Here is a 57031-nt window from a genome sequence, read left to right as displayed (position 1 = left end):
AAAGGCAAAGTTAAACACGTCTTTCCAGGCGGCAATACTCCTTACGGCTTTTTTTCCTACTATGACTACATAATCTCCAGCGGTGACGCCGCCCGCATCTTTGTCATCAAAGGCGGTCCCGGTGTCGGCAAATCAACTTTTATGAGAAAAATGGGTGATGTAATGACAAACCGCGGCTATGACGTAGAGTTTCACCACTGTTCCAGCGATAACAATTCCCTGGACGGGGTCGTCATCCCCGCTCTACGGGTAGCCTTTATCGATGGTACGGCTCCCCACGTCGTTGACCCGAAACATCCCGGCGGGGTCGACGAAATCCTCCATTTGGGCGATTTTTGGGATGAAGCGAAAATGGTCGCCAATAAGCAGGCTATTTTGAACTGCACTAGCGAAATCAGCAAACTGTTTCAAAGAGCCTACCGCGTTCTGCGGGCCGCCAAATCCCTGTACGATGACTGGGAAGCAGTCAATACCGATGCCCTGAATCCCGTAGTAGCCAACCAAAAAGCTGCTGAGCTAATAAATGAGATTTTCGGTGGGATTAGCGGTATCGGCGCCGGAAAGGTGCGCAAACTGTTCGCCTCAGCCATCACCCCGGAAGGTCCGGTAAACTACCTCGATTCCGTGGTGGGCGCCATGAACACCCGCTATATCGTGACCGGCGAACCTGGAACAGGCAAGGCCACGCTCCTGCAGAAAGTAGTAGATACGGCGGTAGCAAAAGGGCTGGACGTAGAAGCCTATTATTGTCCGCTTGCCCCACAGAAAGTAGAGCATGTCCTGATTCCCGCCCTGAACGTCGGTATTACCACCGTCTGCGGCCCACATGCATATAAACCTTCTGATGCTCGCAAGACCATCAACATGAATGAATGCCTTAAACCTCAGTTTGTTGCAAAAAGGGCGGCCGAGAAAGCTTTCGCGCAAGAGACCTACCAAACCCTCTTTGCCAAGGCGGTTGCTTATATCAACCAGGCGAAAAAACTCCATGATACATTAGAGACTTACTATGTGCCGAACATGGATTTTGCCGGCGTGCAAAAACTATGGGAAAAAACACGCGACCGCGTGCTCGCCTATGCCAATAAATAAACTTTACCCCTGTTCTTTTTTCTGGAAAAATGATATATAATAGAATTGGTTCTGATAAAATGTGGGTTTTTCCCATGTTTTAGAGGAAATAAAAAACTGTCGGAAATCTGCATGCAAGGGCAACCGCCTGCGCACAGGAAGAACAGGGCATATGTGCAAGCTGGCCTTCTTTTGCGTGCGCAAAAAGAAGGCCTTGTATTTTGCGCCGGGAGGAAACACTGTGGCCAAACGTATCGGAGTAATTGGTATTGTCATTGATGACCCCAAAACAATCGTTGACAGAGTAAATGCCATCATCAGTGACTACAGTCATATTATTATCGGCCGCATGGGCGTCCCACGGCACGAGGAAAATGTCGGCGTAATCGCCCTGATTATCGAAGGTACGACCGACGACGTAGGCGCGTTAACCGGACGGTTAGGCAATTTACCCGGCGTTACCGTCAAATCGGCCCTTACTGCCAGAAGCACGACAGAAAAGGGAGGCAAATAAATGATTAATGATCTTGAGCGCACTTCCGACGCCTTTATTGACGACACCCTTATCATGTCGTTGCAGGAAGCGGCCAAAACCAAAGCCAAGGATGAACCACTGGTGCGCCGCATCATTAACAAGGCACTGGCTTTTCGGGGGCTGACGGCGGAGGAGGTAGCCGTTCTGCTGGAAGTCGAAGACCCAAATCTGCTCCGGGAAATGTACGCTGCGGCCGCTAAAGTAAAATTGGCCATTTACGGCACCCGCATCGTTCTATTCGCCCCGCTGTACATCTCCAGCTTCTGCATTAACAACTGCGTCTACTGCGGCTACCGCACTGGTAACCGTCAGCAGCTCCGGCGCCGGCTGACGCTGGCGGAAATTAAGGAAGAAGTCGAAATTTTGGAATCGCTTGGTCATAAGCGGCTGGCCGTGGAAGCCGGTGAAGATCCGGTCAACTGCCCAATAGATTATGTAGTAGACTGTATCAAAACTATCTACAGCATCCGCGATGGCAACGGCAGTATTCGCCGCGTTAACGTGAACGTTGCGGCGACTACGGTAGAAGAATACCGCAAACTAAAGAGCGCTGGCATTGGCACTTATATTCTCTTTCAAGAAACCTACCACCGACCGACATATGCCGCCATGCACCCAACCGGACCAAAAAGCGATTACAACTGGCATACGACCGCCATGGACCGGGCCATGCAGGCCGGGATTGATGATGTAGGCATCGGCGTGTTGTACGGTTTGTATGATTATAAATATGAGACAATCGCCCTTTTCCTCCATGCTGAACACTTGGAAAAAACTTTCGGAGTCGGGCCGCATACTATATCGGTTCCTCGTCTCCGTCCGGCGGGGGGTATGGATCTTTCTCAATTCCCGCACCTCGTCAGTGACGAAGAGTTTAAGAAAATTGTTGCCATTATCCGTCTGGCCGTCCCATACACCGGCATAATTTTATCCACTCGCGAGCAGCCGTCTCTGCGCGATGAGCTCATTACCTATGGCGTTTCGCAAATCAGCGCCGGCTCGTGCACCGGTGTCGGTGGCTACCACCAGGTCTACCGCGAGCACGACAGTTGCGCAAACGGCATGCAGTTTGAGCCTGGCGATCACCGGTCCCCCAACGAAATAATCCGTATGCTCTGCGATAAAGGGTTTATTCCCAGCTATTGTACCGCCTGCTACCGCCAGGGACGCACCGGCGACCGGTTTATGCAGCTGGCTAAAACCGGTGAAATCCAAAATGTTTGTCTGCCGAACGCTATTTTGACCTTTAAAGAATATCTGCTGGACTATGCCGATCCCCAGACCAAGGCAAAGGGCGAAGAGCTAATCCGCGCCAGTCTTGACCAGATTCCGCAAGCGCCGGTACGGGAAGAAACCGAACGGCGGCTTAAACAGATTGAAGCAGGAACGCGCGATGTGTACTTCTAAGCCAGTTGGGTTTTCCAACTGGCTTTTCCTTTGTATCTTGTCGTAAAATTATTATTGAGCGGTTAACTATATAACCATCCGGGAAATTCTAATGACTGTCCACCAAAATTTTCAACGAATAGGTGTAATTTGATGCGTCACTGGAAAAAATTAAAAACTATCTTAATCCTTATGCTTATCCCCCTGACAATAGTAGCGGCCGACAGCTGGCTGCGCAGTGCTCTTGCTCATTTCAAGCCTACCCTGAACATCGTCGCCGTCAGCAACGAATATATCCTTACCTGGGACAAACTTCCTTATCCTGTTTACTATGAAATCGAAGTGCTCAATCACCCGCCGGCTGATGACCGCGAGCCCGCAGGGCCGACCGAGCGAATTGCCCGTTACCGAACGCGGGAACCCAAGTTTGTCATTGACCAAAAATTCCCCTTCCGCACCTATTGGCGGGTAACGGCTCGCAGCCTGCTGCGTCTGCCGGTAGGCCGCTACTCCGAAGCAGTCAACCTGGCGGAAATAGCCGACGTTGCCGCCGTAAATTTTCATGCGGTGAAGCCAGTTGCTACTTCTCACTATCCCCATCACGACCCGGCGCCCGTCCGGCCTTTCCTAACGTGGACAACCGTCCCAGGTGCCGTCTACTACGAAATCGAACTTTTGAGCGCACCACCGGAAAACCCGAACGACATATTGCCTTCCCGCCACCGGTTCTTTGCTTCCCAGGAGGTCTTTACCAACGGTTATCAAGCCGACCTTTCCGCTTATGGCGGCGATCACCTTTACTGGCGGGTGCGAGCTTTGGACTACAATGGCCATCCCCTGGGCGTTTTTTCCGACGCAGCGGAAATTTTTATTGACCGTTCCCTGCCCCAGCTACACAAGCCGCTTATTAATGCCGATCTCAACCGAGACGGTATGCCGACGCCGCTGTATCCTGTCTACTCCTGGATCCCGATTATCGGTGCTACGCAGTACGAAGTAGAAGTGACCGACCAGCCTCCGGAAAACCCCAATGACATCGTGCCTTCCCGTCACCGCATCTGGAGTAAACGGGTTGAAGGTATTGACTGCTATGATGATGAACCCCGGATCCGCCCGGGCACTTATTACTGGCGGGTACGCGGGCTGGACGCTGCCGGCAACCCGGTCGGCGTGTTTTCCGATGCCGCTCCGTATGTGGTAGACCTCTCCAAAGGCAATTACGCCGCCACCTTCGGCGACAGCATCACCCATGGCGGCGGCGCCATCTCCTATTCGCCGGCCGATTGGGAATATAGTTTTCAGACCTATCTCAACTTTCCGGTCGTCAACCTGGGGCGCAGCGGCGACACTTCGGCAACCATGGCCGCCCGGTTTGAGAGAGACGTCCTGCCCTTTCAACCCAAATACCTAATAATTCTGGGCGGAACCAACAGTCTGCGCGGCGGCACGCCGGCATCCGAAGTGATAAAAGACTTGACGGCAATCCGGGACAAATGTTTAAAATACGGCATCCGCCCGATCTTTCTCACTCTGCCGCCCATCAATCCCGCCGCCATTGCCCGTGCGTTTAATGAAGAGACGGTGCCTAACTGGCGGGAGGAATTTGACGCCGTTAACCGTTTTATCCGTCAGCAGCGCTATTATATCGACCTTGATCCCTTTTTCTGCGATGCGGCCCGCGAACTTCCTGATCATTACGCCATTGACGGCCTGCACCCTGACATTGAAGGGAAAAAATTAATGGCCCAAATTATTAATGCCAATTGGGCCAGAGTAACACGTTAACTTATAACAGGTGAACATCAGCCGGATGAAACGCCAACCGTACCGGCACGCCCGCTTGCAGCCGGTTCGTATCCTGCCGGCGCGGCGCCAACAGGGTAAACACAATTCCTTCCGCCTGCACCATTATCCGTTCGGCGCCGATGCCAGCGACAACTTGGCGGACAACGCCGTCCACCACCACCCATGGTGGACGCTCAAACGACAACCGTTCGTCCCAAAGATAGATGGCGTCTGCCGGCAAACAGCACCGGACTGCCTCGTGCCGGCCGGGCAGCGTAAACCGGATGGACTCGGTCAGCCGCACCACCGTTTGCTCGCTCCCAGGTTCAACGGTGCAGGCAAAAATATTATCCATCCCTACCAGTTTGGCTACTGTTTCATCGGCCGGCTGTCTGAGCAGCACTTCCGGATGGCCGTCCTGAATAATGCGGCCTTGAGCCATGGCTACGGCCCGGTCAGCAAAATACAGGACATCGGTAAAATTATGGCTAACCAATAATACTGTCATGGATCGTACTTGGGCAAGCTGCCGCAGTTCGGTGAGGAGAGCGGTCCTGGTGGACGGGTCGAGGGACGCAAACGGTTCATCAAGCAAGAGTAATTCCGGGTCGGTGACAAACGCCCGGGCCAGACAGACACGCTGCGCTTCTCCCCCGGAAAGGCGTGACGCCTGGCGGGATGCCAAGTGACCACAGTGAAAAACATCGAGGGCCGCTGCAACCTTCTCTTTGACGACCTCTTGGGGCAACTGGCGGAATTTTAGGCCGAGTGCCACATTTTCGAACACCGTTCCGTCCAAAAGCAGCGTCTCCTGAAAAACCATGGCACAGCGCCGCCGCAGCGTCAGCGGTTCAGTCGCGGCCGCATTTTGACCAAAAAGTTCCACTTTTCCGCAATACGGCAAAAACAGATTGAGTACCTGCAGCAGACTGCTCTTACCGGCGCCGTTGGGGCCGATAATGGCTACTAATTCGCCCGGTGCTACAGCGAAATGGTCAATATCCAGCACTGTCCGTCCCTGCCGCCTGACCTTCACCCCTGTCATCCGCAGAACAGGCTGCATTACCATGCCTTCCTTCCTTTTTGCTGCAGAATAGTCAGCAGAATAATGACGGTATAGGCAAGCATCAGCAAGATAAAACTAAACGCCAAAGCTATATCGTAATTTCCTTTGCTGACCTCCATCACCGTCGCGGTCGTAAGCACCCTGGTCTGACCTTTAATATTGCCGCCAACCATCATAGATGCCCCTACCTCGGAAACAACGCCGCCGAAACCGGCCATTACGGCGGCCAGCAGTCCCAGCCGTGCTTCACGGATAAGCAGCCAGTTGGCTTGCCAAGACGTAGCCCCCAGCGATAATAATTGCCAGCGCAGTTTGGGGTTCAAGCCGGCAATAGCGGCAAAACTCAGTCCGGCGACGATTGGGCTGGCAATTAATGCCTGGGCGATAATCATCGCCCAGGGCGTATACATCAGACCCAACATGCCCAAGGGCCCATAGCGCCAGAAAAGCAGGCTGACAACAAGGCCAACCACTACCGGCGGCAGACCCATGCCAAAATTGATCAAACTCAAACAAATACTCTTGCCGGGAAAGTCGCGGAACGCCAGCCACAATCCTAGCGGAAGGCCAACGACCACACTGATGAGCGTTGCCGTTCCGGAGACAAACAGCGTGAGCAGCGTTACCTGGTACACTTCGGCGTCGCCGCTAGCCAGCAGCGCGATTGCCTGTATCAAACCATTCCAGAAATTTTCCATACCCTACCTTCAAAACATCTATTAAACAACCATTTTTACCGAACTAGTGAGCCGGAGCGCCGCCGCACTCACCAGCTTCGCCTTTCATAATGGCCAGCCCGTGTTCTAAGGCCGGCAACACTACTTCGAGGCATTCCCGCACACCTTTAGGACTGCCGGGCAGGTTAATAATCAGGGTGCGCCCGCGCAGGCCAGCGACCGCGCGGGATAGCATCGCCCGCGAAGTTTTTTCCAGCGATTTGGCCCGCATGGCTTCGGCAATGCCGGGTACTTGCCGGTCAATCACGGCCAGCGTGGCTTCTGGCGTAACATCACGCGGTCCAAGCCCTGTCCCGCCGGTGGTGAGAATTAAATCGATCTTGAGTTCATCGGCCATGTAGATAATTTCTCGGCTGATGACCGCCTGGTCATCGGGAACAACTACATAACGCTTGACCGTTCCCAGACCAGCCAGCATCTCGGCAATAGTTTTGCCGCTCATATCCTCCCGCTCGCCCCGCGAACCTTTGTCACTGGCCGTGATAATCCCGATGCTAAACATTGTCAACCACCTCAATGATATCGCCGACCGAAACTACGCCAGGTTGCACAACAATCGCAAAGATTCCCTCTTTCGGCATGACACAGTCGCCGGCTTGGTAATAAATGCTGCAGCGAGTATGGCATTCTTTGCCGATTTGGCTGACTTCCAGCAGGGCATCACCGATTTTCAGCCTGGCACCCACCGGCAGGGTCGTGAGTTCAATCCCTTCGGTGGTCAGGTTTTCAGCAAAATCGCCTGGCTTAACGTCCAGCCCCTTTTGCCGCATCTTTTCGATGCTCTCAAGGGCCAGCAAGCTAACCTGCCGATGCTGAAAGCCGGCATGGGCATCTCCCTCCAGGCCAAGGCCGGTCAACAATCTGCCTGTCCCAACATTTGTCTTGCGCTCACCTTTGTTTTTACTTATGCAAACGGCTACAATTTTTCCGCGCACTCATACCGACTCCTCTCGCTGATAATTGCCGCTCTTGCCTCCTGATTTAGCTGTCAGGCGGATATATTCCACTATCATATCCTTATCTACGGCTTTACACATGTCATAAATAGTAAGGGCGGCTACAGATACGGCGGTAAGGGCTTCCATCTCGACCCCCGTTTTACCGGTCGTCTTGACCGTGGCGCGAATGTCAATGGCGCTGATTTCTTCCCGCAGGGTAAATTCAATGTTGACACCGGTAAGCAGCAGCGGATGGCACATCGGAATAAGCTCCCAAGTGCGTTTGGCGCCCATAATGCCTCCCACTTGGGCTACGGCGAGAACATCGCCCTTACCCATCGCCCCTTTTTTAACCAGTTCCAGTGTCTGAGGCCGCATTGTTACCCTGCCCTCGGCAACAGCTTCCCGCACCGTATCATTTTTGGCGGTAACGTCTACCATCCGGGCTTTGCCGGCTTCATTAAAATGCGATAGTTCCACTCCAGCCACCTCTATGCGAAATGAAAAAATTCAAAGATATTTTGCTCGGTATCGAAGTAAAGCAGTTTGTTCCTGATAGGCTGACCAAGGCCAGTCAGGATTTTTATGACTTCTTGCGCCTGCAACGCCGCCGCCAGCGCCGGCGTCGGCGCGGGATTGCCAAGCAGCGCCTCTACGCCGCGTTCCGCCCCGGTCATTCCCCGGTAGACATGCGCCAGACCGGGGTCGCCGGGAAAAACGGTCATTACTTGGCCGGTGCAGCCAGCAATGGCGCCATGGACCAATGGCAGGCCCAGCCTGGCCGCTGCCGCTGCTAACACCAGCCGGGTCTTGATATTGTCCAGGGCATCGACAACAACCTGCACCCCGGCGAGGAAACTTTGCGCATTCTTTTCGTCCAACATACAAGGTACGGCGATCGCTTCAACATCCGGGTTAATGGCGGCTACCCGTGCGGCGGCAACCACCGCCTTATTTTGACCAATATTATCCATCGTTGCGAGAATTTGCCGGTTAAGGTTATGGAGGGCAAAATTGTCGCCATCAATAATTTTCAGTCGCCCAACCCCGGCTCGGGCCAGCAGCTCGACCACTAGTCCGCCCAGACCGCCGGCGCCGACAATGGCCACAGTGCTTGCCAGCAGCCGGGCCTGGCCGGCAGCGCCGATGGTTCCGATATTGCGCTGGTAGCGCTCAGGCACCGCACCATCTTTCATCTTAACCACCACCGACCGGCGGAAAAAGACCGACCCGATCACCGTCGGCCAACACCCGATTGCCATCGGAATGCATGCCGTTAACCATAATCATTTTTACTTCATGCCGGTCAATTTCCATTTCCGCCAACAATTCATCCACCGTAATGCCATCGGGAACATCGACCATAACAATGCCAGTAGCGCTGGCAGGACTGTACCGGCGCAGCGTGGCATACAGCCTTACTTCGATAACCATCAATTCACACCCTCTCAAACTTAATCAACAACTTAATCAACCCACAAAACCGTCCCGGCGCGGGAAGCATCATAACCGCCCAACGCCTCTACTTCCCGTCGGTAACCGTCCGAGCGCAGCACGGCAATAATTTCTTCCCGCCGCTCGTCATCGTCCGCGAAATTTAATATTAAGTCATATTGTTCATTGGCAATCGGAATAAAATCCAGCCCCAATGCCTGCGCCGCCGCCCTGATCCCTAACCCGGCGTCGGCGGCCCCGCCGGCAATGCTGGCGGCTACGGCCATATGCGTAGCTACTTCTTTTTCATAGCCTTGAATTTGTCCGGCGGCAATCCCCAGGCGGCGCAGTTCATAATCGAGCAGCATCCGCGTTCCTGAACCGCGCTGCCGGTTAATATACATAATCCCGGGTTGCGTTAAATCGGCCAGCGAACGAATTCCCTTCGGATTGCCCGGGGCAACAAGCAGGCCTTGCTCACGCCTGGCGAGATGAACGACCATACACTTGTGTCCCGCCAATAGCCGCCGAACAAAAGGCAAATTGTATTCGCCTGTTTCGTCATCTAACAAGTGAATACCGGCCAGATGGGCTTCGTTGTTGCGGATGGCCATGATGCCGCCCATACTGCCCACATTGGCGCAAGAAAGAATGTGGCCGCCATGGCGACGCAGGTGCATCCCGAGTAAATCAAGGGCTAAATCATGACTGCCTACCGCCAAAATCTGCCGCTCTAGCTCCAGCTCCGGACAGCATAGGTTAACGGTAATGGCCGTACCGGCGGCCAGACCATCGCTTTCGGCCGGGATGGCCATTAGCCCGCGCGCCCTGGTCAGCGAGGAAATAAGTCCCGCCCCGCGGGCCAGCGGCGCGGCTACGATCCGGCCCTGGACATTGCCCAACGAAAGGCGGACATATTCTTCTACCCCGATGGTCGAAAAAAGCTGGCGTGCGAGTTTAGCTTCCACCTGCTTAGGCGGCGTCGTCGGCAGCCCCTGGCGGGCTAGTAAAACCGGGCGGACGAATAATTCGGCCGTCAGCATGGCCGAAACAGGGTAGCCGGGCAAGCCAATAACCGGTTTTCCCCGGCACACCGCCAATACGACCGGTTTGCCGGGCTTGATGGCTACGCCGTGAACCAGCACCTGTCCTAACTCTGACATCACCGAATAAGTGTAATCCTCCGTGCCCGCCGAAGTGCCAGCGATCGTAATCACCATGTCGCAGTCATCGAGGCTGGCGGAAACGGCCTGGGCCAGCGCCGCGCGGTCGTCCCGCACGATTTTGCGCCGCACGGGCTGAGCGCCCCAGGATGCCACAGCTGCCGCTAACATAGGCGAATTAATGTCCAAAATCCGCCCTGGCGCCAGCTCCCGCCGGCTGGCCACAATTTCGGTGCCGGTAGGAATGATGGCCACTCGGGGCTTAGCGATGACTTTGATTCGTTCCAACCCCGCCGCCAGTAAAGCGGCAATATCGGCTGGCCCGATAACATGCCGCTCCGGTACAATCATTTCGCCCTGGACAATGTCTTCGCCGATAATCCGGACATGCTGCCACGGCGCGGCAGCAGCAGCAATTTCCGCATAATCTTCGGCAAAATGGACATCTTCGACCATTACGACGGCATTGGCTCCCGGCGGCAAGACATCGCCCGTATCAACGATACAGCAGGTTCCGGGGAGAATAGGGCCGCCGGCCGGCAGCACGCGCAGTTTTTTCGGCTGCCGCTCGGTTGCACCAAACGTATCTTCGGCCCGGACCGCAATGCCGTCCATCGCCGCCCCGTTGTAATGCGGGACCGACTGCACCGCGTAGACGGCGCATTCCGTCACCCGCCCCAGCGCTTGCTCTACCGCAATTTCTTCCGCTGGCAGCCTGGCAAAATAGCCCGCGGCAGCCAGGGCATTTTGCCATAGCGCCTCGGCCTCCTGGCGCGGCATACAGTCCAAATATACTTTTCCATTATGCATGGCATGTCTCCTTCTCAGCAGCGTAGCATCTCCACTTCCACTTGTTCACCGGCATAAAGGCCGCTCTTTTCCGGAGCGATAACAACGAGTCCGTCCGCTTCCGTCATGGTGCTAATAAGCCCTGATTTTCCAAAGACCGGCTCGGCCCAATACTCGCCGTCTCTGTGCAATAGCCGCACCCGGATGATTTCATCCCGTCCCGGCGCGGATGCAACATTGCGGCTCATCTTAGCCGGAACTTTAAACACTCTCTGCGCCTTTTCCCCAGCCATGACGGCAAGCGCCGGCCGGACCAGTTGGTGATAGATAATCAACGCCGAAACAGGGTGCCCTGGCAGCCCAAAAACAGGTACGGCGCCGACCATGCCGAATATCGTGGGCTTACCGGGTTTAACGGCAATCCCGTGGAGCAAAACCCCCGGACCGCCTAACGCTTCGATCGCTTTGACCGTATAATCCCGCGCTCCGACCGAGCTGCCGCCGGAAACCAACACGGCGTCGCATGCGGCTGCCGCCTCAGCCAACTTTAGCTGCAAACTTGCGTAGTTATCGCCGATTATGCCATAACGTACGGCGGTATAACCGGCTGACTCCAGCAAGGCCGCTAACGCGTACGAATTAATATCCCGCACCTGACCCGGCTGGGGGGAGACAGATACATCGACAATTTCGTCGCCGGTGGACAATACCCCAACTTTAAGCCGCCGGTAAACGCTTACTTTGGCAAAACCGCAGGCGGCTAACACCCCAATATCAAGGGGCGTTAATTTCTGTCCCTGCCGCACCAACACGGCACCGGGCATGGCATCTTCGCCGCGGGCAATACTATTGTCACCGGGCGCAACGGGTTTGGTTACCAGCAAGGTCCGGTCATCCACCCGCTCGGTATGCTCCAGCATGACGACAGCATCAGCATTGCCGGGCAGCATGCCGCCTGTCGGGACGGCTGCCGCCTGCCCCGGGCCCAGGACTAAGGTCGTAGTCTGTCCCATGGCAACTTCGCCGATGACGGTTAGCAGCGCCGGTATTCCTTCCCCGGCGGCAAAGGTGTCGGCACTGCGCACGGCAAAACCGTCTACGGTAGACCGAGGAAAAGACGGGAGCTCCTCGCGGCAAAGACAATCAACCGCAGCAATGCGCCCTGCCGCGGCGGCCAGTTCCACAATCTCGCTGCCGATGTCAGCGCTAGCGGCGTAGGCCAAAACAAGCCGACGCGCCTCGGTCAGCGTCTGGCAGTTGAAGAAATCCACGGCATTCACTCCTTGCGGGCGCCAAAGCACCCTAATTGGCAGTCGCGAATTTTGATTCCTAAAACGTTGGCCGCCCTGCCAATAACGAGCGGCGGCACGCCCTCACTTTGCGCCAATTCGTGCGCAGCGGCACAGGACAGCTTCCCGTCTGGCGCCGCTGCCCGTACTTTGTTGAGCAGTTCTTCCCGCAATTCTTGCACTGACCCAGCCTCCTGTATACTAAAGATAATATAATGATTAATTCACCAAATTCCATTTTATTCCTCCAATACACAAAATAAAAACCGGATCCTGCCCAACGGCAGGTCCGGTTTTTATTTATTAACGGATTAGAAGTTAAAGAGCGACTTAAGCTCCTCTTTCGGCACATCAAAAACGGTATTGTGCGGCGGCAGCGGTTCGGTGCGGAAAAAGTCAGGCAGGTCGTCGGCATCGTCGTTGAAACCCGCCGCTTTATTGAACGCCCGTTCGTCGCGCAAGACTTGCTTGCCCAGTTCCAGATAATCATCAAGCGACTTGTTCCAGCCATAGCGGGCGTTGCACATTTCGACAATACCATCGAGCCCTTCGGGAATGTCGAGGATGGCAAAGGCCACAAACAAACAAAGGCCGGTGCTATCCAGGAAAGATGTTGCGATTTGCAGGTTGCGCGAAAGTTCGACCTGGCCGGCTGGACTGAGCGGATCCACTTTGCCGCCTACCCCGAGAATATTGGCGGCAACGGCGTAGCCGGCTGTATGGTCAGCCCCCATGGTAGTAGTAGCGTAAGTTACACCGATACCTTTGACGGCCCGCGGGTCATAGGCCGGAATGGCCTGACCCTTTACAACCGGCACGCGTCTGACGCCGAAGGCCTTGCCGGTAACGGCGGCGCCAGCGCCGAGAATACGGCCGAGCGGGCTAGCTTTGCCTACTTCCTTGAGCAGTTCAATGGCCGCCTTGCCATCGCCAAACTTAGCCAGGCCGGCTTCCATGGCTACGCCCAGCGTGACACCCATCTCGATGGTGTCAACGCCATAATCGTCGCACATACGGTTAAGAACGGCGATGTCGTCCAGATTATCAATGCCGCAATCGGCGCCCAATGACCAGCAGCTCTCATATTCGAGACCGCCGGTTACCACATTTCCGGCCGCGTCTTTATAAATATTCGAGCAGCGGATGATGCACCCGGGCGAGCAAGCGTGGCCGGTTTTGCCGCCCCGCTCCTTGCAGATGGCATGCAGCGTTTCGCCGCCGATATTGTTGGCGCCCTCAAAACGGCCAACGCTAAAGTTGCGGGTTGGCAAGCCGCCGGCTTCGCTCAGGGTATTAACTAAAACGTCAGTGCCATAGGTAGGCAGACCCTGCGACGTAACGGGATGTTTCAGCAGGGCATTGGCCAGTTTTTTCGCTCCGGCCCGGAAGGCGGCTTCGTCGGCAAAGGAAACTTTGTTTACACCTGTGTCGTCAACGACAATCGCCTTAAGGCCTTTACTGGCCATGACCGCGCCAAGACCGCCACGGCCCGCTTGCCGGGTGGGCGCCCCTTCCATGTCGGTGAAACCAACACAAGCCGAGGCCATCTTGTTTTCTCCGGCCGTGCCGATAACACCGATCGCCACTTTTTCCCCAAACTTAGCCTGCAGTTTGGCAACGGCATCATAGATGTTTAGCCCTTTGAGCTCGGGCATTTCGATAAGGGATAAACCGTCTTTGTCAACCTTGAGAACGTAAGTTTTATCATCTTGGGGCAAGTCTTCCACGATAATGGCTTCAATTCCCAGCCGCCCCAGCTTGTGGCCCATGGCGCCGCCGACATTGCTCTCCTTGATGGTGCCTGTCAGCGGACTCTTGGCCCCGAGCGACATGCGGCCGGCATTCGGAGCACCCGTGCCAGAGAGCAGTCCGGTAGCAAATACCAGTTTGTTCTGTTTGCCGAGCGGATGAGCGTTGGGATCCACTTCGGCGCTAACAATACGCGAAGTTAATGCCCGGCCGCCAAGCCCTTTATAGGCCGCCCCGTCTTCCGGCGTGATGGTCAAAGTAGCCATGTTGACACGGTAAAACATCAAACCCCTCCCTGTAAATTATTAAAAAATAAAAAGAAGTCCATTACGGACTTCCTTTGCGCACTGGCAGGCATGGGGATTTCTCCCCATACCCTTACGTTTACCACGCCTGGACGGCAATGGTAACTCGGAACTCACTCTCACCCTATATTATTATGCGTTTGTTATTTTCTAAAGTACGGCAATTTTTTGCAAATTCCTGCTCTCTTTTACCAATCAGCACATTTTTTATCCGCCAATTTGCGACATTTTTCGACGAAAGCTAGGTTGCCCGGCGGCTAAATTATGCCCGGCCGGCTTTTCCGACAGCGCCCGGAGAAAAACTTCGCCGAGCTGTTGTTCGCTTGCCCCGGCCCTAAGCAGCGTTTTGAGATCCAGTTCCCGGTTGGATAAGAGGCAAGGCCGTAGCTTGCCGTCGGCCGTCAACCGCATGCGGTTGCAGGCGCCGCAGAAATGTTCCGTAATCGGGGTGATGAAGCCAAAGAGACCCTTGGCTCCCGGCAAGCGGTAATATTTGGCCGGACCATTGCCAATACTGCCCGTCGCCGGCTCCAGCATTCCCAGACCGGCGGCATTCAACCGGTCTTTAACCTCTGCCGGCGCCATTCCCGGCCCGGTACCGTCGTAGCCGATCGGCATATATTCAATAAACCGGACAGCAATAGGGTAGCGGTAAACCATCTCGATAAAATAGCTCAGGTCGCTGTCCATAAAGGCACTGGTTAGAACGACGTTAATTTTAACGGGATGCAGGCCGATAGTTATAGCTTTTTCAATCCCGGCCAGCGTGCGCTCCAGACTGCCACTTCCGGTGATGCGCCGAAACCGCTCAGGATCGACCGTATCCAAGCTGACATTGACTCGGTGAAGTCCAGCGGCTTTGAGATCTTCAGCCATATCCGCAAGCAGGCTGCCATTGGTCGTCAGCGACAAATCATCAATAATGCCGAGCGAGCTGAGCGCGCGAATAAAATCGACAATACCCTTGCGCACCAGCGGCTCGCCGCCCGTTAGGCGGATTTTGTTCACCCCGTATTTGTTAAAGACTTTGATCAGATACAGTATTTCCTCGTACGCCAGAATATCGGCATGATCCAGCAGCTTTACGCCGTCAGGGGGCATGCAATAGGCGCAGCGGAAATTACAGCGGTCGGTAACGGAGATGCGAAGATAGTCGATAGAGCGGTTATAACCGTCGCGCATTACCTCACCTCCCGTTAGTACAATCCTTTTGCAATCTTTTGCCTGGCCTATACACTAGCCCTTTATCAAAACGTGAGCGACCAAAAAGTCGGCCAGCGGCGCCGCGTCATCAAGACCGAAGTGGGGCACATCGTCATAGAGGACGACGTCGGATACGACGGCGAGCAGCTCTTCTTTGCTGCATAAAGGCCGGTCGCAGACGGCTTGGCGGAATACCTCAATTTTGCGTTTGCCTTCCCGTTTATAACCTTCGGTAAAAATAATATCTACACCGTCCACGAACGACACTACTTCGTCAAGCGTCAATTCCTGCTCAACTTTTTTAATCATGGCCATCTTAGCAGGCGACGAAATGCAGACCACATCAGCACCGGCCTGGGCGTGCCGCCAAGTGTCCTTGCCCGGTCTGTCCATATCAAAGCCATGGACGTCGTGTTTGATCGTACCAACTTTATAGCCGCGCCGCTTCATTTCCCGAATCAGCTTTTCAAGATAGGTGGTTTTGCCGCAATTAGATTTGCCGACAATGGAAATCACCGGAACCATAATTTTCCTCCATTTTTTTGTAAGTTGTATATTTTAGTTCTCCGTTTCCTGCTGTTGCCCTGCCATGGGGCGGATAAAAATTCGCTGCTGACAGGCATAATAAAAGCTGATACCCAGCAAAAAGATTCGAAGGATTCGGCTGGAAAAAAGGCGAATATCTTATTCAGAAATTTTTGCACGAGGTGATTGTATGACGACCTTACGTTTTTTAGGCCATGCCTGTTTCGAGCTGAGTGACGGCCAAACAACGCTTCTTTTTGACCCTTATCTGGCAGATAACCCCTTTAAAATAGCCGGTCCGGACGAAGTGAACTGCCAATATATTCTCGTTTCTCACGGCCACTTTGACCATCTTGGCGACACGGTGCGCATTGCCAAGCGTACCGGCGCTACTGTCATTTCCACGGCGGAAGTGGCCCGTCTCTGCGGTGAACAGGGGGTTAACAGCCACGCCATGCACATCGGCGGCAAGCACACTTTTGATTTCGGCTATGTCCGCATCACCCTCGCCTTTCATGGCGCCGGCGTTCCTGGGGGCCACGCCTGCGGTTTTATTGTCAATTTCCACGGCACGACGGTCTACTTTGCCGGTGATACCGGCCTGTTCGGCGACATGGAACTGTTAGGCCGTCTGGAAAAAATCGACTACGCCCTGTTGCCCATCGGCGACAATTTTACCATGGGGCCGCAAGATGCCGTGGAAGCCGTAGGACTATTAAAACCGAAAAACGTCATTCCCATGCACTATAATACCTGGCCGCTCATCGCCCAGTCGCCCGAAGACTTCAAACACCAGGTGGAAACACGTTATGGGACGCCGGTACATATTATGCAGCCCGGCCAAGTTTTAACATTAAAATAATTCGCCATTCCCCAACATACAAAGTGCAACAAAAAAGGTGATGAAGGTGAGCGCAATCGCACGCATCGCAACAGTAGGCAGCAGTCAACTAGTGGCCGATGAGCTGTTGGAAGCGGCACGCCATTTTATCCCGGGTCTGGAAGGCCGCGCTTATGCCATTAAGGCCCTAACCGACCATCAGGTTGCCGACCTCTTTATTTGCCTGCCCACCCGGGTGGACGAGGCAGCGCAGAAAATTCCCCGCGACAAGATTGTGGCCCTTGAACTGGTACCCGACGCGGCGTTTTTCGTCCAAGTGGCTCAAATTCCCCGCGGCGAAACAGTAACGGTGTTCAATAACAATACCGCCCAGGCGGCCAAAATCGCTAAATATTGCCAGGATGTAGGCATTAATCAGGTAACGTTTCAATACGCGCCCTATGACGAACTGCCTGAACCCGAACTTGCGGCGCTGCTGCGGGACGCTCACTACATCATCGGTGCGGAAAAAATCGTCGGCGCCGGGTCGGTCCTACACAGTCGCTACCACCGGTATCTGCGCCCCGACGTCAAAATCATCGGGGCCCGACGGGTGGCTACCGCCAGCTCCGTATGCGCCGTCATTCGGTGGCTGACCCTTTTTGCCCACCGCCAACTGGCGGCAGAAGTGGCCGGCATCTCTAATCAACTTAACCATCAACTCCAGGAAATAACGGCAATTACCGCAGAAGTTTCTCGGTCGATTGACACTACAGCGGCAACCATCCAAAATATCAATAACCATATTGGCCGGCAAATGGCCAGAATCCGGCAAACAGTAGACATCTCCCAGACCTTGGCGGCGGCAACCCATAACATCGGCGGCATCGCCGACACCATCAAGCATATCTCCAGCCAGACCAACTTATTAGCCCTGAATGCCGCCATCGAAGCGGCACGGGTCGGCGAATACGGGCGCGGCTTTGCCGTTGTCGCGCAGGAAGTACGCAAACTGGCGGAAGAAAGCCGTAAATCTACTGATACCATTCGTCACTCTGTCGGTGAAATCCAAGGAGTAGTAGCCAATATCGTCCCTGCCCTGACGGCGCTGTCCGACGATATGACGACTACCCAGCGCCATATTGCCGGCATTGTCCAGGCATCCCGGCAAGAAAACAATTCGCTCATGGAAGTAGCGAAATCCCTGGAAAGTATCAGTGGTATCAGTGATAAACTGCTCGGCTCTGTTGAAAAGCTGCTATACGATTAAGCCAAGCGCAGAGCCACCGTGAAAGCTCTTAAACAAAAGGCAGTCAACCATGGGCGGTTGATTGCCTTTTATTTTTTTCCTAATTATTTAGTTGCATCTTCCCGGCTCGGGCAGAGACCGTTCAGCGGACAGACGCCGCAGGCCGGCTGGCGGGCCTTGCAAACTTTGCGGCCATGCCAGATAAGCCAATGATGGGCGCTCGCCCAGTCCTGCCTTGGTATGACCCGCATCAGCCCGTCCTCTACTTCATGGGGCGTTTTGCCTTTGGCCAACCCCGTCCGGTTGGCTACCCGAAACACATGGGTGTCAACGGCAATAGCCGGTGTACCAAATAATTGGCTTACAATTACGTTAGCTGTTTTGCGGCCTACTCCCGGTAATTTTATTAAGTCTTCAAAGCGGGTGGGAACCTCCCCACCATAATCACGGCAGAGTATCTCACAGGTGGCAATGATATTGCGCGCCTTACTGCGGAAAAGTCCGCAGTCCCGAATATATTCCTCAAGTTTATTCTGCCCCAGTTCGAGGATTTTGGCCGGCGTATTGTACTGTGGGAAAAGGCGGGCAGTAATGATGTTGACCCGCTCATCGGTGCACTGGGCTGATAAAATCACGGCAATCAAGAGTTCAAAAGGCGTTGAATAGTTAAGCGCCGTCGTCGCGCCCCGGTAATGTTCCGCCAATATCGCCAGCATTTGCTGCTTTACCGCTTTGGTCACACGCATAACCCGCACCTCCCTGGTTTACCGAATAACATCATATTACTACAAATTTAGTTTTAGCGAAATAGTCGCATATAAAGAAAAAAGACCTGGCTGCACCAAGTCTAGATAACGTTTATTAAACCTACATAAAAAGCTGCTGCTGGTCGGCTGGCAGTTCCGGCAGGCGCTCAACAGGCCGCGTACAAAACCGGGTGAGAAAAATCCCGATTTCATAGAGGGCCAGCAGCGGGAGAGCAAGCAAAATTTGCGACAGTACATCCGGCGACGGCGTAATAATCCCTGCAATGATAAAAACGCCCAAAATCGCATGGCGCCGTTTGGCCCGCAGTTTTTCCACCGTCAATATTCCCATGGAGGTCAACAGCATGATAACCAACGGCAGTTCAAACATTATCCCGAAAACCAACAGACACATCAGCACAAACGACACAAAACGCCCGGCCGAGAGCAGTGGCTGCATCTCCAAAGTGGCAAAGTCCAGTAAAAACTGAATACCGACCGGCAATACAGCATAGAAGCAGAAAGCCGCACCGCCGGTAAACAGGCCAAAGCTGACAGCGGTGAGTAAAACGTGAGTAGTAGGCGTCAGCCCCTTCACCCTGGTGCGCACCACGCCAATCAGCAGATAAAGTAGTAGCGGCAGGGCAAGAACCAGGCCAATGGTTAATGCCACCTTGATTTTGGTGACGAAAGCTTCAGCCGGACTGACAAAAATCACCTGTCTAACCATCCTGAACATGTATTTCATGGCGCCGTCGGCCCACCAATAGCCAAGGGTGCTGGTACCGGCCAACAGCAGGATTAACCATAACAAGCGGCGGCGGGCCCGCGCGATGATGTGGCTTAGCAGGCTGTAAAATTCCTGGCTTTCCATCTTAGCTTTCTCCTTTTAGGCGCTTAAGCCGCTGCGCTGAACCGCGATGCTTGGGGCTGCCTCCCGGGTTGTGACCGGACAGGCGGCCAGGCAGGAATAGCAGCGCGAACACTCGCTATGGTCCACAGCCAGGCTTTTCATTTTTTGCTTGAGCAGGTCTTTTATGCTTTGTGGGTAGTCCTCATACCGCCCGGGGCGGTCAAGCAAATCGGGGACGCCAAGGTCAACAAGGGCTGTCAACACTGCCGGGTCGGTTTTAAGCCGGTCATGACCGCCTTGATGGGGCCGGTTATCCATAGCACAGGCCTGTTCACAGCGGTTGCAGCCGGTGCAGCGGTCCCAGGGCAGGCGGATTTTAAGCAGGCTGAACCGAGAAAAGAGCCCTAGGAGCGCTCCAATCGGGCATAGCACCTTGCACCAGAAGCGCTTGCGCACCGTATCCAAACTGGCGGCCAACGGCAGCACGGCCGTCTCCAGCCCTATATTTAACCCCTGCAGACCGGCTGTGCGGCAGGTCGTGCCTACCGGGCAAAGAGCACAAAACGCGGGATAGCGCAATATGCCGGCGGCGAGCAGCGCCCCGCCCAGCACGCCATACTTAATGTGACGGTTATCGGGATTTAGAAGCGCCGATGGTACCTTGTTACCGGCCAGCCGCAGCCGAGACAGCGGTTTATCCAGCCAATCGAGGACGGCGCCGAAGGGACACACCCAACCGCAGAAAACCCGGCCTAAAAGCACGGTAACAACCAAAAGCAAACTGCCCGAAATAACCGTCCCCCATAGCACCTCTCTAGCCCCCAACGTCAGCTGCAGCATGCCTAACGAGCAGGTAAGATTAGCGCTGCCGCCCAGGCGCACTGCGCAAAAAGCACCGGTCAAAACCACAACAAGCAAGAAAAAAAAGACAACTTGAATGACAGTGCGCACCAATTTCACCTGTTTGGGCGTCATGTTTCCATCTCCCCCCTTATTGCATACCGCCTTTGGCGGCACAGATGCAGCGCAACATTTCATACCTGGCCTGTTCATCACTCAGTCCCAATTCGACGAGGTCAAAATTCCGCGTCCGGGTTGCTGCGTCTTGTTCCGGCATTTGTGCCCGGCCCGCCGGCAGACAGGTATAATCGCCGGTATAACAGCCCAGTTGCCCGCGCAGTGGCGAAGTCAGCCGGTCGGTGCGACCGGTGAGATGGCTATGGATGACATATGCTGCCTCCTTGCCCGAACCGACGGCTTTTACCACCGTGTTGACCGGACCGCCGCAGTCGCCGGCAACGAAGACGCCGGACAAGCCGATTGCTTGGCCGCCCGTATGGGCGATGAACGGCCCATTCCGCGTGATGCCACCGTCAGCCAGACAATCCAGGTCAGGAGTCTGGCCAATGGCCACGATCACCGTATCATATTCCGCTTCCCGTAATTGGTCCGCCAATACCTTAGGCGGCCAGCGCCGGCCTTTGGCATCGTAGGGGCCGGGCTCGACCGGCGCGTAGCGTACCGCCGCCACCCGGCCGTCACCGCTGAATTCGACCGGCACGGTCAGCACCTGAATGCGTACCCCTTCTGCTTCAGCGCCCGCAATTTCGTGCACGGTAGCCGGCATTTCAAACCGGTCTTCAACACACATCATGTCCACCTGCTCAGCCCCTAACCGGCGAGCGGTCCGGGCCGCATCGACCGCCACGTTGCCGCCGCCCACGACGAGAACGCGAGGGCCGACGTCCGCCGCTCCACCAGTCGCCGCCTGATGGAGAAACGCCAGCGCCGGCGTTACGCCCGGCAAGTCTTCGCCCGGAATACCCAGGCGGCGGCTGGCGCCGGCGCCAATGGCCAGCAGCACAGCATCATACTGTTCTTGCAACCCGGCAAGGGTAATATCCCGCCCCAGCGCGTGACCGGTTTTAAGCTCCACGCCCAAAGCGGCGATGGCCGCGACTTCCGCCGCCAGTACCGACCGGGGCAGACGATAGGCCGGTATGCCATAGGCGGCCATCCCGCCGGCGGTGTCATTTTTTTCATAAACCGCAACTTTGTGGCCTAAGCGGACCAGGAAGTAGGCCGCCGTTAGACCGGCCGGCCCGGCGCCGACAACCGCCACTTTTTTACCGGTTACTTGGCCCGGCTTGAGCGTAGGGTGGATCAATGCTTTGACTAGCGAGCCGGCCTGCCTGACTGCCTGATCGCCGGCATGCCGGTGCAAACTTTGCGAATAGACCGCGTCGTCAAAATTAAGCCGCTTGCAGTTTTTCTGGCAGGGCGGTTCTTCGCAAACATAGCCGCACGTTAAAAAGAAAGGATTATCATGCCGGCCCAGGGCTAAAGCATCGCCGAATTTCCCCATCTGCATTAGAGCAATCGTCCCTGGCAAATCTACGTTGGCCGGACAAGAATTGACGCAGGGGCTAAGCATAATCTCACTGCAAATGCTAGCCGGACACCGTGCGGCGCCATGGGCGGCAAACTCGTCCGACCATAAGGCCATTGCCGTTTTAAGCGGCCGGAGAGCGGCGCAGCGGCTGGGGCAATCCGGGTTTTGGCTGCCGGCGATCCGGGCCAGTTCGGCCACATCCCGCGCGGTTCCTACCGAAGTGGTGAGGCGTTCCAGCAGTTTGACCGCTTCGGCCACGGCGGCGGTACATACCTGGCAGCCGGCATCTCTCGTACTGAGCAGAGTAACGCGGTTGTAAACCAGCAGCAGGCGGACGACATTGACCAGGCAGCTGCCTTCGTCAAAAACCATGATTTCTTGCGACTGGCTGACCGGCTGCTTTAATTCCGCCTCGCCGACAAAATGGCCCGCCGCCCCGCCGACTAATACGGCTTTTAACAAAAACCGGTTTGTCGCCATTCCCCCGGCATAACTAAAGACAATATCAAGCAAATTATGGCCGGGCTGGACGGAATAGGTGCCGGGCTGCCGTACCTGGCCCTTGACCGTGACTTCAAGCAGGACATTGGTCTGTTCCACGGTTGATCACCTCCAAAAATGAATGCTGTACTTTTTAATAAGTTTGGCCGTGTATAGAGCAACTTCAAATAAAAGATAAAGGGGCAGTGCGAACAGTAGCTGCAGAGTAAGGTCTCCCCCCGGGGCAAGAAACAACGCGAGACTTGTCAACACCCCCAGGCACGCCTTGCGCTGGCCAGCCACGAAGGATGGCGATACAAGGTTGTACCGCAGCAAGATAAAGAAAAAGAGCGGCAGATTAAAGGCCATTCCGGTATAAACGAGAAAAGAAACAATAAAGTTCAGGTACTCTTCTCCGGCAATGAACGGCATCATGCCGGCAGGGGCGAAGGCAAGCAAAAAGTCCATGACCCGTGGCAGTAGCACAAACAGGGAGTAAGCCGCCCCCAGGCCAAAAAGCGCCACGACCACAACCCCGCCGATAACGAGTATGCTCTTTTCCTGACGGTATAAGCCAGGCGCAACGAACCAGACCATGCTCGCGGCAATGGCCGGGAACGCCAACACTAATCCTAAAAGCACCGCCAGGCGGATATGAAGGTAAAAGCCGTCGATGGGCCCGAAATAGACAATATTGGCGACAGGCAGCACTTTCTTCAGCGCTATAAACAGGGCCGGCGCCAGATAGTAGCCGACCGCGGCGGCGATGATAAACGAAAGCAGGGCAACTATGATCGCCTTTCGCAGATCCGTTAAATGTTCGACCAGGCTTAGCCGCGTCTGATCCACCGCCGTCACCGCCCCAGTAGTTTGTCAAACAGCGACTTTTGCGGCTGCAGACGATATTCATAGCAGGCTTCAAACATCACCTTGTGGCGACGCAGCGTTTCCCCAGCCGCCTGCAAGCGGTCGCGGTCGCATTTTAGCGCCACGCCGCAATTAGGGCTGATGTCTTTCGGTCCCGGTATCAGTTCAACCGTGAACCCTTCCCGGGCCAACACCTTCTCGGCCTGAACGGCATGTTGGGAGGAATAAAAAGTTATAATTCCGCAAAGCAACCTCATAGGCCGCACCGTACCTTTTCCGCGATTTGGCTTAAGGCGTTAAGGGTCTGGTCAATCTCCGCCGTGGTCGTAAATTGGCCGACGCTGAGCCTGACGGTCCCCTGGGGAAAAGTGCCCAGCGTTTTATGGGCCGCCGGTGCGCAGTGCAAACCGGTTCTGGTCATGATGCCGAACACGCGGTCCAGCACCAGACCGACTTCGGAACAGACCATACCTGCCACATTAATTGAGATAACCCCGGCATTATACGCCAGCGTTTGGGCGCCATACACAGTTATGCCCCGTATATCCCGCAACCCGGCGAAAAGTTTTGCCATCAGTTCCCGCTTGTGCTGTCTGATGCCGGCCAGGCCACCAGCGTTCAGTTTCGCCACGGCGGCGCCGAGCCCAGCGATCCCGATAGCATTGAGCGTACCGCTTTCCAGTTTATCGGGAAGAAACTCAGGCTGGTATTCCGACTCGGACAGACTGCCGGTGCCGCCATAAATTAACGGCGGCAGCTTAACCCCATCCCCGATAACCAGTCCCCCGGTCCCCTGCGGACCGCCAAGACCTTTATGACCGGTAAAGGCCAGAAAATCTATATTGGCCGCAGTAACGTCAATCTCTTCGCTACCGGCCGTTTGGGCGGCATCGACGGCGAAAAGCACGCCTGCTTCCCGGGTTATGCGTCCCACCTCGGCAACCGGCATGATCGTACCGGCCACATTGGACGCATGGGTCATAACCACCAGCCGCGTACGGGAGGTAATAGCCCGCCGCACCGCCTGCGGCTCAAGCTGGCCGGTACTGTCACAAGGGACAACGGTCAGGCAAACACCGTCCTTTTCCAACCGGCGCAACGGTCGCATAACGGCATTATGTTCCATGGCAGTGGTTATCACATGGTCGCCAGGTTTTAGAACGCCGAATAATACTATGTTTAGCGCTTCGGTGGCGTTTTTGGTAAAAATCACCCGCTCAGGTGCGGCGCAGGAAAACAGGCGGGCAATGTTTTCCCTGGCGTCAAAAACCATCCGGGCAGCGGCGGCCGACATGGTGTGGCCCGAGCGGCCGGGATTGCCACCGACAACGGCCAGATACTCCGCCATCGCCGCCAGCACGGCCGGGTCCTTCGGCCATGACGTTGCAGCATTGTCAAGATAAATTGGCATAGCGCACCTCGCTTAACTCTTAGCAGCGCTGAAAGGCGGCCGCTTGGCCCCTGCTGCCGTTACTTTAATGGCTACCGGTGTTACCGGACAGGCTTTTACGCAGCTCATACAGCCGGTGCATTTCGCCGGGTCGACCAGAACGAGCCGTTTGCCCGGCACTTTACTGATGGCTCCGGTTGGGCAGGGTTTAATGCACTTGTCGCAGCCAACGCATTCATTTTCCAAAATTACCGCCGTGCCCATTTTCGCTGCTTGCGGCGCTATGGGCGTGAGCGCCCCGCTGGGACATACCTGGGTGCATTTCATGCACAGCGTGCAGCCTGAGACCAGCACCGGTGTGGCGGCGTTGCTCCAGCCGTCACCTAGATGGGCCGAGGCCAGCGCTTTTTCCGGACATGTGTCGATACACTGGTGACAACGCAGGCACAAATACCGAAAGTCCGCTTCCGCCACCGCGCCCGGCGGCCTTACCAGCTCGGCATTTGCCGACAACGCGCCGGTAGCGCCGAAGGCCGCGGCTGTGACAATCGCTGCCCCTGATATTTTTAGAAAGGTACGCCGTGTGACTTGCAAAAATGTCACCTCCTTGCTAAGGAAGCAGTTTGCTGACAAAGGGGTAAAGCCAGTATGTGTAAACTACCGCGCCGGCATAGAAACCACAAAGGTAAACGCGGGCGCTTTTATTGCCTGACGCCGCCATAACGTGTTGTCGCAAGGGGCAGCCGTTGGCAACCGTCGAAAGGTAGCCAATCCCCAGGCCCCCGGCGATCGCCGTCACGGCGGTGTAAGTTAGAATCATGCCCCCCGGCAGCCGGATACCTTTTACAGCGTTGTCCATGGCCGCTTGCACGACCAGCAACAACTCGTCCGGGATCATACAGGCGGCAAAGGCATAGTAGTCACGAGCCAGTTCGATCGCCGTTTTGGCTTTTTCCCGGTTATACCAGGGGTAACCGAGAGTATCGCCGCCTAAAGCGTTTACTAGGGGAAATAAAATGGCCGCAGTAACGACAAAACTTAATAGTCCCTTTAACAGTTCGGTGTCGCGGACCAAAACATAATCACGCAAGCCACCGATAAAACACATGCGCGACCGCTGGGCCATATAGCCAATAATGAAACCGAAAAGCAGGGAAATAAACGGCGTCAGCATCGTTTCGCCCTCCAGCGCATGACCAGCGTAGCCGCTGTCGTTCCCATGAGGACTGAAGCGGCGCCAGCGGCGCCAATAAAATCGCCGTAGGCGGCCCGGAGCAGCAGCCGGGTGGGGCAAGCCATAATAACGAGGCCCAAAAACATAATTACCATGCCGCAGAAAAAGGCGGTTACCGGTGGTTCAACCCACTGGGACTTATATTCGTCATGGGACCAGGCTGCATACCAGGCACCCAGAAAAATACCGAGCACTGTTAACAAAGGCCACGCTTGCGATGCGGCGGCGACGATCATTTCCGCGCCGGTAAGTTTGGCGGCAAGCCAAATAATTAGGTCCCGGCCATGGCAGACCACGCACAACCCATAGGCCGGCGGCGGCTGCACCGCCAGAAAAGCTTGGGCGCTCACCGCCAGCGTCGCCGCCGTCACCCCCATTACCACCGGCGTTATTCGACGCATTGCGACCCCTCCTCATAAGGCGGGCATGCCAGTTGGCCCACTGGCCAACTGGCATGTCGCAACTTTTATTTTAAACCCTGTACGACTGGCACGAGGTCTTCCAAGCCAAGTTCTTTCAACTTGGCCTCGCCGGGCAGGCTGGTTTTGACATCCCAGCCGCGCTTGGTGTAATACTCGTCGAGAATTTTCTCCTGCGTTTCCGGCGGCAGAATCGCGCCTTTCTTCGGACCTACCGTAAAAGCTTCGGTGGTGAACCGTTTGGGCACATAGTCGTCGGCGCGGCGGAAACCTTCCCGGGCATTGAACACTTTTTCCAAATTCCAGATGCGTTCGGCCACCTTGAAAAACCCGGCGTCATCCAGTTTCCAACCGGTGATAACGTTGAGGGCTTTCTGGTATAGAGCGGTGCCGATTCCATAGTAGGGGAAACGGCAAATTACAAGTGTATCACACATGGTGCGGCGATGCTGTTCTTCCACCGTCGGCCCGACCTGGTGGCAAGCGCCGCGGTTGGAGGTGCCGTACACGATGGCGAAGCCATGGTTGGCGGGAATGTTCCAGGCCGCCAACTCCTGTCCCTTAATTTGAATGGCATACTTTTCGGCGTCTTGGCCGAATTTAGCAGCCGCTTTTTTAACCCCCTCGGCCAGGATGTCGCCGACGCCTTCCCGCTTGGCGATTTTCTGCTGGATTGCCAGCATGGCCTCAATATTGCCCCATTTCATGTCAATGCCGTCCAAATCGGCCCGGGTTACAATTCCTTTTTCGTAAAGCTCCATCAAAAAGCCAAGAATATTGCCGGTAGTGATGCTGTCTAAACCAAGGTCATCGGCCAATTCAATCGATTTCATCATGCCGCCGAGGTCGGTTACCAGGCAGTTTGAGCCATGCATCGTACCCGTTTCATATTCCGGCCCCTCGGCAATGGTGCCCTTGTACGGTCCACTGGTTACCTGGCCGATTTTCATGCAATGCAAAGGACATTGGTAACAGGAGCGGTGCTTGACCCAAAACTCTTTTTCTGAGATGGGAGCGCCGATTTTATCGACTTGTTCATAAGTACCTTCCCGGAAATTGCGAGTAACGTGCGTACCCGCCTGGCTGGAGGCAATCAGCATGGACGCCGTGCCCCAGCGGCGCCATTGGTCATAGGCATTCCAGCTCTCCAGAGTAGCAAACATTTCCTTGCGCAACTTGATCATACCCTCCGGGTCGGCAACCGGAACAACATTGGTGCCACGGACAGCGATGGCTTTGAGTTTCTTCGAACCCATGACGCAGCCCACACCGGAGCGGCCGGCGGCACGGGACGACTCGCTGATAATGGCCGCGAACTTAACCAGGTTTTCGCCGGCAGGACCGATGTAGAGGGTACGGAACTGCGGCCCCAGCTCTTTTTGCAGCAGCAAGTCTGTCTGGTTGGTACTCTTACCCCAAAGATGGGCCGCATCTTTAATTTCCACTTTGGCATCGTCGATAACAATATAAACCGGTTTATCGCTTTTGCCGGTGATGATAATGCCGTCATAGCCGGCGAATTTCAGTTCCGGCGCAAACTGCCCGCCCATACACGACCAGGCTACCGTGGATGCATGAGGATACGGCGAAGCCAGCGGTGAAGTGTTGGCCGATTTGGTGCAGACGGTGATGCGAGATGGCCCGGGAATAGCCGTCCCGGTCAGCGGCCCTGTCCAGAACATCAGCGGGTTTTCCGGACTGAGCGGGTCGAGCCCAGGCGACGTGATGCGGTCCCAGAGATACTTTGCGCCCATGCCGCGGCCGCCGACGAATTTTTCCGCCAGCTTCATGTCTGTATCAATCATAGTTATTTTTTTACTGGTTAAATCAATTTCTAAAATCTTTCCCATATATCCGTTCGGCATTATGATCTCCCCCCTTAGGCTTTATAAAGGTTTTTGGCTACGGCGCGGGCGATGTCGGCCGGCTTAGCCGCAAAGTACTTGCCATCCTGATAGACCGGCACAATGGACAGCGCGCCTTCCCGGCAGGCCTTCACGCAGGTCGGATCACCGCCGCACAGATCGCAAATACCGACAATAACTTTTTCATCTTTACTTTTGCGGATGACGCCGGCCCGGTCTTTGGCGCAAGGCTCGATACAGGCCCAACAGGCGATGCATTTCTTTTCGTCAAGGATGACAGCCCCGGTGGTCTTATCCTTGGTCAAAGCCCCTACTTTTTCCGGGCAGGCTTTGATACAGGGCGCATCACCGCACTTGGCGCATAGTGAAGGCACATCAACCGGCGGGTTGAAATAATAGACCTTGATGCGGCTGCGACTCAAATCAGGGGTTTTGTAGTGAAAGAGCGCACACTCCGCTTCGCAGATACGGCAACCGGTGCATTTGGCGTAGTCTACGGCAATATAGCTGGGGACCTTGATTTTTTTCTCGCCCGGCTGGCCGCTTTCACCCGGTTTGGCCGGCGTTGCGCCCCTGCCGCCCTTGGTGGCGATGCCGGTAATTACCGAGCCGACCGCTGCGCCGGTTACGGCGCCGATAACAAATTCCCGGCGGGTAAAGAACATGTACTTGCTATCCTGTTCATTTTGGCCTTCAGGCTTTTTTTCGTTTTCACTCATACCAGCGTACTCCCTCCCCTATCTTTCTCGCCCGTTGGGACTTTTTTAACCCGCTTTTTCAGCTTTTGATTGATGCCCATCCTGTTCTTCCGGCTCTTGGGTACCTTTGCGAAATTCACGAATGGTTTTGCCAAGAGCCGAACCCATTTCCGGTAATTTCGACGGTCCAAAAACAACAAGGGCAATAATGAGAATTAAGACAAGTTCCGGCATACCGAGGCCAAACATGAAAACACCTCCTATAAAAAAGGAAAAAAAGGAAAAATACTACCCGTGGTAGACGCCTAGGGGGCGGAAAGCTGTGGTTTTTACAGTAAATAATTTTGTCACTATCATATATTCACAAAAATTGGAAACAATGCCAAAAAAATAAAAAAAAGACCGCATTGGCTTCGCAAAGGATATAACTATCGCTACGCTCCTTGCATCCTGACAAATAATCTGTTAGTATTTTTACATCCATTTCCATACAGAAAAGAGGTGCTATTTATGATTACCCCGGAGATGATTGCCCGGATTAATGAGCTAGCCCGCAAGCAGCGCAGCTGCGGACTGTCCGAGCAGGAAAAGACGGAGCAAGCCATATTGCGCCGCCAATATATCGACCATATTAAAGCGCAAGTAAGAGAACAACTGGGATCGTCTCAAAACCCAGCAGTGCAGCCACGGCCACGATTGCCGCTGCGGCTGTCATCACCACCATTAATAGCTGGATATTCTCTAAGTCCGAAAGGAGTGCGGGCATGGGAAATCTTCCCCACCGCCAAAGCGCCTATTATGTGGCGCTTTTAGCGGCCGGTCACTTTTTGAGCGATTTTTATGTCACTTTTTTACCGGGTTTGCTGCCCGTCATTATTGAAAAACTCGGTCTGTCGCTTACCCTCAGCGGCCTGCTCGTCATGGTGTATTCCTTTACTTCGAATATCGTACAACCAATCTGCGGCTATTATATCGATAAGAGCGGCTATACCTGGCTAATTTTGTTGACGATTCCCGTCAGCGCCATCTTTATCTGTCTGTCAGGACTGGCGGCCAGCCCGATGATACTTTTTGCCTTCATTACCCTGTCCGGCCTGGCGTCATCCCTGTTTCATCCCCTAGGTTCGGCTCTGCTCGGTAAAGTTAGTTCCGAACAAAACAAAGGATTGGCCATGGCGGTCTTCATCGGCGGCGGTAATTTCGGCGTTGCCGCCGCGCCAGCCATCGTCATTTTCTTTCTTATGCGATATGGGGCGGATAACCTGCTCTGGCTGTCAGTCCCAGGACTTTTGCTTACCCTTGCTTACTATTTCGCCGGTCTGCACCGCATCCGGCTAATGCCTGCCACGACAGCCGCTACCACGCAGCCGGGAGCAGCATGGTACCGCTCCGGCCGCCTGCTGGCCCTCAATATTGCAATGGGCCTGCGCGCGTGGCCGCAGGCCGCTCTCCCGAATTTTTTACCGGTGTGGTTGGCTCAGCAGGGCCACTCACCAACCCTCGCCGGCTCTCTGCTCACGATTTTTCTCTTCGGCGGGGCTCTGGGCAGTGTAGGCGGCGGCTATGTGGGGGACAAACTAGGCCGAAAAAGTTGTATTATGGGTTCACTGGCCTTATGTCTGCCAGCAATGTACCTGTTTTTAACCAGCGCCGAACTCTCGCCGTTAACCTGGGCAGCTTTGTTTGTTAGCGGCGCTGCGCTGCAGGCGACCCTGCCTTCTTCAATTGTCTGGGCCCAGGACCTGCTCCCGTCTAATGCCGCCATGGCGTCAGGCATGATGCTGGGCCTATCCTTCGGCTTGGGTGGCGTGGGCGCCGCCGTCACTGGCGCTCTGGCCGACGTCATCGGCCTCAAACAAGCCCTGCTCTGGACAATAGCGCCGGTCACGCTGGCCATTATCCTCACCTATCTTATTCCCACAGCTCCGACCGCCACTTTCACCGGCCAGAAAAACAATACTTCCCGCTTGGAAAGTCTAAGTTAAACTTTCAATATTTATCCAAGCAAAAACCGAAGGGGCAAGCCCTTCGGTTTTTGCTTGTCTACAAGGCTTTAGCTTTTGGGGACGTATGTTTCGCAATCTGTATCATCCGTCTTGGACGCGTTGCGCCCCGTCACGGTAATACTCCCCGCATTGCAGAAATTGCCTGTTTCCCAAAACTTGCAATTGGCCACAAAACACTCTACATTAGGCGTGATCTGCTTACCATCGTACATGCCGGCTGTTATGACGCCACCCCAGTTAGCGTTATGCAGAGCGCCAACCATATCGCCAATCGTCTTGCGGTGATGGAACGACTTGCAGCAAGTGTCGGCAGAAGTTTGGGAAGTGCCGGTTGCTTCGTTGTTATAAACACTAATCTTAGCTGCCCCGCACTGATTGCCAGGCATATGATGGGTGCATTGCTCAACGGTACACTTTACAACCGGGTTGGTGGTTGACATAGGACTCGGTCACCCCTTTGTTTTTTCTTATTATCTGTAGCATAACCTCTTTTTATCCTGGCAGTTTTTACTTAAATCGTAACGAATGCAGTTGCAATTCGGGTATCGTAGCCGCAAACAGGACAGACCAAAAGATGTACACATTGTTTGTCCGGCAGTCCGTAATTAATACTATCAACAGCTACATAAGGACTATACGGTCCGAGATAATTTTCTAACGCCCCGCCATCAGTCAGCTTGCTGCCGCAATGCGGACACCACTGGTCAATATCCATCATCCCATTGCACAACATACATACCGTTTCCATAACACCCTCCATTTTTGGTGATACTTGCGCACGCTTAGCCCCCATCGCCGCATATCTTATTACAGAAGGCCTTTACAATGCGGAGGTGGCGCTTTTGCTTACCATACCGAAAAAAACAAACGAAGCCAATCAGCTTTTCTTCTGGGTAATTCTAGGCCTTTTGGTTATTTGGCTATTTAGTGGCCTGACTGCCTGCAAGTTGTCCACACCTGTCCTGCTGACACTGCATAACATTATGGAAATTTCAGGTATAACTTTGGGATTTATCATCTTCTTTATTGTCTGGTATGCAACCAACCATAACGTGGGGATTCAGGCTTGTGTCATCAGCCTCATTGCACTGAGTATAAGCATCTTTGAAATCGGCCATGTACTTGCCTATCCCGGTATGCCCGAGATCGCAACTGAAACGCTTGATCACCTTTGGATCACCTACTCGCTGGTCGCACGCTTAATCTGGGGCTTTGGCCTGCTCTATGCCATGACGCTCCCAGCGTCAAACGGCACGTTCGCCTATTATCCCAATAAGACACTCCTCTACTCTACCTTGCTCGTCGTCGCCGCCCTAATGGCCAACGTCAGTTTCAATAATACCTTATCGCCCAGCCTCTATATTGACCGTTATGACCACCCGCTTGCCGTTTTGGGCCGCGTTGTGGTTTTAGTTGCCGACGCCGCTGCCTTTATTATTCTGCGCCGCTACCACCCAAACCATGTGTCCCGCAACTTCTTGCAAATGGCCTTGATTTTCAGCTTTCTTGCCGATTTGAGTTATCTTTTTTCCAGCCATACTCCCTTTGTTCTCAACGTGTCGGCACACCTTTGCAAAGTTCTCAGCTACTATTACTTGCAGCGGGCCATTTTTGTCGTCGTAATTCAAAATCCCTATGAAGAAATCATGAAATTCAAGGATGAAATGGAAAAACTGGCCGCTAATAACGCCAAGCTATATCAGGAATCGGAACAGCAGCGCAACCTGATTGAAGATACTTTGGCTAAAATCGGTACAATCATTTCTTCCCAGCTTAATCTGAAAGACACACTAGACGCCATTGCCGACATGGTGGCCGACATGATGCACGCCCGACAGAGCTGTATCGCCCTATTGACAAAAGACCATTCCGTTCTGCAGGTCGCCGCTACCTATGGTATCAACACACCGCCAGTAGTTATTCCCCTGCAGTCCAGTCTCGCCGGGCAAGTCCTTGAAAACAAGACAGCATTATATATTGATGACTTGACACTTCACCCCGAACTTTTCCGGCCGCAACTTATCTTTTCGAGTATCCGTTCCCTTATCTGTGCTCCTCTTGTCAATGACCAAGAAGTGATTGGTGTCATCGAGGCCTATAGCAGTGATAAAGCGGCTTTTACCGAACGGGATGCCCTCTTCCTCAAAGCGCTGGGGTCATACGCCGGTGCAGCCATTGCCAGTGCCATGCTTTATGAAGAAACTAAGCTGCGGCTGGACGAGGAAAAGTTTCTCTACCAAATCGCTCAGTCCGCTGCTTCCACCATTGACACAGATACCATAATGGCTCAATGCACCACTCATACTGTCAACGCGCTTAACGCCGATATGGGCATCGGTTTTCTGCTTGGCAGCAGCGGAAGAATATTATCGGCCAAAGCGACGGTTGGCATCGACTGCACCATTACCGACGTTGAACTGGCAGCCTGTCCGAAGCTAGCTGAATTAACTGGCGCGTTTAAACCGGCAGCCGCTACCGCTGATGCTTTCCCGTTTTTATCCCAATCCTGCGGTAAAAATACCGCTAAACACCTACTTGTCTTACCACTGTCAGTAGACCACCGCCTATTAGGTGTTATTATCCTGGGTTGGCGAGGCTTTGTTGCCCCGGACCGGCTGGAACGGCTGCCTTTCGCCGCCCTGATGGCCCAACAAATCGCCTTAGGCCTTGAAAAAGCGAACCTGTATAATCAGGTTAAAGCCATGGCCCTCTCTGATGGTTTAACCGGTCTTGCCAACCGCCGCAATTTCGACATGTTTTTAAAAGCCGAACTCCGACGTTCGTTTACTTTGAAGCGCCCCCTGAGTTTAATCATGTTCGACCTGGATAAATTCAAGACCTACAATGACACATATGGCCATCTTACCGGCGATAAACTATTGGCCCAAATTGGCGAAATCCTTCGCCATAATGTACGGAGCATCGACCTGCCGGCCCGGTATGGCGGAGAAGAGTTTAGTATTATCCTGCCTGAATGTACTAATGCCGAGGCGTTAGCCATAGCGGAAAAACTGCGCCAGATCGTAGAGGAAACCCATTTCCCCGATAACCTCGGCGCCTTTACCGCCAGGATTACAGCCAGTCTTGGCGTAGCCACCTACGACCCTGCCATAACATCCGGCGGCGTTCCTGACATGGAAGACCTTATCGCTTGGGCCGACAAGGCTCTTTACCAGGCAAAACAGCAAGGACGCAACCGGGTAGTCAACGCCGCCCTGGTCCAATAGCCGAAAACCAGGATCGTCACAATAGCCAGCCCCTTGACGCCCGGATTCAGCCCGGTAACGGGGTAGCTCTGGTTCCGCCGGGCACTCCGGGGCCGTACCGCATATTGCCAGGGTTTGTCAATCTCGCAAAAACAACAAGACCTCCCAGACAGCGCTGGGAGGTCTTCTATTTATATACACTACTATCCACATACTATAGTCTCCTGGTAGTCGCCAAACCCTGATTATTTAATTATGTACTTGTGAAGTTTTTGGTAAAATCCTGAACTTGCTAAACGGGCCCTGGCACCGCGAACTGGCATTATGGATGGCATAGCGAACAATTCCTTTGCTGCCTGCTGCAGCGCCATTTCCGGGATCAGGGGCGCGGGTACATTTTTATGAACATATAATCAAAAATAAAAACCTATCCTGAAGATGGATAGGCTCACTTGCATATCATTGTTTCAGCTATTTAATCAGTGGCAAAACAGTCTTGAATTCTTTACTGTCGGCACGCTCAAGCCATTCGTACAGGGCAATCTCGGTACTAGTAATTATCCCTCCGGCCTGACGCATCTTGGCAAGGCCTATTTCTTTATTAGCGGGCAGTCGTGAGCCGACGGCGTCAGCCGCTATATGCACGTTAAACCCACGCGCCAAAGCTTCAAGAGCGGTTTGTAATACGCAAATGTGGGCCTCAATACCGACAATAACCAGCGTTCTGGCGCCAAGTTCGGCAAGTTTCTCACCAAAGCCCGGCGCCCCAAAGCAGCTAAAGACCGTTTTTTCATAAGCGGTAAATTGGGGAAAAAGTTCGCGAATCTTTTCATTAGTCGCGCCAAGGCCGCGGGGGTACTGCTCGGTTACCACGACAGGGACTTCCAAAACCTGGGCAAATTTAATCATTTTTACGGTATTTTCGAGAACGTCAGGCCAGTCATGAATAGCATGGAGCAACTTATCCTGCACATCTACTACCACCAATACGCTGTCAGCCTTATTTAGTTTATGAGAGTGATACATGCACACCCCTCCTCGTATGCCATTTATGTAACTATTTTACCATATATAAGCAGAAACAAAAATCCCCACGTACCAATCGACAGCGAGGGAAACCTGTTAAGACTTGACTTTTGCTTTAGAAAGTGTATACGCCTTCCTTCCACGCCACTCAGCCAAAATTCCGGCAAAATGCATGAAATTCTATAATACTGACATAACTTTCCTGAAAATGACTACAACATGTATACCAACCTAGACAGTATCGTCTAGATTTTTAGACAATAACCGTCTGAGTTTTTGCAGTTTTGCTGTTATTATCTGAATTTTATTTAAAGTTTTACTATTTAATCTTTTGGCATATAACTTGCATATATAAACTAATACATCCCACCCAATATAAAAAAAGGGAAAGGAGGGGATAAACAATATCCTAAGCAGCACCACATCCTAAGGGGTAGTCTCAGGCATTCACAGTGAAAAATGGCATTGGAATTCAGCATGGCAGTCATAAAATCAAAGGAGGTCAGAAGGGTACATGGAAGTTTTAGGTATAATTCTCAGTTTGTTTCTATTGATGTTTTTTGCCTACAGAGGTTTTTCAGTAATACTGTTTGCCCCTGTATTCGCGCTGCTCGCTGCATCTATGTCGGGACTGCCCCTGATGCCCGCTTATACCGAGCTGTTCATGGCCAAAGCGGTAACCTACGTTAAGTCTTTCTTTCCCGTATTCATGTTAGGTGCTGTATTTGGTAAAGTAATGGAAGATACCGGCCTGGCCAAAAGTATCGCCCACGCCATTATTCAGAGCCTGGGCAAGGAACGAGCTATTCTGTCGGTCGTCCTCGCCTGCGCCGTCTTGACCTACGGCGGTGTCAGCCTGTTCGTCGTGGTATTCGCCGTTTATCCTTTTGCTGCATCTCTGTTTAAGGAAGCCGATATTCCCAAGCGCCTCATCCCCGGTTCCATCGCCCTTGGTTCCTTCACCTTTACTATGGACGCTTTTCCTGGCACTCCACAAATCCAAAACATTATTCCTACCAACTTTTTCGGAACCAATATTTACGCGGCGCCCATTTTAGGGCTGATTGGCGGTTCCACTATATTCGTGCTTGGCATGATGTGGCTGGAGCACCGTCGCAAGAAAGCTCAGGCTGCGGGTGAAGGCTACGGCAGCCATACTCTGAATGAACCGGAAATTAAAGATGAAGCCAACTTACCATCCTGGCAAGTTGCCATACTGCCGCTGCTCACCGTATTGGCGGTCAACTTTGTTATGACCCGCATATTCAACTGGGATCCCAACCTGCTGAAAGCCTTCCAGGCCATGAAACTTCCGCTGGTGGCGCCGGCAGTCAAAAACGTTATCGGCATCTGGTCCCTCATTATCGCTCTTGTGTGTGGCATTACCCTTGCCGTTGTCCTTGGCTTCAACCGGCTCCCCAAAGGCGGGCTGGCTAAAGCCTTGAATGCCGGTGCTATCGGTTCGCTCTTGGCCATCATGAATACCGCCTCCGAGGTTGGTTATGGCAATGTAGTTGCTTCACTTTCCGGCTTCAAGCAAATTTCCTCTGCCCTGATGAACATCAAAGTAGGCGGCTCCCCACTCGTATCTGAAGCAGTTACTGTTAATATCCTGGCAGGCATTACTGGATCGGCTTCAGGCGGCATGTCCATCGCCCTAGACTTAATGGCCAAAGACTGGCTGGCCTGGGCCAGCTCTATTGGCTTGTCGCCAGAAGTCCTCCACAGAGTCGCCTCGATGGCCTCCGGTGGTATGGATACCCTGCCTCACAATGGTGCGGTTATTACCCTGCTAGCCGTTTGTGGTCTCACTCACAAGGATTCCTACCCTGACATTTTCGCCATGACGATTATCAAAACATTTATGGTCTTTGTCATAATAGCCCTTCATACTCTTACCGGAATACTGTAAAACAACAATCTCCTAAACACACAAAAATCCTGCGTCATTTTGACGCAGGATTTTTGGTGTAGACTTACCTTACCATGGACGGAAAGAAACTCAAAACGTTCTTGTTCGCCATTGACGATGATTGCTCCCGGATTGTGCCTTCTGCCGGTTTTCCTTCTCAGAAAAGTTCGATGCCCTGAAACAAATGCGTCCAGTGGTCGCTGATCAGAACTAAGAAGATTCAATTAAATTTTCAAGCCCATTGGTCCTTCTTGGGAAATACGCGCGTCCATCAGTTTTAGATCCGGCGAAATGATCGGTTTAAATGCCCAATCCAAGAAACAGACGGAATTGGACAATGGCATAAAAGTTACCGACCGTGAAGTGTAGATTTTTGCGTACACAAATTGTCTTTTTTTATAGACAATTTGATATTGTCGTTTAGTTCGTTAGATAATGAATATTATTGTTTTTGTCGTGATTTCAGGTAAATCTGTACTTTGGCATTAAACTTGCATAACATCTCTTTGGGTGCCGCAATTGTTGAAAGGAGGTGTCCTTAAACAGGCCTAACAAGCCCTAACCAAATAATTGCTGGATAGAGTTGCTCTATCTGGGAATAGACCAAAAGCGGCAGTAAACAAGCCCAAAAACTGCAACCGTCAGGAGGTAAGGTGACTACCATGGAAGTAATCGGGATTATTCTGAGTTTATTTTTATTAATGTTCTTTGCCTACCGTGGTTTTTCCGTAATTCTGTTTGCCCCGGTATTTGCGCTGCTCGCCGCAACCATGTCAGGCCTTCCGTTAATGCCTGCCTATACCGAACTTTTCATGGGCAAAGCGGTAACCTATATTAAATCTTTCTTCCCCGTTTTCATGCTCGGCGCCGTCTTCGGCAAGGTGATGGAAGACACCGGCCTGGCCAAAAGCGTGGCCCATGCCATCATCAAAGGCCTCGGCAAAGAACGGGCCATTCTCGCTGTCGTCCTCTCCGGAGCGGTTTTGACCTACGGCGGTGTAAGTCTGTTCGTTGTTGTTTTCGCCGTTTATCCGTTTGCCGCCGCCCTCTTCCGGGAAGCGGACATTCCCAAGCGCTTGATCCCCGGTTCCATCGCCCTTGGGGCTTTTACTTTCACGATGGATTCTTTCCCAGGCACTCCCCAAATCCAAAACATTATTCCCACTAACTTTTTCGGAACCAATATCTATGCCGCCCCGGTAAGCGGCCTTTTGGGCGGCACGGCCATTTTTATCTTGGGCATGCTGTGGCTGGAACGCCGCCGCAAAACAGCCCAAGCTGCCGGTGAAGGCTACGGCAACCATACTGTCAACGAGCCGGAACACAAAGACGAAATTAATCTGCCGGCCTGGTATGTTGCTGTTTTGCCATTGTTAACCGTATTAGTTGTCAACTTTATCATGACCCGTGTTTTCACTTGGGATCCTTCCCTGCTCGCTCCGTTCCAGGCAATGAAACTGCCACTTGTCGCCCCGGCGGTTAAAAATGTCATCAGTATTTGGGCACTTATTATCGCCTTGGTCTGCGGCATCTTGCTGGCAATCGCCCTAGGCTTCAACCGACTACCCACAGGCGGTCTGGCCAAAGCCCTCAATGCCGGCGCCATTGGTTCGCTGCTGGCGATTATGAACACCGCGTCCGAGGTCGGCTACGGCAACGTAATCGCATCGCTGCCCGGGTTCAAGTCCATTTCATCTGCACTCATGAGCATTAAGATTGGCGGTTCCCCGCTGGTCTCCGAAGCGGTTACCGTAAACGTCCTTGCCGGTATTACCGGTTCCGCCTCTGGTGGTATGTCTATCGCCCTGGACCTAATGGCCAAAGACTGGCTGGCCTGGGCCAACTCTATCGGCATGTCGCCGGAAATCCTCCACCGTGTTGCCTCCATGGCCTCCGGCGGTATGGACACCCTGCCTCACAATGGCGCGGTTATCACTCTGCTGGCCGTTTGCGGTCTCACTCACAAAGATTCCTACGGCGATATCTTTGTAATGACGGTTATAAAAACTTCTATGGTGTTCCTTGTCATTCTCTTCCACTCGCTGACAAGAATACTGTAAACCAAAAAATCCTGCGTCGAAAAAAACGCAGGATTTTCCCTTTCCCCGCACACCGCCCGCCTTTCCGGTGGTATAATAAACTATAGACTACTTACCATGCAACGGAGGCACCCTTAGCAGGGTGCCTTATGAATTGTTATCGATCAACTCTAGGTCAGCCGTTCGTTTGACGTATGTGGATTCTGTTTGCGATAGCAGTTGCGGCGCCTTTTCTTCCTTATTAAGAAGCCAGAATAAAGGAACGCCGGCTAGCGTTAATCCGAGCGCGTAGATGGTATCTATAGGATTAGCCAGTATTGTACTGATAACGATATAAACAGCACCAACAACTGCCAAACCCGGAATAAAGGGATACCAGGGAACACTGTAGGGACGCTGCCGCGACGGGAAAATGCGGCGCAACCGAAACACAGCGATAAAGCCCAGAATATAAAAGACTTCTATAATGAACATGGAGATGTCGGTAAGCCGGTCAGGGTCCCCCAGCATCATCAATAAGGCAGTCATAATAAGCTGCTGAATAATAGCATTAACAGGCGCACCGGAACGCGCGTGGAGCCGCGCCAGCCACCCTGAACCGGGGAGCAACCCCTGTAAAGCCATAGCATAAGGGACACGGGCACTGGTAAGAATATAACCGTTAAGCGCACCGAAAACGGATATCAAAATGCCAATATTTACAAGTTTGCCGCCAATTTCGCCGAATAACCGGCCGGCTATTGCGCCGGCCGCTTGATTGCCGAGCGCAACGATTTGCGCTGCCGGCAATACATGAAGCATAGCAATATTGACAAACAGATATGCCAACATAACAATTCCTAAGCCGAAAACAATCGCCCGCGGCAATTGCTTGGCAGGATCGTTCATTTCGCCGGCTACATAACCAACGCCAATCCAACCGTCATAAGCCCACAGCGTCGCCAAAATAGCCGCGCCCATACCTGCCGACTCCGTCAGACCGCTTTGCATCCCCAGGACCTGCCCATCGCCTTTCCATAGGCCGACTATGGCAATGAGCACGATCGGCGCCAGTTTGGCAACCGTCGACAAAGATTGAACCCAACCTCCATATTTTGAACCAAAGGCATTAACAGCACTGAGAAATAGGACGGTGACAAATGCCGTTGGCACTCGCCATTGATCCGCTAAACCGAAAAAAGGAATAAATAGTGCGGCAAAATAAAGGCCAAGAGCGGCCGATGTAGCCGGTCCGTAAATGAGGGCTTGTACCCAACCAAACAAATAGCCCCAAAACCTGCCATACACCTCATCCAAATATGCGTAAAGCCCTCCTGTTCTGGGGATTTGGGCCCCTAACTCGGCAATAGTTAAACCTGCCGCCATGGTAATTACCCCGCCCAGCAGCCAAGCGACCAGTCCCATGGTCGAATCACCGGCCGCGGCGATAACTTTGCCATGCTTCATAAAAATGCCCGAACCAATGACCATGCCAACGACAAGAGCCATGGCCGGAACAAGGCCTAAATCTTTTTTAGAGATGATGCTTGCCCCTTTCTCACCCGACACCCTCCTTTCGCATGCTAAAACAAAACAAGATAACGATAACAAAAAACAACAAAATTCGCAACAAGAAAAAAGTGGGGTCAGCTTATCAAAACAATTAAATATTTAAATTTGACTATAAACGAGGTGCTAACATGGCAGAACAACCCAAACCTTTGAACATTAGACCACGCATTCTTTACCAAGTAGCGAAGGCAGCCTGGGAAGGCAAGCTGTTTGAGCAACGCGAAGAAATTTGCCGGCTCGTCATGCAGGAATTCCAGGACAAAGCAACGCAGCGGCAGGTGGCCAACCAAATCCGGATTGCCATGGGTCTTGACCCCCATGATGACGCTGCCGTACTAACGGAAGACGACGAACTAGCCCTGATGGGCATGGGCAGCGAACCGGTGGTTGTCGCCAACCCGGATGCCTGCCGCTCTTGCCCGGAAGGCGACCGCGCCTGCGAAAAGGCCTGTCCGGTCGCGGCCATTACCCGTGACGAGCTTGGCCGCCTGCGCATCAACTACGAAAAATGCATCGGGGACGGCCACTGCGTCGATGTTTGCGACTTTGGTGCTCTGGCCCACAAGTCGCAGTTTGTGCCGCTCATCGAAATCCTACGGCAGCGTTCCCACCCCGTTTATGCATCCGTCGCTCCCGCTTTTGCCGGACAGTTTGGCCCAAATGTTACCCCGGGCAAACTCCGCTCTGCTCTTTTAAAACTCGGTTTTACCGACATGGTCGAAACGGCTCTGTATGCCGACTTGATTACGATGAAAGAAGCCTTCGAATACGACCACTTCGTCCAAACGGAAACAGACTTTATGCTTACCAGTTGCTGCTGCCCTGTCTGGATTAAGTTAATTGAAAGCCGTTTTCCCGAACTAATCGACCGCATTTCTCCTTCCGTTTCCCCCATGATTGCCTCCGGTCGGGTCATCAAAGCGCTGCAGCCTGAAGCAAAAGTCGTCTTTATCGGGCCCTGTGTGGCCAAAAAATCGGAAGCGCAACTTCCTGATCTAAAAGGGGCCATCGACTTTGTTCTCACATTTCAGGAGTTGGCTACCATTTTTGCGGCGGCGGGCATTAACATAGAAGACCAGCCGGACGAAGAAAACGCCCAAGCTTCATGGGGCGGCCGGATTTACGGCCGTACCGGCGGCGTCAGTAGTGCCGTAGGCAGTACGCTCAAAGCGCTCGTACCGCGACGGGCGGAAAACTTTAAACCAGTTAAAGTCGACGGTATCCCGGACTGCCAAAAGGTGCTAGATCGCATTAAGACCGGCCAACTCGACGCCAATTTCATTGAAGGTATGGCCTGCAAGGGCGGTTGTGTCGGCGGACCGGGCCGGCTGATACCGCCGGAAGAGGGAACCGCATATGTCAATAGTTACGGCAGTGTCTCTCATGCCCAAACACCGGTAGAAAACCCGCATGTTTACGCCATTTTGGCGCGTTTAGGCCACAAACAGTTGCCCGAGCTGACCGGTGAAGGCCCGATGTCTGTATTGTTAGCGCGCAAACTAACCGGGAATTCGTAGTAATTCCCCAGAGGCATTGTATACAGTATATTTTTTTCATATTGTTAAGAGAATGATATGGCTAAAAATCCAAAAATTTGCTATTATTTTTGTAAAGTATTTGAAACCTGAAGGAGGATAGCGATGTCGAATAAACGACCTGTTAAAATCGTAGAAACAGTGCTGCGCGACGGGCATCAGTCGCTGGCAGCCACCAGGATGCGGACCTCAGACATGCTGCCCGTGCTGGAACAACTGGACAATGTCGGCTACTGGGCCATTGAAGCCTGGGGCGGCGCCACTTTCGACAGTTGCCTGCGCTTCTTGAACGAAGACCCCTGGGAGCGCCTGCGCACCCTGAAAAAGCACCTGAAAAAGACGCCTATTCAGATGCTGCTGCGCGGCCAAAACGTCCTTGGCTATAATCATTATGCCGACGACGTTGTTAGAGAATTTGTTTTCCGCGCTGTCGAGAACGGCGTTGGCGTCATCCGGATCTTTGACGCCCTCAATGACGTGCGTAACCTGGAAGTGGCCATGCGAGCAGCAAAAGAGGCTGGCGCTCATGTCCAAGGCGCTTTTGTCTACACCATCAGTCCCTACCATGACAAAGAAAGCTTCCTAAAGGTAGCTAAAGACTTGGTTCAGCTTGGCGCTGACTCAATTTGTATCAAAGACATGTCCGGCTTGTTGGCCCCCTATGTGGCCTACGATCTTGTCAAAACCCTGAAAGCCGACATCAATGTACCCATCCATCTGCATACCCACTATACCAGCGGAATGGCTTCCATGACCTACCTGAAAGCAATTGAAGCCGGCGTAGATATCATTGACTGCGCCCTTTCACCCTTTGCCTTAGGTACTTCCCAACCGGCTACCGAGGCGATTGTTGCCGCTCTTGAAGGAACCGACCGCGATACCGGCATCAAAAAAGAACAACTTTTCCCCATCGCCGATCACTTCCGTGCCGTGAAAAAACAGTTGGCGGAAACCTTCAAGTTGAATACCGCTATCGATATTGATACCAAAGTGTTGACCTTCCAAATCCCGGGCGGCATGCTATCCAACCTCCTTAACCAGATGAAAGAGCAGGGCATGGCTGATAAGTATCCTGAACTACTGGAGGAAATGCCACGCGTCCGCGCCGAGCTTGGCTATCCGCCGCTCGTTACTCCCACTAGCCAAATTACGGGTTCCATGGCGGCCTTTAACGTCATGCTGGGCCGTTATAAGATTGTCCCGCGGGAAGTTAAAGACTTGGTACGCGGTAAATATGGGCGTACACCGGCGCCGATCGATCCTGAATTTGTCAAAATGATCGTCGGCGACGAACCCATTATCACCCACCGTCCGGCCGATGACATTCCACCCCAAATGGACAGCCTGCGCCAAGAACTGGCGGAAAAAGGCTACCCCAACGCGTCAGTAGAAGATGTCCTGTCTTATGCCCTCTTCCCCGAAGTAGCCCTCAAATTCTTTGAAACCAACCGTAAATAATAATCAAGGCCTCCGACACAATCGCCGGAGGCCTTTTGCTGTCCTTATTTGTAAAAACAAGACTTGCCAATAAATTCCCGTAAAATCGAGTTGAGCGGAACTTCGTCATCGTCGACCGGGGCAAAGTATGCCAGAAAGTTGAGCAGCCTCCGCGCCTCGGAATATACCTCGTGCTCAGGGCCAATTTGTTCAAGGAGGGGCTCAGCGTATTTTTTTAGCACGGCCAATTCATAAATGAGAGCCGAGTTAAACATAACATCCGCTTCTTCCTGGAACGGGAAGATGTTGCGTTCTTCCCCCCGGCGCACCGATGACCATAACTTGAGTGTATTGAGGGCATCATGGGCACGAAACTGACTGTCGCGAACAATACGGCGAATCAGGCGCGTGTCGGTCGTGGGAATACGGTTATGATTATCGATGGAAAGCTGCGTCAGCGCACTGATATAAATCTTAACTTTCTGCTCGCGGGGTACGGCGCTGGTAAGCCGCTCATTCAGGCCATGAATGCCTTCAATAATAAGCGGCTGGTCTTTGTCAATCCGGATTTTGCGGCCGCGGTATTCCCGTTGTCCGGTTACAAAATTATACGACGGGATCTTCACTTCGTCCCCGCTGAGCAGCCGGGTAAGATGTTCATTAAAGAGCTCCAAGTCGATGGCTTCGATGGCTTCAAAGTCATAGTCGCCCTTTTCATCCCGCGGCGTATGCGCCCGGTCAACAAAGTAATCGTCCAACGATATTGGTACAGGCCAGACCCCATTCACCCGGAGCTGAATATTTAACCGATGGGCAAAAGTCGTTTTACCGGAAGACGACGGTCCGGCAACCAGGATAACGCGTACTTTTCCACGATGCTCAGACACAAAATCGGCGATTTGGGCAATTTTCTTCTCGTGCAGTGCTTCGGCAATGCGGATAATATCGGCAATCTGCCCGTTACGAATACAGTCGTTGAGGGTGGCGACATAGCCGCAACGCAGAATTTTCCCCCATTGCTCGGCTTCCTGGAATATGGCCGCCAACTTGGGCTGAGGAACAAATTCTGGCAGTTTATCAGGATGGTCTTTTTCCGGAAACCTAAGCAAAAACCCGGGAGGATGGAACAACAGGCCAAATACCTGCAAACACCCGGTCGAGGGCGCCATTGTCCCGTAAAAATAATCATATACGTCGCCACAATAGTAAATGCTTACCCGTTCACGCTTTAGCTGGCCTAACAGTTTGACCTTTTCCGTCTGGCCAGCTGCTTCAAATAACCGAATAGCTTCCTGCAGCTGATAGCTTTTGCGGACAATGGGACGGTCCTCGGCCACAATCTGCCTCATCCGTACTTCCAACCGTTCGATGTCTTCAGGTGTCACCGCACGACCAATATTAAGTTCACAGTATAGTCCTTTGCTAAGGGAATGCTCTACCGTCACTTCACCATCGGGAAACAAATCCCGGGCGGCGGCAACCATCACAAAAACAAGGCTGCGCTGATATACCCGAATGCCTTCCTCTGACCTCAGATCAATAAAATCTACCAAACAATCGTCATTTATTTCAGTTTGGAGGTCCTTTATATCGTTATTCACTTTTGCCGCTACAATAGGGCTGGTATAAAAAGCAGCGCGTTCGCGGCTTATCGCTAACAGCGTAGTTTCCTTGGGATATCGCCGCTTGTCTCCATTAATGAAACGAACCTCTATCCAGTCTGACATCTGGTCGCCTCCCTGCACGCAAATTTACCCTGACACAGGTATGTATGAAAAGATATTTTGCGGCACTGTAAAAAATTCCTCTGATATGTTTACCTGTTCGGGCGGTTGCCATAATAGTATAAGAGAACAACACTTAGGGTAATCAACATCCCGCCGAATATTTGCCACTCATTCATGGTTTCATGTAAAAACAGCCAAGCCAGGACCAGGGTAATAGGTATCTCAGCCGTACTAATAATCGAGGCTATGCCGGCGCCGATGCGTCTCAACCCGGCAAGGTATATAACTACCGGAGCCAACAAAAGCACGGCCCCGACGAAAATTAAGCCAAATTGCAAGCCGGACAAGTCTATAGCCGTCAACCAGACCGGTCGATAGACGATAAGCAGCATGAGGGTGCAAAAGGTGAAAGACCACGCGGTCACAACAAAAGTATCCACCACCGCAAGCAGCCGTTCGCCATTTAAAGTAAGAAAGGCATTAGTTACAGCCGAACCCAATCCTAACAGCAGCGCCCACCGGTCTGTAACCGTCCACTGGGAATGAAAAAGATCGACGCTGAAAATCAGACCGATTAGAGCCAGGACCAGTGCAACCACCTGCACAGCGGTCAGTTTTACCTGTCTAAATAATTTGTTATACAAGGCAACAAAGGCCGGATAGGTAAAAATGAGCAGCGTAGCCAGCGCGGCCCCTAAAATATCCAGCGCCGTATAAAACAGTATGGAAGTGAAAAAACCGCCGATCGCGCCCTGCGCAGCCATCGGCAACCATAATGCGCGGGGAATGGTCGCCTTTTTCTTGTTGATCAGTACCCACCCCCATGCCAACGTAGTCGCAACAAGATTCTGGATGACCAGCACCGGCAACGGCTCTAATCCCGTTAAATAAGTAAATTTGATAACTACCGATGAAGCAGCGAACGCAGCCGCGCCTAGCAGCACCAAAAAATAGCCGAACCAGTTCTTCATTGGCCCCTCCCTGTGTAAAAAAAGAAGCCCGTCAACCAGGCTTAAAGAAACAATACGGCGATGATTTTGTAAGTTAAAGCACTGACCAAAGCTGACAGTGGAATAGTTAGCACCCAGGCCATGACCATCTGTTGCGCTACCCCCCACCGTACGGCACTAATCCGCTTAGCCGCGCCCACCCCCATGATGGAGCCGGACACGACATGGGTAGTACTGACCGGAAGATGCAGTAGCGTTGCCCCGAAGATGACGGCTGCTGAATTCAAATCGGCGGCAAAGCCGCTGATCGGTTCAAGCTTGAAGATTTTGCCGCCCATTGTGCGGATAATACGCCAGCCGCCTGCTGCCGTCCCTAGACCCATGGCCGTTGCGGCAGCAAGTTTAACCCATGTCGGGACTTCTAACGTGGGAAGATAACCGGCACTGACAAGACTGAGCGTGATAATGCCCATCGCTTTTTGCGCATCATTTGAACCGTGCGAGAAAGACATCAACGTCGCAGACAAAATCTGCATCCGTTTAAAACCGGCATTTATGCGCGACGGCGCCATGCGGCCGAAAATCCACAGTAGGCCGATCATAATGACCAAACCGGTTAGCATGGCAACGATCGGCGAAAAGACCAGCGAGGCGACAATTTTTATAATCCCCTGGACTTTTAGGGCATCAACCCCGCGCGCCATCAGCACCGCGCCCATGACGCCGCCTATCAGCGCATGGGACGAACTGCTAGGTATCCCCAGCCACCACGTCAACAAATTCCAGAATATGGCCCCAACCAGGGCGGCAATGATAATCGGTTCATTAACCATCTGGGCTGACTTGACAATATCGCCACCAATCGTTTTGGCTACCCCTGTACTATACATGGCACCGAGAAAGTTGAGGAAAGCGGCCAGCCAGACAGCAGCCCGGGGCGTTAACGCCCGGGTAGATACCGAAGTGGCAATGGCGTTTGCCGTGTCGTGAAAACCGTTTATGTAGTCAAACGCAAGGGCAAGAATAACGACAGTAATCATCAAAACATCAAGCATATTTCATTACCACGCCCCGCAAAAGATCGGCAATACTCTCGCAATGGTCGAGAGCTCCCTCCAGGTGTTCAAGCACTTCTTTCCATTTAATTATTTCGATTGGATCAACGCAATGGGTAAATAGATGGGCAACTTCCTGTCGGTAAATACGGTCGCCTTCGCTTTCCAGCACCACGATTTTTCGCGTGTGGTCTAATATTTTATGCTGATTACCCTTAATATTTCCTAAGTAGATCGAAGGCTTTAACAAGTTCATCGGTGCAGTCGGCCAATAACCGGGCTAATTCAATCGCGCCGGCGGTCGGTTTCCCAGTGCGGTACAGCACCATGCGCTCAATCGTTCCCTGCAAAAAATCGACAACATCGTCGAGCATCGTCGCCAGAGAGTAAATATCCTCGCGATCTAACGGCGTGATGAAGGTGCGGTTGAGCTTGTCAATAATGGCGTCGTTAATTTCATCAGCCTCGTGTTCAAGGTCAGACATGACATCCATTTTTTTCAGAATATTCTCATGGTCATTCAGGCTATCTTTAAGCAGGTAGGCGCCCCGCCGCAGGACACGTGTACTCTCGGCGAATAGCTCGAAGAACTTGTCCTCTTTAGGTTTTAAGCTAAACATTGCTTTATCCTCCCGTAAAATGCATATCCATCAACAGTATACCGGAAAAAAAGGTAATTTACTATATTTTGAACCAAAGATAGACAATTGGAAAAATAAAAAAAGCGGGCTAAAATCACCCGCGCTTATAAAAAATATTAGCTGCGCCCCTTCATCAGGCGAAACAAGCGAAAAATCAATACCGGCCAGATTGGCGCTCGCCGCAAAGCAAAACGCATGCCGGCTAAAAACACAAAAGCCGCACCCAAGATGTGAATAAGCCAAAAACCAGTACGTGGAAATTCCCAGACAGTATCGTCAATCCAGTTATTATTATGATATCCCATCTTATCGCCTCCTTGTATTTATTGTTCCCAATTTACCAACTGTCACTGAAGGAAATTTCTGATAGATCGTGTTTTAAATCAAAAAGTCGGGGTATCCCCGACTTTTTGATTTAAGATATTCAATTCTAGTCGACGGCTGCCATTGCCTTAGCCACTTTGGCCGCCAGACCGGTTATCTTTTTCGACGGAACGGCGCAGACCGCAATACGCACCCCTTTGCCCAGCGGTACAGCAAATACCTTATCCTCATGGAGCTTATCACAGACGGCATCCGGATTTTTGGCCGGGATGGTCAGGAAAAAGCCAGCAATATAAGGTAACATGTTAAGGTTAACTTCTTTGGCTTCACGAGTAAAGATAGCAGCACGTTCTTGAATCAGCCGGTAATAGAAATTGCGTTCCTGTTCCAACTGCGCTTCTAGTTCTTTGTCTTTGTGAATAGTGACAAGCAGCCGTTGGCAGCCGCGGTTTATACTTGACCAGGTAGCGCGGCTGGCATAACCGTTAATATCTTCAAATTCTTTGGCCACTTCCTGGCTGGAAGTAACGCCAATCATCGCACCGGTACGCTGGCCGTACATAGTATAGCCTTTAGACATGCTGAAGGCCAAAATAGTCAAAAGGTTGGGCGGCAATCCGCCGAGCTTTTTCATAAAGGCGCGTGCCTCGTTCTTTTCGCCGGCAAAATCCAAATAAGCGATGTCAACAACCAGAACAATGCGTTTGGCTGTATCTTTGGCACATTCTTTAAGACAATCCAGCACCTGGTCCCACTCGCTGTCCGACAGGCTATAGCCGGTCGGATTGTGCGCAGGAGTATTCAGAATAATAATCAAACTGTTTTGTTTGGCCAAAAGGGCTTGCACTTTCTCCGCAAACGACCGGATGTTAAATTTTTGTTCTGCGTCAAACAGCTCGTAAGTCTCCAGCTTGCGCATAGCGTCCTTGCAAAAAACACTGTACGGTCCCCAATGCCAGTCTGACGTAAGAACGGTGTCGCCAATCTCGGAATAATTGTGTACGACATGATGGATACAGCCCGAACCACCGGAAGTGGCAATAGCCTTTATGTACGCATCAGGGCGGTTAGCGGCGAAAGTGACGTCAATAGCGGCCTCCAAATACTCGGGCAGGCCGCTGATAGGCGCGTAGTTAATAACTTCCGTAATTGGCAGTGTGCGGAAGACTTTTTCCGCCGTCGGCAGGCACACCAGGTTTTCATTATCATCTAAAATAGCCCCGATGGTAGCATTGATGATATTTTCCCGGCCATACTGAGCGATCGCCTTATTCGCGGCAGCACTGGCCGCCATGATTTTGTCCAACCCGAATTTGCCTTTGGCATGCGAAGCAGCAAGACTCAACGTCATACTCTTTCCTCCCCAAGTTGTTTATTTCCATTAGATATTCTGGTAATGTCAGTCAAATTCCTGCTTTGGCGATTGTCCGGTCTACCTATTTCCCGGGAAATCGTTGGCAACGCTCGAGTATAGATTGTGCAAAAAAGGGATACCGAATGTACTTGTTTAATTATATGTTCCCTTGGGTGGAAATTTCCTCTCGGCAATGTTTTTATGTATGGCAAAAGCAGGCTGAAAACAGCCTGCTTTTGCACTAGCAGCAACGTTATTGGCCGGTAAATTTACTCTCTTGGGCTTCAATCATTTTGCGAACCATGTGACCACCAACACGGCCATTATCAGCGGAGGTAAGGGCACCTTTGTAACGGTTCTGGTAGTCTTTCAGGCCGAGCTCGTTGGCAACTTCCAACTTCAGTTGGTCAAGGGCCTTTTGGGCATTGGGATTAACCGGTTTTCTGCTCCTAGCCATTCGACAAACCCTCCATTTCAAAGTATTTGGTACCCGTTAATATCATGACCGTATTCCGACAATCAAATACAATGTAAATATTGGCGCAAAAAACTAACGACTGTGCAAGCGGGCCGCCGCAAGGTAGACAAAATTGGGTAAAAAAAAACGGCGCCTCGACACCAGGCGCTAAAGTTAGGTTAGCTGAGTTTTTGCTAATGTGTCTCCCGCTCTTCGGGGAAAAAGCGGGCATGGATAGCATTAACCGCATCTTTAACGCGGTCGGCCCGCACCAGGCAGGAAATGCTAATTTCCGAAGTACTGATTACTTCAATGTTAATCCCGGCGTCAGCCAAGGCCCCAAACATGGTGGACGCAATACCGGGATTACCTAACATGCCAGCGCCGACAACAGATACTTTTGCTACATTTTCTTCAACGACAATTCCCATTACGCCCAATTCTTTACCTACTTCCGTAATAATCGCCTTTGCCTGAGGTAAGTCAGGTTTCGTTATGGTAAAGACAATGTCGTTGATATTTTTATCGGCGTTGCGAATGCTCTGGACAATCATGTCCACATCAATATTGGCTTTAGCCAAAGCCGAAAATATCTTGTAGGCAACACCCGGTCTGTCCGGTACGCCAAGAACGGCGATCTTGACAACGTTAGTATCATGGGTCACCCCACGAATTACAAATTCTTTTTCTTCCATAGTATATCCCTCCCTGATAAATGTTCCGGGTTTGTCAGTAAATGTTGAGCGGACATGAATTGGCACCTGGTAATGGCTCCCCATTTCTACTGCGCGGGGTTGCATAACAACCGCACCCAGGCGGGCCATCTCCAGCATTTCGCGATAAGTAATTTCCTGCATTCGCCGAGCACTACCTACGACGCGGGGATCGGCCGAATATACGCCCTCCACATCCGTAAATATTTCACAGACATCAGCTTTAAGAGCGCCGGCCAAGGCCACCGCCGTAGTATCAGAGCCGCCCCGACCAAGGGTCGTAATATCCCCTGATGCAGTCACCCCTTGAAATCCGGCGACTACCACAATTTTGCCCTGTGCCAATTCGGCTAATACCCGCTCCGGCTTAATATCAATAATTTTTGCCTTCCGGTGGTGATTACTGGTCATGATGCCAGCCTGTCCCCCGGTTAGAGAAACAGCAGGATGTCCAAGCCTTCGCAGAGCCATCGCCAAGAGAGCAATTGACACCTGCTCACCCGTCGCTAATAGCATATCCATCTCCCGCCCGTCGGCGCCCTCGTCAATCTTCCGGGCTAGGTCAATGAGTTCATCGGTAGTATCCCCCATTGCGGATACTACCACGACAATTCTATCTTCAGGCCCTTTTTCCCGTATTACCCTTTTAGCTACAGCCATTATTTTTTCCGGTGTCGCCACAGAGCTACCGCCAAATTTTTTGACAATTAGCGCCATTTTCATCCTCCTTAGCCGCATTTAGTTGCTTGTCTTTCTATATCTATTCTTCGTAGGCGAACAAAATCCTCTCTGTGGTGAACATTACATTTGTAAAAATGTCTGAACCAAGACCAAACCACCCAAAACAATTTCCCAACACCCTTTGGCCAAAAATAAGACATTATCCTCCTGGCTGTAACACCATTCAGTAAAACTGCTGTATGCTTGGGCATAATCCTGAACGAAAGATACCGTAGCTAACACGGCCGTAAACAATGCCACCATTTTTAAACCCCAGGCCGAAAAATAGGCTGTGACGGCAACACAATAAAATGCCAAAATTAGCCAAGCGACAAACAAGATGGTTAATGCCGTCCACCGGGCCGTTTTGGCGCCTACTTTGGTGGCAAAACGGAGGAACATTAGCCTAAAGAGCCGGCGGCCGCATCGGCCTATTCCCTGCTCATAACACCAGTACCGCTTTGGAATGGAGTAGTTCCAGACAAAGGAACAGAGCGCAATAAACAAAAGCAGCTTGGGCATTTTTCCTCCCCCCCTGCAGGATTGCGGCAAATTGTTTCCCTGGCAAGCTCTGCCGGTATTCAAAATAGAAAAGTCCCGGCGGAACACCGAGACTTGCATACAAAATTAGCAGTTTACGCTTCTACTTTGATTTCGTGGGAACTTTCCCACAAGCCGTGAATGTTGCAGTAGGCCGTTGCAAGGAGCGTACCGGAACCGCCTAGTTTTACCACTACCTTGCCGAAAGGTTCACTATAAGCGGGGCCCTTATTGGGACCTTCACCCGATTCGCCATGAGCATTAAATTCAAAGTTGGCCAACTCATAGGCAAACTTACCGTTTTCCGGCTTGAAATAAAGCTTAATCCAACGGATATGATGCTCCGTAGTGTTAGGATGAGCGATTTCCTTACTTACCCCCACTTCAATGGTCACTTTTTCGCCAGCTTTGACTATAGCCGGGGCGTCAATTACCGGAACATGTTTTTCGGCCTTCCAGTCCGCACTTTGCACAATATCAACAAACTTCATAGCGCAAATTCCTCCTTCGCTGGAACGATTTGTATATATTATTATAATTTTTCGGTGTTTAAAAAATTCCTGCAAAAGCTAATAAAAATTTATTATTAATTATATTATTTTATTAATAACTTTTCTTTATATTAAATTAATATCTATCACTAAAAAAGGAAAGACTAATGGCGAGTAAGAGTTTTTCGCCAAAACCTATAGACAAATGACGTGGTTTATGATAAATTTAAGAAAAACCTTTAAATTAGTCCGGAGAGACTAATAAGGTGCACAATAAGGACGGGCCTACTGTGCCTTAGTGACCTTTAAGCCTCTTACTCCGGTAAGAGGCTTTATTGTGTGCCAAAGGTACAAAAGGAGGAAAAATTATGAGACGCGAAATTCAAGTCGACGAAAAGCTTCCCATTATGCAGACCCTTCCTCTCAGCCTGCAGCACCTCTTCGCCATGTTTGGTGCAACCGTCCTGGTACCCATTTTATTTAAGGTCAACCCGGCAACGATCCTGCTTTTCAACGGCATCGGCACCATTTTATACCTGCTGATTTGCCAAGGCAAAATTCCCGCTTATCTGGGGTCAAGCTTCGCCTTTATCTCCCCCGTCTTTGTTGTATTGCCTCAGTACGGATACCCTGCCGCCCTAAGCGGGTTCATCGCCGTTGGTGCTATCTTTTCCCTTGTAGCCATTAGTATCGGTGTCATTGGCACTAAATGGATCGACGTTGTTTTTCCGCCGGCCGCCATGGGAGCCATCGTAGCGGTCATCGGTCTGGAGTTGGCGCCGGTTGCGGCCGAAATGGCAGGGCTGACGGCAAAGAACCCCGACCCCAAAATCATCGCCGTTTCAATCTTCACGCTGGTGGTTACTATCCTCGGCTCGGTTCTGTTCCGCGGCTTTTTGGCCGTAATTCCTATTCTCATCGGCATAATAGCCGGCTACGCCCTGGCCTTTGTAATGGGACTAGTTGACCTGAGCGGTATTGCCAAAGCGCCTTGGTTAGCCGTACCGCCTATCTACACCCCCGAATTTAACCCCAGTGCCATTGCGATCATTGCTCCCGCTGCCCTGGTCGTTATTGCCGAGCACATTGGCCACCTTATTGTAACTGGCAATATTGTCGGCCGCGATCTCGCAAAAAACCCCGGCCTGCACCGCTCACTGCTGGGTAACGGCTTGTCAACGATGCTGTCCGGCTTCTTCGGTTCCACACCTAATACTACCTATGGTGAAAACATTGGTGTTATGGCCATTACCAAAGTCTACAGCGTCTGGGTTATCGGGTTTGCCGCAGTAATCGCTATCATTCTCTCCTTCGTGGGTAAACTGGCAGCCGCCATTCAGAGTATTCCGGTACCCGTAATGGGCGGCGTATCCCTGCTGCTGTTCGGTGTCATTGCCGCTTCCGGCATCCGCATCCTGGTTGAAGCTAAGGTGGACTATAGCAGCGCCCGCAACTTGATCCTGACGTCAGTAGTCCTGATTATCGGCGTCAGTGGCGCCCAAATTACGATCGGGTCTGTCGCAATGAAAGGCATGGCCCTGGCTACGGTTGTATCCATAATTCTCAGTTTATGCTTCAAGGTTCTGGATATGCTTGGATTGACTAACGACCTTAAACAAGAAAATTAATAGGTTTAGCGTCTAAAAATTAAACCGCTCGCCAACACGAGCGGTTTAATTTTTTTTTTTGCCTTGTTAAAAGAAGTTATTTGCGCAATCCAACGCGAATAGCGGAACTCGCTACAATATAACAAAATGCAAACACGCCGCCAATTGTGAAGAAAAACGCCACCGGCTTAACCATCATGATTTCCGAACTGCCAATGAGCGAGAAAAGCAGTGCCACCATGTAAGCCAAGAAAGACTCGCTGTATTGTGGACTGCCGGCGCGCGGAGCAATGAGCAGCCACACTAGAAAGCCAAGTAAGATAACGTTACCGTATTTGACTAAATCCATGCCATCTCCCCACCCAATACCATCTTAACGATTTTTGATTTTCCACCAGACCGTGCGAGCAGCATGTGCAAGCAGAAACGTCAAAAACTGGCTAATCATACCGACAATAAAAAACCAAGTCTGCCGCTGCATGTGAAAAAAATACGTGACGGCAGCTCCGGCCACTAATGCCGTAGCATACGCTAGAAGCGGCGTGAGTGCCCGAAAACTGCGCTTACGCCAGCTAGGCATCAACAGCCAGCCAAAGAAAACGCCCCAAACCGCATAACTAATATTCACTAACTAGATGCACCTCTTCAAAACATAACAATTATTATTTTGCGACCACGGTGCGATTTCCTGCTGCGTCCTTAAATTTTTCAAACATCGAAACTATCGCCATCAAAATCATCAAAGTTATCAAATGCTTGACCAGCGTCCCAACTGTCAGCCGCCGCAAAATAAGTGTCATCAAAGCCGCCGGCATTCGCCTGGTCAACCAGCATGTCAAATTGGCGTTCACTTAGAATACCCTGATTGGCCAGTGTTTCCCGCAACTCGTCGCTGTTCATATTGCGCCACGTCTCGTGCTGCTCAGGCGTAATAAGATGTTGACTTAGCAAATAACCAAGAATTAGCCCGGTCAGCATCCCGCCCACTCTATTAAAGCCGCCATGCCCGGGTGCTTCATACTGCGGCTGCGCAGCCACACTATTTTCCGGCGTTTGGCGAGGACGCATCATCATAAATAAAGCAATACCGATAATAACGATGATAAGCATCAAGATTAACATTTATCATCCCTCCTAAGTCTCATTTTCAACCAGCCGGCCTGCTACTGCCCCCGTTTGGGTTATCAGCCAAACACCGGCAATAATCATAGCAGCCCCAAGTAGCTGCGGTCAAACAAGCCGCTCGTGCAAAAAAAGAGCGGCAAAAGCCATAGAAATATTCCTGTCATTCCCAAAGCTAGCAACCACGGCAACTGGCGAACCGTAGGCAAGGCTTTCGCAAACCGAAAAAAAGCAGTTGTTATTGGCGAGAGTTCACCGACCGTATATTTAGCAGTCACGGGCCGCCCCATAGGATAGCCGTTGCCGTGAGCAGGACGTATACAATGCGTTCATAGTTAAGCCAACTCGGCATTTTTCTCCCCCCAAAATGTTTACGGGCGGTAGCATTATGTTGCAAACACGCATATGATGTAGCAGATAGATCCCTTTCATTTTAACATTTTTCAAACTATAAATAAAGGAGGCTGCTTTTGTTTATGGAAAGAAAGTACCCGCATTGGTATCCTGAGCATGAAACCTGTTGCGAGTACCCGGGGAAAGATATGGTCTGTGATGAACATATGCCCTATAAAATGATGGACTTTGCACTAGATACATTTAAAGACCGCATTCTTTGCATGTTAGGCGACGAAATTATCTTCTCGGTCGATGCTCGCATCTGCGGCCGCGAGTCTTTTTGCGGCACCCTATGCTATGTAGGCTGTGACTTTATCATTGTCAACGTGTGCCTGGGCCGCCGCCCAGTATCTATGCATATTCCGCTCCGAATGCTGCGGTTCATCGCGCCATATAAATCGTAAAGACCACATTGCCGCTAGCGCGCTCTCTGCCCTCACTGCATAGAATGTGGTAAGTCCCCTGGAAAGGAGGATTGATGCCCATGCGAAAATGGCGTGAGCGCAAGCCGCTGGCCATGGATGTCGATCATATGCAGCTTCTTCATCAGGAAGCCATTGAGCAGTTGGAATTGTTGCATACTGCTCTTGACGCCATGGAACAGGCGACAGGCACTATGCGCGACAACCTCATGGAAATGGTGGAAAACCATTGGCACGCCTATCAAGATGTGTTGCATATGATTTGGTTACAATAATAGAAAAAAGCCGCCCCTTTCGGAGCGGCAATTACCACCTAATCATGTAGGCGGCCCCTATCTCATATCCACCCTGGTATTTGGGTCCGCCGAATACTATTATGTTTTTGTACTGCGCCATAATGCCGACACTCTCTGTGCTGGCGTACACCCCGACCGCGCGCGGTTTGTCAAGCGTAATACGGTACACGTCCACCTTTTGCTCGCGCGGCGTCACAATCGTTTTATCCGCCGGCGGCAACGAGACCGGTGCTTTGTCAAGTTTTATCTGCTGCTCAACCATCTGGGCAGCTTTTTTCGTATCCGTTGCCTGCACCGTATACGTCGCGGCCGGCGGTGTCTGCGTGACAACCTGCACCTCGCGGACAATCTCCCGGGCGACAGACTGCGGCACGTCTATTTTTTGCGCCACCTGCACCGGGTCCCGCACCTCTTCTTGCGCCATAACGGTGACTGGCGGCGGCTTGTGCAGATATGCCCAGGCGACAACCGCAATTACCACCGCCAGCGCTACACACGTCCAATATACCCAACGAC

At 52.3% G+C, this 57031-nt stretch carries 59 protein-coding genes, 1 pseudogene and 1 riboswitch (1 of these 61 cut by a window edge); of the genes and pseudogenes, 16 read left to right on the top strand and 44 right to left on the bottom strand.

The window, feature by feature from the left end; translation table 11 throughout:
- The 4 genes from TCARDRAFT_RS09830 to TCARDRAFT_RS09815 all read left to right on the top strand — a co-directional run.
- Positions 1 to 1092 carry the 3' portion of a PRK06851 family protein gene (locus tag TCARDRAFT_RS09830; protein ID WP_007289831.1) on the top strand. It extends 6 nt beyond the left edge of the window, so 1092 of the gene's 1098 nt are visible here — the last part of the coding sequence; the start codon falls outside the window, past its left edge; the stop codon is at positions 1090 to 1092.
- Positions 1093 to 1312: 220 nt separating this feature from the next.
- Positions 1313 to 1585, top strand: a complete 273-nt coding sequence (locus TCARDRAFT_RS09825; RefSeq protein WP_040683305.1) for a TM1266 family iron-only hydrogenase system putative regulator — start codon at positions 1313 to 1315, stop codon at positions 1583 to 1585.
- The gene (gene hydG, locus TCARDRAFT_RS09820) at positions 1586 to 3013 is read left to right on the top strand and encodes a [FeFe] hydrogenase H-cluster radical SAM maturase HydG (RefSeq protein WP_007289829.1); all 1428 of its coding nucleotides are present in this window, start codon (positions 1586 to 1588) and stop codon (positions 3011 to 3013) included.
- A 132-nt stretch (positions 3014 to 3145) separates the two neighbouring features.
- Complete coding sequence (locus TCARDRAFT_RS09815) at positions 3146 to 4777, top strand: SGNH/GDSL hydrolase family protein (RefSeq protein WP_007289828.1); 1632 nt, start codon at positions 3146 to 3148, stop codon at positions 4775 to 4777.
- 1 nt (position 4778) lies between these two features.
- On the opposite strand, the gene TCARDRAFT_RS09810 is transcribed toward TCARDRAFT_RS09815, so the two are convergent.
- The 13 genes from TCARDRAFT_RS09810 to mobB form a co-directional block, all read right to left on the bottom strand.
- Positions 4779 to 5840 (bottom strand): ABC transporter ATP-binding protein, encoded by a 1062-nt coding sequence (locus TCARDRAFT_RS09810; protein WP_198003922.1) that lies wholly within the window; start codon positions 5838 to 5840, stop codon positions 4779 to 4781.
- Positions 5840 to 6541: an ABC transporter permease gene (locus TCARDRAFT_RS09805; protein WP_007289826.1), complete on the bottom strand. Its 702-nt coding sequence runs from the start codon at positions 6539 to 6541 to the stop codon at positions 5840 to 5842. The genes TCARDRAFT_RS09810 and TCARDRAFT_RS09805 overlap by 1 nt, the downstream gene beginning before the upstream one ends.
- A 43-nt stretch (positions 6542 to 6584) precedes the next feature.
- A complete protein-coding gene (locus TCARDRAFT_RS15550) occupies positions 6585 to 7082 on the bottom strand; it encodes a MogA/MoaB family molybdenum cofactor biosynthesis protein (protein ID WP_007289825.1) in 498 nt (165 codons plus the stop codon).
- The gene (locus TCARDRAFT_RS15545) at positions 7075 to 7515 is read right to left on the bottom strand and encodes an MOSC domain-containing protein (protein ID WP_007289824.1); all 441 of its coding nucleotides are present in this window, start codon (positions 7513 to 7515) and stop codon (positions 7075 to 7077) included. Before TCARDRAFT_RS15545 ends, TCARDRAFT_RS15550 begins: the two co-directional genes overlap by 8 nt.
- The gene (gene moaC / locus TCARDRAFT_RS09790; RefSeq protein ID WP_007289823.1) at positions 7516 to 7998 is read right to left on the bottom strand and encodes a cyclic pyranopterin monophosphate synthase MoaC; all 483 of its coding nucleotides are present in this window, start codon (positions 7996 to 7998) and stop codon (positions 7516 to 7518) included.
- Between the two features lie 11 nt (positions 7999 to 8009).
- Entirely contained in the window at positions 8010 to 8780 is a 771-nt protein-coding gene (locus TCARDRAFT_RS09785) for a HesA/MoeB/ThiF family protein (protein ID WP_156784682.1), read from the bottom strand.
- Positions 8716 to 8952 (bottom strand): MoaD/ThiS family protein, encoded by a 237-nt coding sequence (locus TCARDRAFT_RS09780; RefSeq protein WP_007289821.1) that lies wholly within the window; start codon positions 8950 to 8952, stop codon positions 8716 to 8718. Before TCARDRAFT_RS09780 ends, TCARDRAFT_RS09785 begins: the two co-directional genes overlap by 65 nt.
- 32 nt (positions 8953 to 8984) lie before the next feature.
- Positions 8985 to 10925 (bottom strand): molybdopterin biosynthesis protein, encoded by a 1941-nt coding sequence (locus tag TCARDRAFT_RS09775; protein WP_007289820.1) that lies wholly within the window; start codon positions 10923 to 10925, stop codon positions 8985 to 8987.
- A 14-nt stretch (positions 10926 to 10939) separates the two neighbouring features.
- Complete coding sequence (locus TCARDRAFT_RS09770) at positions 10940 to 12175, bottom strand: molybdopterin molybdotransferase MoeA (RefSeq protein WP_007289819.1); 1236 nt, start codon at positions 12173 to 12175, stop codon at positions 10940 to 10942.
- A gap of 5 nt (positions 12176 to 12180) precedes the next feature.
- Positions 12181 to 12375: a hypothetical protein gene (locus TCARDRAFT_RS09765; protein WP_007289846.1), complete on the bottom strand. Its 195-nt coding sequence runs from the start codon at positions 12373 to 12375 to the stop codon at positions 12181 to 12183.
- Between the two features lie 129 nt (positions 12376 to 12504).
- Positions 12505 to 14226, bottom strand: a complete 1722-nt coding sequence (locus TCARDRAFT_RS09760) for an aldehyde ferredoxin oxidoreductase family protein (protein WP_007289818.1) — start codon at positions 14224 to 14226, stop codon at positions 12505 to 12507.
- A gap of 35 nt (positions 14227 to 14261) precedes the next feature.
- A riboswitch (molybdenum cofactor riboswitch) is annotated at positions 14262 to 14371 on the bottom strand.
- 83 nt (positions 14372 to 14454) lie between these two features.
- Positions 14455 to 15429, bottom strand: a complete 975-nt coding sequence (gene moaA, locus TCARDRAFT_RS09755; RefSeq protein WP_007289817.1) for a GTP 3',8-cyclase MoaA — start codon at positions 15427 to 15429, stop codon at positions 14455 to 14457.
- Between the two features lie 54 nt (positions 15430 to 15483).
- On the bottom strand, positions 15484 to 15975 hold the full coding sequence (gene mobB / locus TCARDRAFT_RS09750; RefSeq protein ID WP_007289816.1) for a molybdopterin-guanine dinucleotide biosynthesis protein B: 492 nt from the start codon (positions 15973 to 15975) through the stop codon (positions 15484 to 15486).
- Between the two features lie 190 nt (positions 15976 to 16165).
- On the opposite strand from mobB, the gene TCARDRAFT_RS09745 reads away from it, so the two are divergent.
- Together TCARDRAFT_RS09745 and TCARDRAFT_RS16215 are read left to right on the top strand one after the other, a co-directional pair.
- Positions 16166 to 16837 (top strand): metal-dependent hydrolase, encoded by a 672-nt coding sequence (locus TCARDRAFT_RS09745; protein WP_007289815.1) that lies wholly within the window; start codon positions 16166 to 16168, stop codon positions 16835 to 16837.
- Positions 16838 to 16883: 46 nt separating this feature from the next.
- Complete coding sequence (locus TCARDRAFT_RS16215; RefSeq protein ID WP_007289814.1) at positions 16884 to 18065, top strand: methyl-accepting chemotaxis protein; 1182 nt, start codon at positions 16884 to 16886, stop codon at positions 18063 to 18065.
- Positions 18066 to 18148: 83 nt separating this feature from the next.
- Here the strand turns inward: TCARDRAFT_RS16215 and nth are convergent, their stop codons facing one another.
- The 13 genes from nth to TCARDRAFT_RS09670 form a co-directional block, all read right to left on the bottom strand.
- Entirely contained in the window at positions 18149 to 18790 is a 642-nt protein-coding gene (gene nth, locus TCARDRAFT_RS09735; RefSeq protein ID WP_007289813.1) for an endonuclease III, read from the bottom strand.
- A 121-nt stretch (positions 18791 to 18911) separates the two neighbouring features.
- Positions 18912 to 19664: a twin-arginine translocase subunit TatC gene (gene tatC / locus TCARDRAFT_RS09730; protein ID WP_007289812.1), complete on the bottom strand. Its 753-nt coding sequence runs from the start codon at positions 19662 to 19664 to the stop codon at positions 18912 to 18914.
- 15 nt (positions 19665 to 19679) lie between these two features.
- Positions 19680 to 20618 carry a 4Fe-4S binding protein gene (locus TCARDRAFT_RS09725; RefSeq protein WP_040683291.1) on the bottom strand — a complete coding sequence of 313 codons (939 nt, stop codon included), beginning with the start codon at positions 20616 to 20618 and terminating at the stop codon, positions 19680 to 19682.
- A 16-nt stretch (positions 20619 to 20634) separates the two neighbouring features.
- The gene (locus tag TCARDRAFT_RS09720; RefSeq protein WP_007289810.1) at positions 20635 to 22635 is read right to left on the bottom strand and encodes an FAD-dependent oxidoreductase; all 2001 of its coding nucleotides are present in this window, start codon (positions 22633 to 22635) and stop codon (positions 20635 to 20637) included.
- Positions 22636 to 22641: 6 nt separating this feature from the next.
- Positions 22642 to 23364 (bottom strand): twin-arginine translocase subunit TatC, encoded by a 723-nt coding sequence (gene tatC / locus TCARDRAFT_RS09715; RefSeq protein WP_007289809.1) that lies wholly within the window; start codon positions 23362 to 23364, stop codon positions 22642 to 22644.
- A 5-nt stretch (positions 23365 to 23369) separates the two neighbouring features.
- Positions 23370 to 23639, bottom strand: a complete 270-nt coding sequence (locus TCARDRAFT_RS09710) for a DUF3343 domain-containing protein (protein WP_007289808.1) — start codon at positions 23637 to 23639, stop codon at positions 23370 to 23372.
- Positions 23636 to 24793, bottom strand: coding sequence for an aminotransferase class V-fold PLP-dependent enzyme (locus tag TCARDRAFT_RS09705; RefSeq protein WP_007289807.1), 1158 nt, complete (start codon positions 24791 to 24793; stop codon positions 23636 to 23638). The genes TCARDRAFT_RS09710 and TCARDRAFT_RS09705 overlap by 4 nt, the downstream gene beginning before the upstream one ends.
- 12 nt (positions 24794 to 24805) lie before the next feature.
- The gene (locus TCARDRAFT_RS09700) at positions 24806 to 25366 is read right to left on the bottom strand and encodes a 4Fe-4S dicluster domain-containing protein (protein WP_007289806.1); all 561 of its coding nucleotides are present in this window, start codon (positions 25364 to 25366) and stop codon (positions 24806 to 24808) included.
- Between the two features lie 16 nt (positions 25367 to 25382).
- Positions 25383 to 25946, bottom strand: coding sequence for a hypothetical protein (locus tag TCARDRAFT_RS14670; RefSeq protein WP_007289805.1), 564 nt, complete (start codon positions 25944 to 25946; stop codon positions 25383 to 25385).
- A complete protein-coding gene (locus tag TCARDRAFT_RS09685) occupies positions 25940 to 26407 on the bottom strand; it encodes a hypothetical protein (protein WP_007289804.1) in 468 nt (155 codons plus the stop codon). Before TCARDRAFT_RS09685 ends, TCARDRAFT_RS14670 begins: the two co-directional genes overlap by 7 nt.
- A 65-nt stretch (positions 26408 to 26472) precedes the next feature.
- Positions 26473 to 28290, bottom strand: a complete 1818-nt coding sequence (locus TCARDRAFT_RS09680) for an aldehyde ferredoxin oxidoreductase family protein (protein WP_007289803.1) — start codon at positions 28288 to 28290, stop codon at positions 26473 to 26475.
- A gap of 14 nt (positions 28291 to 28304) precedes the next feature.
- Positions 28305 to 29009: a 4Fe-4S dicluster domain-containing protein gene (locus TCARDRAFT_RS09675; RefSeq protein WP_007289802.1), complete on the bottom strand. Its 705-nt coding sequence runs from the start codon at positions 29007 to 29009 to the stop codon at positions 28305 to 28307.
- 45 nt (positions 29010 to 29054) lie between these two features.
- Positions 29055 to 29237 (bottom strand): twin-arginine translocase TatA/TatE family subunit, encoded by a 183-nt coding sequence (locus tag TCARDRAFT_RS09670; RefSeq protein WP_007289801.1) that lies wholly within the window; start codon positions 29235 to 29237, stop codon positions 29055 to 29057.
- A 261-nt stretch (positions 29238 to 29498) separates the two neighbouring features.
- Between TCARDRAFT_RS09670 and TCARDRAFT_RS15035 the strand changes: the two genes are divergently transcribed.
- Positions 29499 to 29801, top strand: coding sequence for a DUF896 domain-containing protein (locus TCARDRAFT_RS15035; protein ID WP_083795417.1), 303 nt, complete (start codon positions 29499 to 29501; stop codon positions 29799 to 29801).
- Entirely contained in the window at positions 29753 to 30973 is a 1221-nt protein-coding gene (locus TCARDRAFT_RS09665) for an MFS transporter (RefSeq protein WP_007289800.1), read from the top strand. The genes TCARDRAFT_RS15035 and TCARDRAFT_RS09665 overlap by 49 nt, the downstream gene beginning before the upstream one ends.
- Before the next feature lie 68 nt (positions 30974 to 31041).
- Here TCARDRAFT_RS09665 and TCARDRAFT_RS09660 read toward each other — a convergent pair whose 3' ends face one another.
- Together TCARDRAFT_RS09660 and TCARDRAFT_RS09655 are read right to left on the bottom strand one after the other, a co-directional pair.
- Positions 31042 to 31434, bottom strand: a complete 393-nt coding sequence (locus TCARDRAFT_RS09660; protein ID WP_007289844.1) for a DUF1540 domain-containing protein — start codon at positions 31432 to 31434, stop codon at positions 31042 to 31044.
- A 71-nt stretch (positions 31435 to 31505) separates the two neighbouring features.
- On the bottom strand, positions 31506 to 31742 hold the full coding sequence (locus TCARDRAFT_RS09655; RefSeq protein WP_040683290.1) for a hypothetical protein: 237 nt from the start codon (positions 31740 to 31742) through the stop codon (positions 31506 to 31508).
- Positions 31743 to 31836: 94 nt separating this feature from the next.
- Between TCARDRAFT_RS09655 and TCARDRAFT_RS09650 the strand changes: the two genes are divergently transcribed.
- Positions 31837 to 34221 carry a diguanylate cyclase gene (locus tag TCARDRAFT_RS09650; RefSeq protein ID WP_007289799.1) on the top strand — a complete coding sequence of 795 codons (2385 nt, stop codon included), beginning with the start codon at positions 31837 to 31839 and terminating at the stop codon, positions 34219 to 34221.
- Between the two features lie 450 nt (positions 34222 to 34671).
- On the opposite strand, the gene TCARDRAFT_RS09645 is transcribed toward TCARDRAFT_RS09650, so the two are convergent.
- Positions 34672 to 35226: a hydrolase gene (locus tag TCARDRAFT_RS09645; protein WP_007289798.1), complete on the bottom strand. Its 555-nt coding sequence runs from the start codon at positions 35224 to 35226 to the stop codon at positions 34672 to 34674.
- 514 nt (positions 35227 to 35740) lie between these two features.
- On the opposite strand from TCARDRAFT_RS09645, the gene TCARDRAFT_RS09640 reads away from it, so the two are divergent.
- Both TCARDRAFT_RS09640 and TCARDRAFT_RS09635 read left to right on the top strand, forming a co-directional pair.
- The gene (locus TCARDRAFT_RS09640) at positions 35741 to 37138 is read left to right on the top strand and encodes a GntP family permease (protein WP_007289797.1); all 1398 of its coding nucleotides are present in this window, start codon (positions 35741 to 35743) and stop codon (positions 37136 to 37138) included.
- Positions 37139 to 37800: 662 nt separating this feature from the next.
- On the top strand, positions 37801 to 39198 hold the full coding sequence (locus TCARDRAFT_RS09635; RefSeq protein WP_007289796.1) for a GntP family permease: 1398 nt from the start codon (positions 37801 to 37803) through the stop codon (positions 39196 to 39198).
- Positions 39199 to 39324: 126 nt separating this feature from the next.
- Here the strand turns inward: TCARDRAFT_RS09635 and TCARDRAFT_RS09630 are convergent, their stop codons facing one another.
- Positions 39325 to 40725, bottom strand: a complete 1401-nt coding sequence (locus TCARDRAFT_RS09630) for an APC family permease (protein ID WP_007289795.1) — start codon at positions 40723 to 40725, stop codon at positions 39325 to 39327.
- A gap of 131 nt (positions 40726 to 40856) precedes the next feature.
- Between TCARDRAFT_RS09630 and TCARDRAFT_RS09625 the strand changes: the two genes are divergently transcribed.
- Together TCARDRAFT_RS09625 and TCARDRAFT_RS09620 are read left to right on the top strand one after the other, a co-directional pair.
- A complete protein-coding gene (locus tag TCARDRAFT_RS09625) occupies positions 40857 to 42245 on the top strand; it encodes a [Fe-Fe] hydrogenase large subunit C-terminal domain-containing protein (protein WP_007289794.1) in 1389 nt (462 codons plus the stop codon).
- A 123-nt stretch (positions 42246 to 42368) separates the two neighbouring features.
- Positions 42369 to 43721: a pyruvate carboxylase subunit B gene (locus tag TCARDRAFT_RS09620; RefSeq protein WP_007289793.1), complete on the top strand. Its 1353-nt coding sequence runs from the start codon at positions 42369 to 42371 to the stop codon at positions 43719 to 43721.
- Between the two features lie 44 nt (positions 43722 to 43765).
- Here the strand turns inward: TCARDRAFT_RS09620 and TCARDRAFT_RS09615 are convergent, their stop codons facing one another.
- The 10 genes and pseudogenes from TCARDRAFT_RS09615 to TCARDRAFT_RS09570 all read right to left on the bottom strand — a co-directional run bounded on the left by TCARDRAFT_RS09615 (position 43766) and on the right by TCARDRAFT_RS09570 (position 52672).
- Positions 43766 to 45427 (bottom strand): nucleoside kinase, encoded by a 1662-nt coding sequence (locus TCARDRAFT_RS09615; protein WP_007289792.1) that lies wholly within the window; start codon positions 45425 to 45427, stop codon positions 43766 to 43768.
- An 89-nt stretch (positions 45428 to 45516) separates the two neighbouring features.
- A complete protein-coding gene (locus TCARDRAFT_RS09610) occupies positions 45517 to 46398 on the bottom strand; it encodes a DMT family transporter (protein WP_007289791.1) in 882 nt (293 codons plus the stop codon).
- A 41-nt stretch (positions 46399 to 46439) separates the two neighbouring features.
- Positions 46440 to 47432: an inorganic phosphate transporter gene (locus tag TCARDRAFT_RS09605; RefSeq protein ID WP_007289790.1), complete on the bottom strand. Its 993-nt coding sequence runs from the start codon at positions 47430 to 47432 to the stop codon at positions 46440 to 46442.
- Positions 47425 to 48052 (bottom strand): annotated as a pseudogene (locus TCARDRAFT_RS09600) (DUF47 domain-containing protein). The gene TCARDRAFT_RS09605 and the pseudogene TCARDRAFT_RS09600 overlap by 8 nt, the downstream one beginning before the upstream one ends.
- A gap of 137 nt (positions 48053 to 48189) precedes the next feature.
- Positions 48190 to 48378, bottom strand: a complete 189-nt coding sequence (locus TCARDRAFT_RS09595; protein ID WP_040683289.1) for a hypothetical protein — start codon at positions 48376 to 48378, stop codon at positions 48190 to 48192.
- Positions 48379 to 48503: 125 nt separating this feature from the next.
- Positions 48504 to 49748: a pyridoxal phosphate-dependent aminotransferase gene (locus TCARDRAFT_RS09590; protein WP_007289787.1), complete on the bottom strand. Its 1245-nt coding sequence runs from the start codon at positions 49746 to 49748 to the stop codon at positions 48504 to 48506.
- A gap of 256 nt (positions 49749 to 50004) precedes the next feature.
- The gene (locus TCARDRAFT_RS09585; RefSeq protein WP_040683288.1) at positions 50005 to 50208 is read right to left on the bottom strand and encodes an alpha/beta-type small acid-soluble spore protein; all 204 of its coding nucleotides are present in this window, start codon (positions 50206 to 50208) and stop codon (positions 50005 to 50007) included.
- 194 nt (positions 50209 to 50402) lie between these two features.
- Positions 50403 to 51638, bottom strand: a complete 1236-nt coding sequence (locus tag TCARDRAFT_RS09580) for an aspartate kinase (RefSeq protein ID WP_007289786.1) — start codon at positions 51636 to 51638, stop codon at positions 50403 to 50405.
- 84 nt (positions 51639 to 51722) lie between these two features.
- Entirely contained in the window at positions 51723 to 52163 is a 441-nt protein-coding gene (locus TCARDRAFT_RS09575) for a hypothetical protein (protein WP_040683287.1), read from the bottom strand.
- A gap of 113 nt (positions 52164 to 52276) precedes the next feature.
- Complete coding sequence (locus TCARDRAFT_RS09570) at positions 52277 to 52672, bottom strand: class II SORL domain-containing protein (protein WP_007289785.1); 396 nt, start codon at positions 52670 to 52672, stop codon at positions 52277 to 52279.
- Positions 52673 to 53037: 365 nt separating this feature from the next.
- On the opposite strand from TCARDRAFT_RS09570, the gene uraA reads away from it, so the two are divergent.
- A complete protein-coding gene (uraA, locus tag TCARDRAFT_RS09565) occupies positions 53038 to 54300 on the top strand; it encodes a uracil permease (protein WP_040683294.1) in 1263 nt (420 codons plus the stop codon).
- Between the two features lie 76 nt (positions 54301 to 54376).
- Here the strand turns inward: uraA and TCARDRAFT_RS09560 are convergent, their stop codons facing one another.
- From TCARDRAFT_RS09560 to TCARDRAFT_RS09550, 3 genes are all read right to left on the bottom strand, one after another.
- The gene (locus tag TCARDRAFT_RS09560) at positions 54377 to 54628 is read right to left on the bottom strand and encodes a hypothetical protein (RefSeq protein ID WP_007289841.1); all 252 of its coding nucleotides are present in this window, start codon (positions 54626 to 54628) and stop codon (positions 54377 to 54379) included.
- Between the two features lie 24 nt (positions 54629 to 54652).
- Positions 54653 to 54907, bottom strand: coding sequence for a hypothetical protein (locus tag TCARDRAFT_RS09555; RefSeq protein WP_007289840.1), 255 nt, complete (start codon positions 54905 to 54907; stop codon positions 54653 to 54655).
- An 80-nt stretch (positions 54908 to 54987) separates the two neighbouring features.
- Positions 54988 to 55401: a hypothetical protein gene (locus TCARDRAFT_RS09550; protein WP_007289783.1), complete on the bottom strand. Its 414-nt coding sequence runs from the start codon at positions 55399 to 55401 to the stop codon at positions 54988 to 54990.
- 476 nt (positions 55402 to 55877) lie between these two features.
- Here TCARDRAFT_RS09550 and TCARDRAFT_RS09545 point away from each other — a divergent pair, with 476 nt between their 5' ends.
- A complete protein-coding gene (locus TCARDRAFT_RS09545; protein ID WP_007289782.1) occupies positions 55878 to 56201 on the top strand; it encodes a hypothetical protein in 324 nt (107 codons plus the stop codon).
- Positions 56202 to 56281: 80 nt separating this feature from the next.
- Positions 56282 to 56494, top strand: coding sequence for a hypothetical protein (locus TCARDRAFT_RS09540; protein ID WP_050769621.1), 213 nt, complete (start codon positions 56282 to 56284; stop codon positions 56492 to 56494).
- A gap of 31 nt (positions 56495 to 56525) precedes the next feature.
- On the opposite strand, the gene TCARDRAFT_RS15825 is transcribed toward TCARDRAFT_RS09540, so the two are convergent.
- Positions 56526 to 57031 (bottom strand): hypothetical protein (locus tag TCARDRAFT_RS15825; protein WP_007289780.1); only part of this gene is annotated, 506 nt, incomplete at its 5' end.

The organism is Thermosinus carboxydivorans Nor1 (genome assembly GCF_000169155.1).
Taxonomy (GTDB): domain Bacteria; phylum Bacillota; class Negativicutes; order Sporomusales; family Thermosinaceae; genus Thermosinus; species Thermosinus carboxydivorans.
Note: the sequence above shows the minus strand (reverse complement) of the source record. Positions and strands in the feature narration are given on the sequence as shown.

Coding starts and splice junctions, on each gene's coding strand:
- TCARDRAFT_RS09680 (WP_007289803.1), bottom strand. CDS start 28,290: ATGCCGAACGGATATATGGGAAAGATTTTAGAAATTGATTTAACCAGT.
- TCARDRAFT_RS09595 (WP_040683289.1), bottom strand. CDS start 48,378: ATGGGATATCATAATAATAACTGGATTGACGATACTGTCTGGGAATTT.
- TCARDRAFT_RS15035 (WP_083795417.1), top strand. CDS start 29,499: ATGATTACCCCGGAGATGATTGCCCGGATTAATGAGCTAGCCCGCAAG.
- TCARDRAFT_RS09670 (WP_007289801.1), bottom strand. CDS start 29,237: ATGTTTGGCCTCGGTATGCCGGAACTTGTCTTAATTCTCATTATTGCC.
- TCARDRAFT_RS09775 (WP_007289820.1), bottom strand. CDS start 10,925: ATGCATAATGGAAAAGTATATTTGGACTGTATGCCGCGCCAGGAGGCC.
- TCARDRAFT_RS09540 (WP_050769621.1), top strand. CDS start 56,282: ATGCGAAAATGGCGTGAGCGCAAGCCGCTGGCCATGGATGTCGATCAT.
- nth (WP_007289813.1), bottom strand. CDS start 18,790: ATGCGTGTGACCAAAGCGGTAAAGCAGCAAATGCTGGCGATATTGGCG.
- TCARDRAFT_RS09675 (WP_007289802.1), bottom strand. CDS start 29,009: ATGAGTGAAAACGAAAAAAAGCCTGAAGGCCAAAATGAACAGGATAGC.
- TCARDRAFT_RS09585 (WP_040683288.1), bottom strand. CDS start 50,208: ATGGCTAGGAGCAGAAAACCGGTTAATCCCAATGCCCAAAAGGCCCTT.
- TCARDRAFT_RS09810 (WP_198003922.1), bottom strand. CDS start 5,840: ATGCAGCCTGTTCTGCGGATGACAGGGGTGAAGGTCAGGCGGCAGGGA.
- TCARDRAFT_RS09620 (WP_007289793.1), top strand. CDS start 42,369: ATGTCGAATAAACGACCTGTTAAAATCGTAGAAACAGTGCTGCGCGAC.
- TCARDRAFT_RS09605 (WP_007289790.1), bottom strand. CDS start 47,432: ATGCTTGATGTTTTGATGATTACTGTCGTTATTCTTGCCCTTGCGTTT.
- TCARDRAFT_RS09570 (WP_007289785.1), bottom strand. CDS start 52,672: ATGAAGTTTGTTGATATTGTGCAAAGTGCGGACTGGAAGGCCGAAAAA.
- TCARDRAFT_RS09780 (WP_007289821.1), bottom strand. CDS start 8,952: ATGGTTATCGAAGTAAGGCTGTATGCCACGCTGCGCCGGTACAGTCCT.
- tatC (WP_007289812.1), bottom strand. CDS start 19,664: ATGGAAAGCCAGGAATTTTACAGCCTGCTAAGCCACATCATCGCGCGG.
- TCARDRAFT_RS09785 (WP_156784682.1), bottom strand. CDS start 8,780: ATGGCAATCGGGTGTTGGCCGACGGTGATCGGGTCGGTCTTTTTCCGC.
- TCARDRAFT_RS15550 (WP_007289825.1), bottom strand. CDS start 7,082: ATGTTTAGCATCGGGATTATCACGGCCAGTGACAAAGGTTCGCGGGGC.
- TCARDRAFT_RS14670 (WP_007289805.1), bottom strand. CDS start 25,946: ATGCTGACGCCGTTTATTTCCCTGCTTTTCGGTTTCATTATTGGCTAT.
- moaA (WP_007289817.1), bottom strand. CDS start 15,429: ATGCGCGACGGTTATAACCGCTCTATCGACTATCTTCGCATCTCCGTT.
- TCARDRAFT_RS09610 (WP_007289791.1), bottom strand. CDS start 46,398: ATGAAGAACTGGTTCGGCTATTTTTTGGTGCTGCTAGGCGCGGCTGCG.
- TCARDRAFT_RS09635 (WP_007289796.1), top strand. CDS start 37,801: ATGGAAGTAATCGGGATTATTCTGAGTTTATTTTTATTAATGTTCTTT.
- TCARDRAFT_RS09580 (WP_007289786.1), bottom strand. CDS start 51,638: ATGGCGCTAATTGTCAAAAAATTTGGCGGTAGCTCTGTGGCGACACCG.
- TCARDRAFT_RS09655 (WP_040683290.1), bottom strand. CDS start 31,742: ATGGAAACGGTATGTATGTTGTGCAATGGGATGATGGATATTGACCAG.
- TCARDRAFT_RS09615 (WP_007289792.1), bottom strand. CDS start 45,427: ATGTCAGACTGGATAGAGGTTCGTTTCATTAATGGAGACAAGCGGCGA.
- TCARDRAFT_RS09710 (WP_007289808.1), bottom strand. CDS start 23,639: ATGAGGTTGCTTTGCGGAATTATAACTTTTTATTCCTCCCAACATGCC.
- TCARDRAFT_RS09625 (WP_007289794.1), top strand. CDS start 40,857: ATGGCAGAACAACCCAAACCTTTGAACATTAGACCACGCATTCTTTAC.
- TCARDRAFT_RS09660 (WP_007289844.1), bottom strand. CDS start 31,434: ATGTCAACCACCAACCCGGTTGTAAAGTGTACCGTTGAGCAATGCACC.
- TCARDRAFT_RS09575 (WP_040683287.1), bottom strand. CDS start 52,163: ATGCCCAAGCTGCTTTTGTTTATTGCGCTCTGTTCCTTTGTCTGGAAC.
- TCARDRAFT_RS09590 (WP_007289787.1), bottom strand. CDS start 49,748: ATGACGTTGAGTCTTGCTGCTTCGCATGCCAAAGGCAAATTCGGGTTG.
- TCARDRAFT_RS09685 (WP_007289804.1), bottom strand. CDS start 26,407: ATGCGTCGAATAACGCCGGTGGTAATGGGGGTGACGGCGGCGACGCTG.
- TCARDRAFT_RS09815 (WP_007289828.1), top strand. CDS start 3,146: ATGCGTCACTGGAAAAAATTAAAAACTATCTTAATCCTTATGCTTATC.
- TCARDRAFT_RS09745 (WP_007289815.1), top strand. CDS start 16,166: ATGACGACCTTACGTTTTTTAGGCCATGCCTGTTTCGAGCTGAGTGAC.
- TCARDRAFT_RS09725 (WP_040683291.1), bottom strand. CDS start 20,618: ATGACGCCCAAACAGGTGAAATTGGTGCGCACTGTCATTCAAGTTGTC.
- TCARDRAFT_RS09550 (WP_007289783.1), bottom strand. CDS start 55,401: ATGTTAATCTTGATGCTTATCATCGTTATTATCGGTATTGCTTTATTT.
- TCARDRAFT_RS09805 (WP_007289826.1), bottom strand. CDS start 6,541: ATGGAAAATTTCTGGAATGGTTTGATACAGGCAATCGCGCTGCTGGCT.
- TCARDRAFT_RS09545 (WP_007289782.1), top strand. CDS start 55,878: ATGGAAAGAAAGTACCCGCATTGGTATCCTGAGCATGAAACCTGTTGC.
- hydG (WP_007289829.1), top strand. CDS start 1,586: ATGATTAATGATCTTGAGCGCACTTCCGACGCCTTTATTGACGACACC.
- TCARDRAFT_RS09560 (WP_007289841.1), bottom strand. CDS start 54,628: ATGGATTTAGTCAAATACGGTAACGTTATCTTACTTGGCTTTCTAGTG.
- mobB (WP_007289816.1), bottom strand. CDS start 15,975: ATGGTTCCGGTGATTTCCATTGTCGGCAAATCTAATTGCGGCAAAACC.
- TCARDRAFT_RS09640 (WP_007289797.1), top strand. CDS start 35,741: ATGGAAGTTTTAGGTATAATTCTCAGTTTGTTTCTATTGATGTTTTTT.
- TCARDRAFT_RS09645 (WP_007289798.1), bottom strand. CDS start 35,226: ATGTATCACTCTCATAAACTAAATAAGGCTGACAGCGTATTGGTGGTA.
- TCARDRAFT_RS09760 (WP_007289818.1), bottom strand. CDS start 14,226: ATGTTTTACCGTGTCAACATGGCTACTTTGACCATCACGCCGGAAGAC.
- TCARDRAFT_RS09665 (WP_007289800.1), top strand. CDS start 29,753: ATGGGAAATCTTCCCCACCGCCAAAGCGCCTATTATGTGGCGCTTTTA.
- TCARDRAFT_RS09705 (WP_007289807.1), bottom strand. CDS start 24,793: ATGCCAATTTATCTTGACAATGCTGCAACGTCATGGCCGAAGGACCCG.